General features: G+C 71.2%; 44 protein-coding genes and 2 pseudogenes (1 of these 46 cut by a window edge). 31 read left to right on the top strand and 15 right to left on the bottom strand.

The genetic code is table 11. The features are described from left to right. Positions 1-7 precede the first annotated feature (7 nt). From AB0I18_RS08980 to AB0I18_RS08940, 9 genes and pseudogenes are all read left to right on the top strand, one after another. A pseudogene (locus tag AB0I18_RS08980) lies at positions 8-58 on the top strand (hypothetical protein); the annotation flags it as partial. Positions 59-102: 44 nt separating this feature from the next. Continuing rightward, the gene (locus AB0I18_RS08975; RefSeq protein ID WP_363104712.1) at positions 103-1,284 is read left to right on the top strand and encodes an MFS transporter; all 1,182 of its coding nucleotides are present in this window, start codon (positions 103-105) and stop codon (positions 1,282-1,284) included. 89 nt (positions 1,285-1,373) lie between these two features. Beyond that, on the top strand, positions 1,374-3,140 hold the full coding sequence (locus tag AB0I18_RS08970) for a glycoside hydrolase family 35 protein (RefSeq protein ID WP_363104711.1): 1,767 nt from the start codon (positions 1,374-1,376) through the stop codon (positions 3,138-3,140). A 20-nt stretch (positions 3,141-3,160) separates the two neighbouring features. Next, entirely contained in the window at positions 3,161-5,566 is a 2,406-nt protein-coding gene (locus tag AB0I18_RS08965; RefSeq protein ID WP_363104710.1) for a beta-galactosidase, read from the top strand. 98 nt (positions 5,567-5,664) lie between these two features. After that, the gene (locus AB0I18_RS08960) at positions 5,665-6,729 is read left to right on the top strand and encodes a LacI family DNA-binding transcriptional regulator (RefSeq protein WP_363104709.1); all 1,065 of its coding nucleotides are present in this window, start codon (positions 5,665-5,667) and stop codon (positions 6,727-6,729) included. A 106-nt stretch (positions 6,730-6,835) separates the two neighbouring features. Continuing rightward, on the top strand, positions 6,836-8,065 hold the full coding sequence (locus AB0I18_RS08955) for a sensor histidine kinase (RefSeq protein ID WP_363104708.1): 1,230 nt from the start codon (positions 6,836-6,838) through the stop codon (positions 8,063-8,065). Continuing rightward, positions 8,062-8,730: a response regulator transcription factor gene (locus AB0I18_RS08950; protein WP_363104707.1), complete on the top strand. Its 669-nt coding sequence runs from the start codon at positions 8,062-8,064 to the stop codon at positions 8,728-8,730. Before AB0I18_RS08955 ends, AB0I18_RS08950 begins: the two co-directional genes overlap by 4 nt. A gap of 184 nt (positions 8,731-8,914) precedes the next feature. Continuing rightward, the gene (locus AB0I18_RS08945; protein ID WP_363104706.1) at positions 8,915-9,898 is read left to right on the top strand and encodes an ATP-binding cassette domain-containing protein; all 984 of its coding nucleotides are present in this window, start codon (positions 8,915-8,917) and stop codon (positions 9,896-9,898) included. Then, positions 9,898-10,740: an ABC transporter permease gene (locus AB0I18_RS08940; RefSeq protein WP_363104705.1), complete on the top strand. Its 843-nt coding sequence runs from the start codon at positions 9,898-9,900 to the stop codon at positions 10,738-10,740. Before AB0I18_RS08945 ends, AB0I18_RS08940 begins: the two co-directional genes overlap by 1 nt. A 2-nt stretch (positions 10,741-10,742) precedes the next feature. Here the strand turns inward: AB0I18_RS08940 and AB0I18_RS08935 are convergent, their stop codons facing one another. Further along, positions 10,743-12,002, bottom strand: a complete 1,260-nt coding sequence (locus AB0I18_RS08935; RefSeq protein WP_363104704.1) for an MFS transporter — start codon at positions 12,000-12,002, stop codon at positions 10,743-10,745. A gap of 339 nt (positions 12,003-12,341) precedes the next feature. Between AB0I18_RS08935 and AB0I18_RS08930 the strand changes: the two genes are divergently transcribed. Then, positions 12,342-13,655, top strand: a complete 1,314-nt coding sequence (locus AB0I18_RS08930; protein ID WP_363104703.1) for a phytase — start codon at positions 12,342-12,344, stop codon at positions 13,653-13,655. Positions 13,656-13,773: 118 nt separating this feature from the next. Here the strand turns inward: AB0I18_RS08930 and AB0I18_RS08925 are convergent, their stop codons facing one another. Beyond that, a complete protein-coding gene (locus tag AB0I18_RS08925; RefSeq protein WP_363104702.1) occupies positions 13,774-14,142 on the bottom strand; it encodes a metalloregulator ArsR/SmtB family transcription factor in 369 nt (122 codons plus the stop codon). Positions 14,143-14,294: 152 nt separating this feature from the next. Between AB0I18_RS08925 and AB0I18_RS08920 the strand changes: the two genes are divergently transcribed. After that, on the top strand, positions 14,295-15,692 hold the full coding sequence (locus tag AB0I18_RS08920; RefSeq protein WP_363104701.1) for an NAD(P)-binding domain-containing protein: 1,398 nt from the start codon (positions 14,295-14,297) through the stop codon (positions 15,690-15,692). Between the two features lie 26 nt (positions 15,693-15,718). Beyond that, positions 15,719-16,915 carry an MFS transporter gene (locus tag AB0I18_RS08915; protein WP_363104700.1) on the top strand — a complete coding sequence of 399 codons (1,197 nt, stop codon included), beginning with the start codon at positions 15,719-15,721 and terminating at the stop codon, positions 16,913-16,915. A gap of 63 nt (positions 16,916-16,978) precedes the next feature. Here AB0I18_RS08915 and AB0I18_RS08910 read toward each other — a convergent pair. The 3 genes and pseudogenes from AB0I18_RS08910 to AB0I18_RS08900 all read right to left on the bottom strand — a co-directional run. Then, a pseudogene (locus AB0I18_RS08910) lies at positions 16,979-17,086 on the bottom strand (alpha/beta hydrolase); the annotation flags it as partial. A 32-nt stretch (positions 17,087-17,118) separates the two neighbouring features. Beyond that, positions 17,119-17,646 carry a TerD family protein gene (locus tag AB0I18_RS08905; RefSeq protein WP_363104699.1) on the bottom strand — a complete coding sequence of 176 codons (528 nt, stop codon included), beginning with the start codon at positions 17,644-17,646 and terminating at the stop codon, positions 17,119-17,121. A gap of 121 nt (positions 17,647-17,767) precedes the next feature. After that, positions 17,768-18,421, bottom strand: a complete 654-nt coding sequence (locus AB0I18_RS08900; protein WP_363104698.1) for a GntR family transcriptional regulator — start codon at positions 18,419-18,421, stop codon at positions 17,768-17,770. A 136-nt stretch (positions 18,422-18,557) separates the two neighbouring features. Between AB0I18_RS08900 and AB0I18_RS08895 the strand changes: the two genes are divergently transcribed. From AB0I18_RS08895 to AB0I18_RS08885, 3 genes are all read left to right on the top strand, one after another. Further along, positions 18,558-20,324 carry an L-lactate permease gene (locus AB0I18_RS08895; RefSeq protein WP_363104697.1) on the top strand — a complete coding sequence of 589 codons (1,767 nt, stop codon included), beginning with the start codon at positions 18,558-18,560 and terminating at the stop codon, positions 20,322-20,324. 77 nt (positions 20,325-20,401) lie between these two features. After that, positions 20,402-21,613, top strand: a complete 1,212-nt coding sequence (locus tag AB0I18_RS08890) for a glycerate kinase (RefSeq protein WP_363104696.1) — start codon at positions 20,402-20,404, stop codon at positions 21,611-21,613. Continuing rightward, positions 21,610-22,062, top strand: a complete 453-nt coding sequence (locus tag AB0I18_RS08885) for a hypothetical protein (RefSeq protein ID WP_363104695.1) — start codon at positions 21,610-21,612, stop codon at positions 22,060-22,062. The genes AB0I18_RS08890 and AB0I18_RS08885 overlap by 4 nt, the downstream gene beginning before the upstream one ends. Here the strand turns inward: AB0I18_RS08885 and AB0I18_RS08880 are convergent. Genes AB0I18_RS08880 through AB0I18_RS08865 form a run of 4 tightly spaced genes read right to left on the bottom strand, consistent with a single transcriptional unit; the run spans position 21,997 to position 25,738 of the window. Then, the gene (locus tag AB0I18_RS08880) at positions 21,997-22,527 is read right to left on the bottom strand and encodes an HIT family protein (protein ID WP_363104694.1); all 531 of its coding nucleotides are present in this window, start codon (positions 22,525-22,527) and stop codon (positions 21,997-21,999) included. The genes AB0I18_RS08885 and AB0I18_RS08880 overlap by 66 nt on opposite strands. Continuing rightward, on the bottom strand, positions 22,527-23,513 hold the full coding sequence (locus AB0I18_RS08875) for a toll/interleukin-1 receptor domain-containing protein (RefSeq protein ID WP_363104693.1): 987 nt from the start codon (positions 23,511-23,513) through the stop codon (positions 22,527-22,529). The genes AB0I18_RS08880 and AB0I18_RS08875 overlap by 1 nt, the downstream gene beginning before the upstream one ends. Before the next feature lie 30 nt (positions 23,514-23,543). Beyond that, positions 23,544-24,623 (bottom strand): hypothetical protein, encoded by a 1,080-nt coding sequence (locus tag AB0I18_RS08870; protein ID WP_363104692.1) that lies wholly within the window; start codon positions 24,621-24,623, stop codon positions 23,544-23,546. Next, positions 24,620-25,738 (bottom strand): toll/interleukin-1 receptor domain-containing protein, encoded by a 1,119-nt coding sequence (locus AB0I18_RS08865; protein WP_363104691.1) that lies wholly within the window; start codon positions 25,736-25,738, stop codon positions 24,620-24,622. The genes AB0I18_RS08870 and AB0I18_RS08865 overlap by 4 nt, the downstream gene beginning before the upstream one ends. Positions 25,739-26,259: 521 nt before the next feature. Between AB0I18_RS08865 and AB0I18_RS08860 the strand changes: the two genes are divergently transcribed. The 6 genes from AB0I18_RS08860 to AB0I18_RS08835 all read left to right on the top strand — a co-directional run bounded on the left by AB0I18_RS08860 (position 26,260) and on the right by AB0I18_RS08835 (position 36,033). Further along, entirely contained in the window at positions 26,260-27,507 is a 1,248-nt protein-coding gene (locus AB0I18_RS08860; protein ID WP_363104690.1) for an FxsB family cyclophane-forming radical SAM/SPASM peptide maturase, read from the top strand. A 77-nt stretch (positions 27,508-27,584) separates the two neighbouring features. Continuing rightward, positions 27,585-28,325, top strand: a complete 741-nt coding sequence (locus AB0I18_RS08855; RefSeq protein ID WP_363104689.1) for a hypothetical protein — start codon at positions 27,585-27,587, stop codon at positions 28,323-28,325. 22 nt (positions 28,326-28,347) lie between these two features. Then, entirely contained in the window at positions 28,348-32,340 is a 3,993-nt protein-coding gene (gene fxsT, locus AB0I18_RS08850) for an FxSxx-COOH system tetratricopeptide repeat protein (protein ID WP_363104688.1), read from the top strand. Between the two features lie 54 nt (positions 32,341-32,394). Beyond that, positions 32,395-33,351, top strand: a complete 957-nt coding sequence (locus tag AB0I18_RS08845; RefSeq protein ID WP_363104687.1) for a hypothetical protein — start codon at positions 32,395-32,397, stop codon at positions 33,349-33,351. Between the two features lie 17 nt (positions 33,352-33,368). Further along, the gene (locus AB0I18_RS08840; RefSeq protein WP_363104686.1) at positions 33,369-34,427 is read left to right on the top strand and encodes a hypothetical protein; all 1,059 of its coding nucleotides are present in this window, start codon (positions 33,369-33,371) and stop codon (positions 34,425-34,427) included. Between the two features lie 112 nt (positions 34,428-34,539). Next, positions 34,540-36,033, top strand: a complete 1,494-nt coding sequence (locus tag AB0I18_RS08835) for a hypothetical protein (protein ID WP_363104685.1) — start codon at positions 34,540-34,542, stop codon at positions 36,031-36,033. A gap of 75 nt (positions 36,034-36,108) precedes the next feature. On the opposite strand, the gene AB0I18_RS08830 is transcribed toward AB0I18_RS08835, so the two are convergent. Beyond that, entirely contained in the window at positions 36,109-36,795 is a 687-nt protein-coding gene (locus tag AB0I18_RS08830; protein ID WP_363104684.1) for a TetR/AcrR family transcriptional regulator, read from the bottom strand. Between the two features lie 214 nt (positions 36,796-37,009). Here AB0I18_RS08830 and AB0I18_RS08825 point away from each other — a divergent pair, with 214 nt between their 5' ends. Continuing rightward, complete coding sequence (locus AB0I18_RS08825) at positions 37,010-37,873, top strand: NAD(P)H-binding protein (protein ID WP_363104683.1); 864 nt, start codon at positions 37,010-37,012, stop codon at positions 37,871-37,873. 54 nt (positions 37,874-37,927) lie between these two features. On the opposite strand, the gene AB0I18_RS08820 is transcribed toward AB0I18_RS08825, so the two are convergent. Then, a complete protein-coding gene (locus AB0I18_RS08820; RefSeq protein ID WP_363104682.1) occupies positions 37,928-39,271 on the bottom strand; it encodes a family 43 glycosylhydrolase in 1,344 nt (447 codons plus the stop codon). A gap of 294 nt (positions 39,272-39,565) precedes the next feature. Between AB0I18_RS08820 and AB0I18_RS08815 the strand changes: the two genes are divergently transcribed. From AB0I18_RS08815 to AB0I18_RS08775, 9 genes are all read left to right on the top strand, one after another. Next, on the top strand, positions 39,566-40,810 hold the full coding sequence (locus AB0I18_RS08815; protein ID WP_363104681.1) for an ROK family transcriptional regulator: 1,245 nt from the start codon (positions 39,566-39,568) through the stop codon (positions 40,808-40,810). Positions 40,811-40,829: 19 nt separating this feature from the next. Next, positions 40,830-41,648 (top strand): ABC transporter permease, encoded by an 819-nt coding sequence (locus tag AB0I18_RS08810; RefSeq protein WP_363104680.1) that lies wholly within the window; start codon positions 40,830-40,832, stop codon positions 41,646-41,648. Further along, a complete protein-coding gene (locus AB0I18_RS08805) occupies positions 41,645-42,424 on the top strand; it encodes an ABC transporter ATP-binding protein (RefSeq protein ID WP_363104679.1) in 780 nt (259 codons plus the stop codon). The genes AB0I18_RS08810 and AB0I18_RS08805 overlap by 4 nt, the downstream gene beginning before the upstream one ends. An 82-nt stretch (positions 42,425-42,506) precedes the next feature. Then, positions 42,507-43,487 (top strand): aliphatic sulfonate ABC transporter substrate-binding protein, encoded by a 981-nt coding sequence (locus tag AB0I18_RS08800; protein WP_363104678.1) that lies wholly within the window; start codon positions 42,507-42,509, stop codon positions 43,485-43,487. Between the two features lie 149 nt (positions 43,488-43,636). Beyond that, entirely contained in the window at positions 43,637-45,139 is a 1,503-nt protein-coding gene (locus AB0I18_RS08795) for a sulfatase-like hydrolase/transferase (RefSeq protein ID WP_363104723.1), read from the top strand. After that, a complete protein-coding gene (locus AB0I18_RS08790) occupies positions 45,136-46,113 on the top strand; it encodes a formylglycine-generating enzyme family protein (protein WP_363104677.1) in 978 nt (325 codons plus the stop codon). Before AB0I18_RS08795 ends, AB0I18_RS08790 begins: the two co-directional genes overlap by 4 nt. Positions 46,114-46,247: 134 nt before the next feature. Then, on the top strand, positions 46,248-46,946 hold the full coding sequence (locus tag AB0I18_RS08785) for a hypothetical protein (protein ID WP_363104676.1): 699 nt from the start codon (positions 46,248-46,250) through the stop codon (positions 46,944-46,946). 117 nt (positions 46,947-47,063) lie between these two features. Then, on the top strand, positions 47,064-47,732 hold the full coding sequence (locus AB0I18_RS08780; RefSeq protein WP_363104675.1) for a sigma-70 family RNA polymerase sigma factor: 669 nt from the start codon (positions 47,064-47,066) through the stop codon (positions 47,730-47,732). A 303-nt stretch (positions 47,733-48,035) separates the two neighbouring features. Further along, the gene (locus AB0I18_RS08775) at positions 48,036-48,629 is read left to right on the top strand and encodes a DJ-1/PfpI family protein (protein ID WP_363104674.1); all 594 of its coding nucleotides are present in this window, start codon (positions 48,036-48,038) and stop codon (positions 48,627-48,629) included. Here AB0I18_RS08775 and AB0I18_RS08770 read toward each other — a convergent pair. From AB0I18_RS08770 to AB0I18_RS08755, 4 genes are all read right to left on the bottom strand, one after another. Continuing rightward, the gene (locus AB0I18_RS08770; RefSeq protein ID WP_363104673.1) at positions 48,622-49,425 is read right to left on the bottom strand and encodes an ABC transporter ATP-binding protein; all 804 of its coding nucleotides are present in this window, start codon (positions 49,423-49,425) and stop codon (positions 48,622-48,624) included. The genes AB0I18_RS08775 and AB0I18_RS08770 overlap by 8 nt on opposite strands. After that, positions 49,422-50,387: an iron ABC transporter permease gene (locus tag AB0I18_RS08765; protein ID WP_363104721.1), complete on the bottom strand. Its 966-nt coding sequence runs from the start codon at positions 50,385-50,387 to the stop codon at positions 49,422-49,424. The genes AB0I18_RS08770 and AB0I18_RS08765 overlap by 4 nt, the downstream gene beginning before the upstream one ends. A 65-nt stretch (positions 50,388-50,452) precedes the next feature. Continuing rightward, entirely contained in the window at positions 50,453-51,481 is a 1,029-nt protein-coding gene (locus tag AB0I18_RS08760; RefSeq protein ID WP_363104672.1) for an ABC transporter substrate-binding protein, read from the bottom strand. Between the two features lie 70 nt (positions 51,482-51,551). Further along, positions 51,552-54,035: the 3' portion of an amino acid adenylation domain-containing protein gene (locus AB0I18_RS08755; protein ID WP_363104671.1), read on the bottom strand. Its footprint extends 1,809 nt past the window's final position; 2,484 of the gene's 4,293 nt are visible here — the last part of the coding sequence; the start codon falls outside the window, past its right edge; the stop codon is at positions 51,552-51,554.

The raw sequence follows: 54,035 nt of genomic DNA, 5'->3' as shown, positions 1-54,035 counted from the left end.
CCACTGGGTGCTGGTGACCGTGTTCCACCATGCGGTCTGCGACGGCTGGTCCATGGGCATCATCTGGCACGACCTGCAGGAGCTCTACCGTGCCACGACCCGGTGTTCAGCACGGCCGCCGTCGTCGCGTCCTGCGTCGGCTTCGTTCTCATCGGTGCGCTCCAGGCGCTGTACGGGCCGGCGATCCCCGCGTTCCGGGAGGAGTACGGGCTGTCGCCTTCCGGGGCCGGGCTCGGACTGAGCGCGCACTTCGTCGGCGGGGTCGCGGGGGTGCTGCTCTTCGACCGGCTGTACGGGAGGCTGGGCAACCGGCAGATCCTCGGAGCCTCGTATCTGCTGATGGCCGTCGGCGCGGCGGGCTTCGCGCTGGCGCCGAACTGGCCCGTCGGCCTGGCCGCCGCCCTGTTCGCGGGGCTCGGCTTCGGCGGCATCGACTACGGCCTCAACCAGCTGTTCGCCATCGGCTTCGGCCACCGCTCGACCGCCATGCTCAACATCCTCAACGCGCACTTCGGGGTGGGCGCGATCCTCGGCCCGGCCCTGATCGGCGTGGTCGGCGCCGAGCACTACCCGGCGGTCTTCCTGGGCTTCGCCGTCGCCAACCTGCCGCTGCTGCTGTGCCTGAGGGGCGTGCGCGACCGGGCGCCGCAGCCCGCCGCCGGTGCACCGACGGCCGGTCGCGGTGGGCAGGTTCTCGGGCGCAGTCTGGGGTCCGTGCTCGCCGTCTTCGTCGCGCTGTACGTCCTGCACGTGGGCATCGAGGCGGGTGTCGGCGGCTGGGAGCCCACGCATCTGGAGACGGTCGGGTACGGGGCCGGGGTCGCCGCCACCGCCACCTCCGTCTACTGGCTGATGATGACCGTCGGCCGCTTCCTCGTGGCACCGATCGCGCTGCGCTACTCGGCCCAGGCCATCATCACGGTCTCCTGCGCGGGCATGACGGTCTGCCTGCTGCTGGCCACGGTTCCCGGGCTCGCTCCGTACGCGTACGCCGGTGTCGGCCTGTTCATCGCGCCGATCTTCCCCACCGGGCTGCCGTGGCTCCACAAGGCCGCCCCGAGCGCCCGCCGGGCGGGAGCGGTGGTCATCGCCGCGTCCATGGTCGGCGGCGTCGTCGCGGGACCCGCGCTCGGCAAGGCCATCGAGTGGTCCGGGATCCGCGCGGTGCCGCTGCTGCTGTGTGGCGTCTCGGCGCTGTGCCTGGCGGCCACCCTCTGGCTGATCCGCGCCACGCGAGCCGCCGACTCCCACCTGAAGCCCCTGATGACCGACGACGCCCGCTGAAGACCGATGAAGCCCCCTGAGTTCCGCTGACGAACGCCCCCCCATGTCCGACACCGGCTGAACCCGACCGAACCGAAGGGAACTTCCCCATGCCCGCTCTGACCACGTCGTCCGACGGATTCCTGCTGAACGGTGAGCCGTTCCGGATCATCTCCGGTGCGATGCACTACTTCCGGATCCACCCCGACCAGTGGGCCGACCGGCTGCACAAGGCCCGGCTGATGGGCCTCAACACCGTTGAGACGTACGTCCCGTGGAACCTGCACCAGCCCGAGCCCGGCACGCTCGACCTCAACGGCCTGCTCGACCTGCCGCGCTACCTGCGGCTCGCCCAGGCGGAGGGCCTGCACGTCCTGCTGCGCCCGGGCCCGTACATCTGCGCCGAGTGGGACGGCGGCGGTCTGCCCAACTGGCTCACCACCGACCCGGACATCCGGCTGCGCAGCAGCGACCCCCGCTTCACGGACGCCCTCGACCGCTACCTCGACCTGCTGCTGCCTCCGCTGCTGCCGCACATGGCCGCGTCGGGCGGCCCGGTGATCGCCGTACAGGTGGAGAACGAGTACGGGGCGTACGGCACCGACACCGCGTACCTGGAGCACCTGCGGCAGTCCCTGCGCTCGCGCGGCATCGAAGAACTGCTCTTCACCTGCGACCAGGCCAACCCCGAACACCTCGCGGCGGGCGGGCTGCCCGGCACGCTCGCCACCGCGACCTTCGGCAGCAAGGTCGCCCAGTCGCTGGAGCAGCTGCGGGCCCATCAGCCCGAAGGGCCCCTGATGTGCGCGGAGTTCTGGATCGGCTGGTTCGACCACTGGGGCGAGGAGCACCACGTGCGCGACGCTGCCGACGCCGCCGCCGATCTGGACCGGCTGCTGTCGGCGGGCGCCTCCGTCAACATCTACATGTTCCACGGCGGTACTAATTTCGCCTTCACCAACGGTGCCAACCACGACCACGCCTACGACCCGATCGTGACGTCGTACGACTATGACGCCCCGCTCACGGAGAGCGGTGACCCCGGTCCCAAGTACCACGCCTTCCGCGAGGTGATCGCCCGCCACGCGCCGGTTCCCGAGCTGCCGGTCCCGGCGCCGGGCGCCAAACTCCCGCCCGCCACCGTCGAGTTGGACCGCCGGGCCGCGCTGCTCCCGAACGTGAGCGCGCTGGCCAAGCCCGTGCGCACCGAGGGCGACCCGATGACGATGGAGGAACTCGGTCTGCGGGCCGGCTACGTCCTGTACCGCACCACCGTCCCGGTCGGCGGCGACGGCCTGCTGCACTTCGCGGGCGGTGTCGGCGACCGCGCCCAGGTCTTCGTGGACGGCGCCCCCGTCGGCGTACTCGAACGCGAACGCCACGACGAGACCCTGCCCGTCCGCGTCCCGCAGCCCGGCGCCACGCTGGAAGTACTCGTGGAGAACATGGGCGGCGTCAACTACGGCCCGCGCATCGGCGCCCCCAAGGGACTGCTCGGCCCGGTCACCTTCAACGGCACGGCCCTGCGGAACTGGGACTGCCACCCGCTGTCCCTGGACAGCCTGAACTCGGTGCCCTTCGCACCCGCGACCGACGTGCTCACCGATGTCGGGCCCGCCTTCCACCGCGGCACGTTCGAGGTCCGCGGCCCCGCCGACACCTTCCTCTCGCTGCCCGGCTGGACCAAGGGGCAGGCCTGGGTCAACGGCTTCCACCTCGGCCGCTACTGGAACCGCGGCCCGCAGCGCACCCTGTACATCCCGGCACCCGTCCTGCGCCCCGGCGCCAACGACCTCGTCCTGCTGGAGCTGAACGCCACCACCAGCACGAGCGCGCTGCTCACCGACACCCCCGACCTGGGACCCGTGAAGCCCTGATGGCCCATGGAGAACCTCTGATGCCGCAGGAAAAGGCGCACCGCCTGCGCTTCTCCGCACCCGCCGCACCTTCGCTGACCGGCCACCTTCCCTTCGCCGACGCTCCGGGGGTCCCCGACCCGATCGAGGTGACCAGTCGCTACCTCACCCGCGGCGGCCGTCCTTGGTTCCCGGTCTCCGGGGAGTTCCACTACACGCGTTATCCGGCCCGGGACTGGTCGGAGGAGCTGCTGAAGATGAAGGCGGGCGGGGTGACCGCCGTGGCCAGTTACGTCATCTGGATCCACCACGAGGAGGCCGAGGGCCGCATCCGCTTCGACGGCGACCGCGACCTGCGCCGCTTCGCCGAACTGTGCGCCCGGCACGGCCTGGACTTCATCCCCCGCATCGGTCCGTGGAGCCACGCGGAGGTGCGCAACGGGGGCCTGCCCGACTGGCTGTTGGCGGGTGCCGGCACACCCCGTACCGACGATCCCGCGTACCTGGCCCCCGTACGCACCTGGTTCGCGGCGATCGCCGGGCAGTTGCGCGGTCTGGACCGGGCGAGCGGCGGGCCGATCGTCGCGGTCCAGATCGAGAACGAGCTCTACGATCAGCCTGGCCACCTGCTGACGCTGAAGCGGATGGCGCAGGAGGCCGGCCTGAGCGCGCCGCTGTGGACGTCGACCGCCTGGGGCGGGGTCCAACTCCCGCCCGACGAACTGCTTCCGCTGTACGGCGGCTATCCGGAGACCTTCTGGACGGAGGCGGACGGCGGCTGGCCCGACACCTGCCGCAAGCACTTCTTCTTCACCCACCAGCGCGACGACGAGGGCATCGGTGCCGATCTGCGCCCGACGACCGTAGGCGGCGGCGACCCTGATGCGTATGCGGACCGATTCCCTTGGGCCACCTGCGAGTTGGGCGGCGGCATGGCCGTCGCCTACCACCGCAGACCGCGCGTCGATGCGCCTGACGTCGGAGCCCTCGGCCTCACCAAGATCGGCTGCGGCTCGGTGTGGCAGGGCTACTACATGGTCCACGGCGGTACGAACCCGGCGGGGGAGCTGACGCCCCTTCAGGAGTCACACGCCACCGACTATCCCAACGACCTGCCCGTCCTCACCTACGATTTCCAGGCCCCGCTCGGTGAGTACGGCCAGTACCGGCCCTCGTACCACGAACTCCGCCTCCAGCACCTGCTGTTGGCCGACTTCGGTCACCTGATCGCACCCATGGAGTCCGTCCTGCCCGAGCGGCAGCCGGCCGGGCAGGGCGACCGGGAGACCCTGCGCTGGGCGGTCCGCGGTGACGCCGTCTCGGGCTCCGGCTTCCTCTTCGTCAACAACCATCAACCGCATGAGCCGCTGCCGGCCCACCCGGACACGACGTTCACGGTCGAGTTCCCCGAGGTGTCCGCGCTCACGTTCCCCAGTACGCCGGTCACCGTCCCGCCGGGCGCCTACTTCTGCTGGCCGCTCCGGCTCGACGTGGGCGGACTGCGCCTCGACTGGGCCACGGCCCAGCCGGTCTGCACGGTCGAGGACCACGGACGTGCGGTCCTGGTCCTCGCCGCGACGGACGGCATCCCGGTCGAACTGGCTCTGGACGCGGGCACGTTGACGTCCTTGAGCACTCCTTCCGGGGAGTTCGCCCGGGTCGGCGACCGCATCCTGATCACCGGGCTGCGTCCCGGCACCGACGCCCTGGTCGAGGTGGACACGGCGGACGGCGGCCGGGTCGGTCTGCTGGTCCTGGACGCGGCGACCGCGCGTACCGCCTACCGGGGTGTCGCGTGGGGAGCCGAGCGGCTGGTGCTCTGCGCGGACGGGGTCGTCTTCGACGAGAGCGCGGGCGGGGGAGTGGGCGAGGTACGGGTGCACAGCCCGGCCGGGGAACCGTCGTTCGCCGTGCTGCCCGCGCCGGAGCGGGCTCCGGTGGTGGCCGGGGCGACCGTGCGGGAGTCGGCGGACGGGGTGCTGACGCGCTACACGGTGTCGGCCGCGAGCCGCCGGGACCCGGGCCCGCCGGTCCAGGTCACCCTGGACCGGCCAGCGGGCCCGGCGCCCGAGACCGTGACCGGCGTGCTGGGCCGGGCGAGCGCGCCCGCGGACAAGTACTACGACACCGCTGCCGCCGAGTACCACGTGGACGTACCGGACGACCTTCCGCGCACGGGAACGCTCCTGCGCGTCCACTGGACCGGCGACGCGGCGCGCGCGTACGTGGGCGGCACCCTCGTCGCCGACCAGTTCTACTCGGGGCGCGTTTGGGACATCGGGCTCGACCGGCTCCCCGTCGAGGCCCTGCGCACCGAGGGGCTGCGGCTGAGGCTGTTGTCGCTGCCGGCCGGCGCTCCGGTGTATCTGCCGGTGGCGGCGGGCGCGGCCGAGGTCGCGCGCGCCGAGTGGGTCGTCGCCCGTACCTGGGTGGCCGGAGCGGGCTGAGGCCCGGCCGCCGAGGTGGCCGTCTCCCGTCCGGCCTATCCTGTGGGCCAGCCGGGCGGGACAGGACCGCCGGGACGACGCCGGAGGAAGCACTCGCCATGACCCGAAGTACCGGTGGCGGCGCCGTTCCCAAGGGCCGCAGCCGACGCAACTTCGCGGGAGCGCGCCCGGTCATGGACGACGTGGCGCGGCTGGCCGGTGTCTCCAAGCAGACGGTGTCCCGCGTACTGAACGACAACCCGGCCGTCCGCCCCGAGACCCGTGAGACGGTCCTGACCGCCATGCGCACGCTCGGCTACCGCCCGAGCCGCAGCGCGCGCTCCCTGGCCAGCGGCCGCACCCGGATGCTCGGCGTGATCTCCTTCGACGCGGCCCGCTTCGGCCCCGCGTCCATCCTGACCGCGATCAACAGGGCGGGCCAGGACGCCGGTTACCTGGTGAGCTCCATCGCGCTCGACACGGCCGACCGGGACACCCTGGTCCGTGCCGTGGACACGCTGTCGGCCGAGGGCGCCGACGGGGTGATCGCCATCGCGCCGCAGCGCTGGGTGGGCAGGGCGCTGGCGGAGGTGCGGCTCGACGTTCCCCTGATGGTGCTGGAGAACGACCTCGGCACCGACGCCGCCTACGTCACCGCGGACAACCAGGCCGGGGCGCGCATGGCCATCGAGCACCTGCTGGAGCTCGGCCACGCCACCGTCTGGCACATCGCGGGCCCGATCGGCTGGCTGTCCGCCGACCGCCGGGTGGAGGCCTGGCGGGCCACGCTTGAGGCGGCCGGCGCCGAGGTCCCCGAGCCCCTCTTCGGCGACTGGAGCGCCGACTCCGGCTACGAACTGGGCCGCCGGCTGGCCCGGCTCCCGGACGTCACCGCGGTCTTCGCCTCCAACGACCAGATGGCCCTCGGCGTGCTGCGCGCCCTCTACGAGGCCGGCCGCCGCGTGCCGGACGACGTCAGTGTGGTCGGCTACGACGACATCCCCGAGGCCACCCATCTCCTCCCGCCGCTCACCACGGTCCGCACCGACTTCTCCGAGATCGGCGTCCGCGCCCTGCGCCTGCTGCTGTCCCAGCTGGACGGCCCGTCCGACCCGCCCGTCGACCGCGTCGTGCCGGTCGAGTTGATCGTGCGGCGCAGTACGGGGCCTGCACCGCGCCGCTGAGAGGGCCTTGTCGATCACCCCGGTATCCCGGCTGCCGCGGATGCGGTACGCGGACGTACCACCGTCGGTGGACGCCCGGTCGGACGGCTGCGCGTACGGTTGCCGCATGACCGGTCCTGCCGACTGGCGCCAGACCGCGCGGGCGCATCCGCTGGTCGTGGACGGGATGCTCGCCGCGGCGTTCTTCGTGATCAGCCTGCTGGCGCCGTTCACCCCCGGCGACCCGCCGCAGCGGGTCCCGCTCACCGCCGCCGTCGGGGTGCTGGCGGCACCCACCTGCGCCGCGCTCGTCCTGCGGCGGCGGTGGCCGCTCGCGGTGCTGGCGGTCACCACCGGGCTGGCCTGTACGGCGATGGTCGTCACGGATGTGCAGGGCGTGTTCGTCGTTGCCCCGGTGGTCGCCGCGTACACCGTCGCCGTCCGCTCCGGCCGCCGGACCGCCTGGACGGCCGGGATCGCCGCCGCGGTCACCTACGGCGCCGCCGCCCTGGCCGCCGCCGGCGGGAACTGGTCCGACCCCGGGAACTCGAACGTGGTGGTGTGGATCGTCGCGGCGACGGCCGCCGGAGACGCGGTCCGCAGCCGACGGGCGTACGTCGCCCTGCTGGAGGAGCGGGCCCGGCGCGCCGAGCAGAGCCGCGAGGAGGAGGCGGCCCGCCGGGTCGTCGAGGAACGGCTGCGCATCGCCCGCGAACTGCACGACGTGGCCGCCCACCACATCGCCGTGATCAGCGTCCAGGCCGGAGTGGCCGGGCACACGCTGCGTACCGACCCGGACGTGGCGGAGGAGTCGCTCGCGCTGGTGCGCCAGGCCGGCCGGAGCGTGCTGGAGGAACTCGGCGCGCTGCTCAGCGTGTTGCGCCGGGACGACGACCCGCAGGCCCCCGTCGAGCCCACCCGGGGCCTCGACGGTCTCGACGACCTCGTCGGCTCGTTCGCCGCGGCGGGCCTTGAGGTGGCCTGGACCCTCTCCGGACGCCCGCGCCCGCTGCCCTCGGCGGTCGATCTGGCGGCCTACCGGATCGTGCAGGAGTCACTCACCAACGTGCACAAGCACAGCGGGACCGCCGCCGCGCGGGTCGGCATCGAGTACACGCCCGACCGGCTGGTCGTCCGGATTCGCGACGAAGGACACGGCGGCCCGGCGGCCCGCACGGATGCGGCGCACGGCGGACACGGCTTGGGCGGACACGGCATGGTGGGCATGCGCGAACGCGCGAGCGCCGTCGGCGGCCGGTTCGAGGCGGGCCCCGGGCCCGACGGCGGTTTCACCGTACGGGCCGAACTGCCCCTGCCCCCGGCCTCCCGAGAAGGCCGAGAAGGAGACGACGGATGACCATCCGGATCCTGCTGGCCGACGACCAGAAGCTGATTCGCGCCGGCTTCCGGGTGCTCGTCGACGCGGCGCCCGACCTGCGGGTGGTCGGGGAGGCCTCGACCGGCCGGGAGGCCGTCGACCTCGCCCGCAGCACCCGCGCGGACGTGGTGCTGATGGACATCCGGATGCCCGAGCTCGACGGCCTCGCCGCCACCCGGGAGATCATCGCCGACGAGGACCTGGCCGGGGTGCGGGTGCTGATCCTGACCACCTTCGAGATCGACGAGTACGTCTTCCAGGCCCTGCGCGCCGGAGCCAGCGGCTTCCTGGGCAAGGGCGTCGAACCGGTGGAACTGCTGGCCGCGATCAGGACCGTGGCGGGCGGTGACGCACTGCTGTCCCCGAAGGCCACCCAGGGCCTGATCGCCCGCTTCCTGGCCGCACCCGAGGACCGGCCGGGACCGACCGCGACGATGCTCGACGCGCTGACCGTACGGGAGCGCGAGGTGCTGGGCCTGGTCGCCCTGGGCCTGTCCAACGACGAGATCGCCGAGCGACTGTACGTCTCCACGTCCACCGCCAAGACCCATGTGAACCGCGCGATGACGAAGCTCGGCGCCCGGGACCGGGCCCAACTCGTCGTCATCGCCTACCAGACCGGCCTGGTCCGCTCCCCGAAGTGAGAGCCTGTTTCTGACCGGACCGGCCCCCGCCGCGCACGCTCGACCGGGCCGAGGTCATCCTGCGGTCTGGTCCGCGGACCCGTTCGTACCGCGCCCGCGGTAGCCGCGTACCACGGGCATGGAAGCGCCAAGTGTCCGTGCTGGGCTGACGACCTGGAGCTCCGCGGTCGGCAGTCTTGACCACATGATTGAAGTGACCAACCTGACCAAGCGCTACGGCGACAAGACCGCCGTCGACTCGCTCACCTTCTCGGTCCGGCCGGGCATCGTCACCGGCTTCCTCGGACCCAACGGAGCCGGCAAGTCGACCACCATGCGCATGATCCTCGGCCTCGACCGGCCGACCGCCGGGACCGCGACCGTGAACGGCCGCCCGTACGCCGACCACGCGGCGCCCCTGCACGAGATCGGCGCGCTCCTTGAGGCCAAGGCCATCCACCAGGGCCGGTCCGCGTTCAGCCACCTCCTGGCGATGGCCGCCACCACCGGCGTCCCGCGCCGGCGGGTCGACGAGGTGATCGACCTCGTCGGCCTGACCGAGGTCGCCCGCAAGCGGGCCGGCGGTTTCTCCCTCGGCATGGGCCAGCGCCTCGGTATCGCCTCGGCGCTGCTCGCCGACCCCAAGGTCGTCATGCTGGACGAGCCGGTCAACGGCCTCGACCCGGAGGGCATCCTCTGGATCCGCAACCTGCTGAAGGGGCTGGCGGAGGAGGGCCGGACCGTCTTCGTCTCCTCGCACCTGATGAGCGAGATGGCCCTCACCGCCGAACACCTCATCGTGGTCGGCCGCGGCCGGCTGATCGCCGACGTGTCGGTGGCCGAGTTCACCGCGCAGGCGGCCGGCAACACCGTCCGGCTGCGCTCGCCGCAGGCCGCGCAGATCCGCGACCGGCTGGCCGGACCCGATGTCACCATCACCAGCCTCGAACGCGGGGTCCTGGAGATCACCGGACTGACGACCGACCAGATCGGCGACCACGCCGCCGAGTCCGGCTTCACCCTGCACGAGCTGTACGCGCAACAGGCCTCGCTGGAGGAGGCGTTCATGGAGATGACCCGGGACGCCGTCGAGTACCACGCCATGACCACGACCGGGACCGCGAAGAGGGCCGGCGGCACGCCGGGCACCCGCGGTGACGAGCTCGCCGAGGCCGGGAGGGCCGCCTGATGACCACCGCCATGACACCGGACCTGGCAGCGCGGCCCGAGCGCTCCGAGCGGCCCGGGCGTTCCGACCTGCGCGTCACCACGGCACGCGTGGTCAAATCCGAGTGGATCAAGTTCTGGTCGCTGCGGTCCACGGCCTTCACCCTGCTCGGGGCCGTCGTGGCGCTGGTCGCCTTCGGGCTGATCTCCGCCTCGGTCACCTCGGGCGGCGGCACCCTGGAGGGCCCCGCCGAGGGCGTCACCGACCCGACCGGCATCAGCCTGGCCGGTACCCAACTGGCCCAGCTCGTCATCGGCACCCTCGGCGTCCTGCTCACCGCCGGCGAGTACAGCACGGGCCTGATCCGCTCCACCCTCGCCGCGGTACCCCGTCGGCTGCCGGTGCTCTGGGCCAAGTCGGCGGTGTTCACCGGGGTCCTCCTCGCGGTCGGCACGGTCGCCGTCTTCGGCACCTTCCTCGCGGGGCAGGCCATCCTCGGCTCCGACGGCGTCTCCCTCACCGACCCCGGTGTCCTGCGCGCGGTCCTCGGCACCGTCGTCTACCTGACCGGCATCGGCCTGCTCGGCCTGGCCCTCGGCGCCCTGCTGCGCAACACCGCGGGCGCGGTGACCACCCTGTTCGCCTCGATCTGGCTGGTGCCCGGCCTGATGGGCGCCGTCCTCCCGGACAGCTGGAACGACGCGATCGGCCCGTACTTCCCCTCCAACGCGGGCTCTGCCTTCATGACCGTGTCCCCCGACTCGGACCTGCTCTCCGCGGCCGCGGGCCTGGCGGTGTTCGCCGGCTTCCTGGCCGTGATGCTGGGCCTGGCCGCGCTGCGGCTGAAGCGACGGGACGCCTGACGTCACGTACGGCTCCGGGCCGCCGCGTCCCGCTCGGGCCGGGGCGTGCGGTCGTGCCGGGGGAGCAGCAGCGGGGTCGCCAGGAGGAGGAGACCGGCGACCGCGATCGCGGTGCGGGGGCCGGTGAGGCCGGCCAGCAGGCCCCACAGGGCGGTCAGGGCCGCGATGGTGGCGCTGCTGGTCACCGACCACGCGGTCAGGGTGCGGGCGATCCGGTCCGGCGGGCTCTGTTCGAGCCGGTAGGTGGCGTACACCGGGTTGAACACGCCGATGCAGGTGATCAGCCCGAACTCGACGGCGATGACGAGCGCGAGACCGGCGGCCCCGGGGCGGACGAAGGCCAGCCCGAGCGGCCAGCAGGCGCGCAGTGCCCCGGCGGTGAGCATGACCTGGTGCCGTCCGAACCGCGCGACGAGTCGCGGGGACAGCCGTGAGCCGATGAGGCCGCCGAGGCAGGGCACGCCGAACGCGAGGCCGTACTGCCAGGGCGCGAACCCGAGGTCGCCGAGCATCAGGACGGCCATGAGCGGCGAGGCCGCCATGATCAGACCGTTGACCAGGACCGTGTTGAAGAACAGCGGGCGCAGCGCCGGGTGGTTCAGGATGTGGCGCCACCCTTCGAGCAGGTCGCCGGCCCGGAGCCGGGGTGCGCCGTCGGTGCGTACGGGGTGCGGCTCCCGCCCGCCGATCGCGCGGATGCCCACGGCCGACAGCAGGTAGCTGACAGCGTTGACCACCACGGTCGTCACCGGTCCGAACAGCCCGATCGCGGCCGTGCCGAGCGGCGGTCCGAGCGCGGTGGCGGTCCAGGTCGTGGACTCGAACCGCCCGTTGGCGACGAGCAGGTCCCCGGGCCGTACGAGCGCTTTCAGACAGGCCCCGCTTGCCGCCCTGAAGGTGATGTCGGCCGCGGCGACGACGACCGACACGACCAGCAGCTGGGCGAAGCCGAGCCGGCCGAGCGCGTACGCGGCCGGGACGCTCATCAGGGCTGCGAACCGGACCAGGTCCATCGCCACCATCACCGGCCGCTTGCGGCGGAACTCCACCCACGGGCCGAGCGGCACCGCGACCGCCGCCCCCACCGCGAGACCCGCGGCCGCCAGCACGGACACCTGGGCCGGCCCGGCGTGCAGGACGAGGATCGCGGTCAGGGCGAACGCGTCGAACGCGAGGTAGGTGCCGAACGTGCTGACCGCGTACGCCGCCCAGAGCCACCCGAACTCCCGCCCCAGATCCCGCCCCTGCGCTCTCCTGCCCACCCGGACCACCCTGTTCCCCCCGTCCGCCTCGCCCGACGCAACCGACGAAGAGACCGACGGTGACCAGCGAGATCAACGAGATCAAAGCGAGTGGCCCACCGGCCGGTCAAACAACCTCCAGGCCGGTGAGCCACAACCACAGGGTGTCCGATCAGGTGGGCCGACCAGCGACCGGCCGACCCCGCGCGCACCGCATGGCAAACGTCAGCTGACGCGCTGCCGTACCTCCGGTGACGGGATGGACAGATCACGGCCCTCTGGGCGCAAGCTTTCCCCCGCACTATCGGCATGTCCTCGACAGCTTCGACTTCGACAGCCTTCAACAGTAAGGAAGCGCCTGTGAGAGTGCACCGCACCCCGCGAAGAGCCGCCGTCCTCGCCTCGGGCACCGTGCTGATCAGCCTCCTCGCGGTGTCCCCGGTGGGGGCGAGCGCGTCCGGTCTGCCGGTGGTGACCGCCACCGGTGAGACCGCCGCTCTCTACGACGACGAGGCGGGCGGCAACTCCGACGCGGACGACCCGGCGATCTGGCGGAACGCCGCCGACCCCGCCCGCAGCCTCGTCCTCGCCACCGCCAAGGAGGGCGGACTGCGGGTCTACGACCTGGACGCCCGCCCGGTGCAGTCGCTGCCCGCCCCGAAGCCGCCGGCGCAGGACGACGCGCCGGGCCGCTTCAACAACGTCGACCTCGTCTCCGGCCTGGCCACCCCGTCCGGCCGCGCCGACGTGGCGGTGGTGAGCGACCGGGGCAACGACCGGCTGCGGATCTACCGCATCGACCCGTCCCGGCCGGGCGGCCCGCTGACCGACATCACCGACCCGGCGGCCGCCCCGGTGTTCTCCGCCGACCAGGCCGAGATCAACGACCAGCGCACCGCGTACGGCCTGGCCACCTGGCGGGACAAGGCCAGCGGGCGGACGTACGCCCTGGTCAGCCAACGCGAGCGGACCCGCCTGGCCCTGCTCGAACTGACTCCGGCCGCGGGCGGCAGGATCGGCTACCGGAACGTACGCACCCTCGACCTCCCGTCGTCCTTCCGCCTGCCCGACGGCACGTCGTGGAGCCCCTGCGCCGAGCCCGGTGAACTCCCGCAGGTCGAGGGCATGGTCGTCGACCCGGCCACCGGCACGCTCTACGCGGGCCAGGAGGACATCGGCATCTGGCGGCTGCGCGCCGACCTCACCGGTAAGCCGGTCCTGGTCGACAAGGTCAAGGAGTACGGCGTTCCCGGTGTCTACGACGAGGCCACCGAGGAGTGCACGCCCGGCGCCGACCCCGGCTACGGCGGGCAGCGGCTGACGGCAGACGTCGAGGGGCTGACCCTGTTCCAGGAGCGGGACGGTGACGGCTATCTGCTCGCCTCCAGCCAGGGCGACAACACCTTCGCGCTGTACGACCGCGAGGTGAGCGAGGCCAACGAGTACGAGGGCGGCTTCCGGATCGGCGCCGCGTCGGCGCTCGACAGCGTGGAGGAGTGCGACGGCGCCGCCGTGCTCAACGCGCCGCTGGGCGCCCGCTATCCGCGCGGCCTGCTCGTCGTCCAGGACGGCGAGGAGACCCCGGCGGTGCCGGACGGCGAGGGCGGCACGCGTACGGCGACGGGCTTCAAGTTCGTCGACCTCGGCACTGTGGTGGACGCCGCCGACATGTGACAGCCCGCCCCGGCTGGGGCATGGCCTGCGGCCGTCGGGTGACTGACACCCGGCGGCCGCACGCGTGTGTGTGCCTGCCCGGATGTCGGGCCCGCCCGCGTCCGGTGGTTCCGGTGGTTCAGCCGCCGGCGCGGAGAATCCCGCTGAGCGCGGCCACCACCGACGGCTCCACGCGGTAGTACACCCAGGTCCCGCGCCGCTCGGAGGTGAGCAGGCCGGCCTCCCTGAGCTTCTTCAGGTGGTGGGAGACGGTCGGCTGGGAGACCCCGACGTCGGAGATGTCGCAGACGCACGCCTCGCCGCCCTCGTGCGAGGCGACCAGCGAGAACAGCCGCAGCCGCACCGGATCACCGAGCGCCTTGAACATCCGTGCCGTCCGCTCGGCCTCCTCGGCGGTGAAGGGCCGCTCGGTCAGCGGCGGGCAGCAGGGCGCCACGGACCCGGGGACCTCGGGCTCCAGCAGCGGCAGCGTCGTCACATTCGACATGCGTCTATGTTGACACATGTCGAAGTACGGCGACGAGCGGCTCCCGGCTCCGGGCTTATTGATTCGATGAATGTCTATGTTGACGCTCGTCGAATCAGGTGCCATGCTGGCCGAGCAAGAGATCGACGGATGTCGAAACAAAGGGGAATCCCGTGTCTGTGCCAACTGACGGCGTGCCCACCACCGACCAGCTGCCCGTGGTGGTCGTCGGAGCCGGACCGATCGGTCTGGCCGCCGCCGCCCATCTCGTCGAGCGCGGCATCGAACCGCTCGTCCTGGAGGCCGGGGCCGGCGCGGGCGCGGCGGTACGGGACTGGGCGCACGTGCGGCTGTTCTCGCCCTGGGCCGAGGTGGTCGACCCGGCGGCCGAGAAGCTCCTCGCCCCGACCGGCTGGGTGCGGCCCGAAGGCGGGACCTACCCGTCGGGCGGCGACTGGGCCGCACGCTATCTCCAGCCGCTGGCGGAGACGCTGGGTGACGACCGGGTCCGCTTCGGCGCCCGGGTCACGGGTGTCGCGCGCCTCGGCCGGGACCGGGTGGTCGACTCAGGCCGCGCGGAGCGGCCGTTCACGGTCTACGTGCGGCACGCCGACGGCACGGAGGAGCGGATCACCGCCCGCGCGGTGATCGACGCCTCCGGCACCTGGTCCACCCCGAGCCCGCTCGGCGCCGACGGCCTGCCCGCCCTCGGCGAGAAGGCCGCCGCCGACCACATCTCGTACCGCGTACCCGACCTCAAGGACCCCGCCGTCCGCGCCCGTTACGCGGGCAGGCGCACCGCCGTGGTCGGCTCCGGTGCCTCCGCGTTCACCGCCCTCGCGTACCTCGCCGACCTGGCCAAGGAGGAGGACGGCACACACGCGGTGTGGATCCTGCGCCGCGGGCTCGGCGCGGACACGTACGGCGGCGGCGAGGCCGACCAGCTGCCCGCGCGAGGCGCCCTGGGCCTGCGCGCCAAGGCGGCCGTGGAGGACGGATACGCGTCCGCCGCCACCGGCTTCCGCACCACGGCGGTCGAACGGACCGATGACGGCCGACTGGTGCTGGTGGCCGACGACGGCCGCCGCCTCGACCCGGTCGACGAGGTCGTCGTACTCACCGGCCTCCGCCCCGACCTGTCCTTCCTCTCCGAGGTCCGCCTCGGCCTGGACGAACGCCTTGAGGCACCGACCGCGCTGGCCCCGCTGATCGACCCCAACGCGCACTCCTGCGGCACGGTCTACCCGCACGGTGTGAAGGAGCTCTCCCACCCGGACCAGGGCGTGTACCTGGTCGGCATGAAGTCGTACGGCCGCGCGCCGACGTTCCTCGCGATGACCGGCTACGAGCAGGTCCGCTCCATCGCGGCCGCGATCGCCGGGGACCAGGAGGCCGCCGAGCGCGTCGAGTTGACCCTGCCGGAGACCGGCGTGTGCGGCGGCGCGGGCCTGTTCGACGAGCCGGGGACACCGGAGAGCACCGCGAACGCCGAGCAGTCCGGCGGCGGTTGCTGCGCCGCCCCCGCCACCCTTCAGATCGGCGGCCCCGTCACCGCCTCCGGGGGCTGCTGACCACCGTGGCCCGGAGCCCGTCACGCGTGGCCTCGACCGGAACGGGGGACCGGTCGCGGCCACGCGCCGTACTGCCCGCCCTCTGCCTGACGCAGATCACCAGTTGGGGAATCGTCTACTACGCCTTCCCCGTCCTCAACGCCCGCATCACCGCCGACACCGGCTGGTCCACCACCGCCACGACCGGCGCGTTCTCCGCCGCACTGGCCGTCTCCGCACTCGTGGGGGTGCCCGTCGGCCGCATCCTCGACCGCCGCGGCCCGCGCGCCGTCATGACCATCGGCTCACTGCTCGGTGTCATCGCCGTACTGGCCATCGCGTACGCGCCCAACTTCGCCGCGTTCACGGCCGCTTGGCTGCTGGCGGGGGTGGCGATGGCCGCCACCTTCTACCACCCCGCGTTCGCCGCGGTCACCCGCTGGTGGGGAGAGGACCGGGTCCGGGCGCTCACCGTCGTCACGCTCGCCGGCGGTCTGGCCTCCACGGCCTTCGCGCCCCTGACGGCAGCCCTCGCCGAACACTTCAGCTGGCGCACCACGTACGCGATCCTGGCCGCGGTCCTCGCGGCCGTCACCGTCCCGGCCCACTTCCTGGCGCTGCGCGCCCCCTGGCCGCCGGCGCCGCCGCACACCTCGCGCCGGCCCGCCGCCAGCAGGTCGGCCATCATCACCAGCCGTCCCTTCCTCGCCCTCGCCGGGGCCCTCACCCTCAACGGCTTCGCGATGTACGCCGTCGTCATCGCCCTCGTACCGCTGCTGACCGAACGCGGCGCGAGCCCCACCGCGGCGGCCTGGGCCCTCGGCCTCGGCGGCGCGGGCCAGACCCTGGGCCGGGTCTTCTACACCTTCCTGGCCCGCCGCACCGGTGTCACGACCCGTACGGTCGCCCTGATCGGCGCGAGCGGTGCGACCACCGCGGCCCTCGCCGCCACCCCCGGCCCCTACGTCGTCCTGCTCCTCCTGGCCGTCGCCGCCGGCATGGTCCGCGGCAACCTCACCCTCCTCCAGGCCACCGCCGTCACCGACCGCTGGGGCACCGCGGACTACGGACACCTCTCCGGCATCCTGGCCGCACCCGTGACCATCGCCGGCGCCCTCGCCCCCTTCGCCGGAGCGGCCCTCGCGACCCGACTCGGCGGCTACGCACCGCTGTTCGCGCTGCTGGCCTCGGCGTCGTTCGCCGCCTGCGTGCTGGCCGTGGCGTCGCGGAAGCCCGTCAGGTGATGTGCCGCAGAAGTGCGGCGACCGATAGGGGGGCTCGTCCGCACGGCTGTCCATGACCCCCGGTCAGCTCGTCGCGCGTACCGCGTCACGGATCAGGTCGGCGACCTCCTCGGACCGGGACACCGCGACCGCGTGCGAGGCGCCCTCGAACTCGACGATCGTCGCCCCGGCCATCACATAGCTGGAGTCAGTGAGCGACCGAACTATCGAGCGTTGCCCATCTCCGCGGTGAAGACCTCCGGGTCGCTGTCGAAGCCCCGGATCATCTCGTGGAACCGCCACGCCCCGGAGGCGTCCCTGGTGAACTCCGCGACCGATGCGGCGGTGGATCCTGCGACCTGCGAGAAGTCGTCCACCAGCAGTTCCCTGTGGCCCTCGACGACCGCCACTCCCGTGTTCGTGATCTCGCCGAAGGTCTGCGGGCCCGTGCGCTGATGGATCGCCACACCGACGGCCACCCGCGTGATGGAGGACGTCAGACGATCGAGCTCCAGGACCATCACCTCGACGAACCCGAAGCCCTGACCGGTCTGGCTGTGCCGAGTCATGTTGATCGTGCCGTCCGGCGCGCGGCTGTCGAAGTGGACGACGTACACCGGCTGCCCGTGCGGGGCATCCGCCGAGTAGGTGGCGGCGATGATGTCGAGGTGGTGAGGCGGCTCGTCCCAGTGGCTGGGATCCCACCGGAGCCGCACCTCGACTTTGCCCAGTCCAATGCCGACGCCGCTCACCTGTTGCCGCCCTCCCGAGTCGGGTCACCGCGGGAGGTACCCCGCATGGTCAAGTATGGCTCTCGGCCATGCGGTTGACGCCACCTGCGGCAGGGAGCCCGGCGCCGTCCGTACGTCGGCGTCAGGGCGTGTGGCTGCGGAGTTGCTCGCTCGCACGGGTCAGATGGGCGGCGAGCGCCCGGTCGGCGCGCTCGCCGTCACCATCGGCGATGGCGGTCAGGATGGCCTGGTGCTCGTCGGCGATCTCGGCGATGCGGAGCAGTTTGTACGTCTGGACCTGGGCCATGCACAGACGCATCTCACCCATGAGCGAGGCGTGCGCCCGGGTCAGGCGCGGGCTGCCGAGGGCGTCGACGAGTGAGCGGTGGAAGCGGACGTCGGGTTCCACCGCGTCGACCGTGGAGTCCTCCACCTCGGCCAGCTTGCGGATGTCCCCCTGCGCGCTGTGGGCGGCGGCCGGAATCAGCCGGCGCTGCGCCAGTTCACGCATGACCTGACGTTCCACACAGGTGCGGGCGAAGTAGAGATCGGCGATGTCGTCGCCGTCGAAGACGGGAACGCGGGCGCTCTTGTGGGCACCGCCGCGCCGCAGCAGACCCTCGCCCGTCAACCGCTCGATCGCCGCCTTGGCGGTGGGGCGCGCCACCTCGTACTGGCCGGCCACCTCCGTCTCGGTGAGCGCCGTCCCGCCGCCGAGCCGTCCGTCAAGGATCTGTTCGCGAAGTTCGACGACAAGTGCGTCGATCAGCGATGTCGCCTGCAGGCGACCCACCATCACGCCTCCCCATGGGTGATGAGCCAACCTCACCAAGTTACCATACAGGAACCCTTGACTGTCACGAATACTTGTCTTACAAGTTAACAAGTCCGCTGCTCCACGCGGCAACGCAGCCGCTCCAGGAGGTCCCCCCATGTACACCCAGGTCCCCGACCCGCTCGCCGGTTCGTTGTACTGGTCCGCGTTCTGCGCGGCCCTCCCTCTGCTCACCCTGTTCGTGCTGCTCGGCGTCTTCCGGGTACGAGCCCAGATCGCGGCGGTCGCCTCCCTGGTGCTGGCCCTCGCGCTGGCCGTGGTTGTGTGGGACATGCCCGCCTCGCAGGCCCTGTCCGGTGCGGCCGAAGGCGGCTTCTACGGGCTGTTCCCGGTCCTGTGGATCCTGGTGAACGCGCTGTGGATCTACCGGATGACCGAGATAACGGGCTGGTTCGCGGTCCTGCGGCGGTCGTTCCGTACGGTCTCCACCGACCAGCGGGTCCAGGGCATCCTGATCGCGTTCTGCTTCGGCGCGCTGATCGAGGCGCTGGCGGGCTTCGGCGCCCCTGTGGCCATCACGGCGGTCATGCTGGTCGCGGTCGGCATCGCCCCGCTCAAGGCGGCGACCGTGGCACTGGTCGCCAACACCGCGCCGGTCGCGTTCGGCAGCATGGCCGTGCCGCTGACCACACTGGCCGGGGTCACCGGTCTGCCCCTGGACGACCTCGGTGCGATGGCCGGCCGGCAGACCCCGCTGATCGCCGCGCTCATCCCGCTCGTCCTGGTGTTCCTCCTCGACGGGCGCCGCGGTGTCCGTGAGACCTGGCCGGTCGCGGTGGTCGCGGGACTGACCTTCGGACTCGCCCAGTTCGTCTCGGCGAACTACATCAGCGTCGAGGTCACCGACATCATCGCGGGCGTCGTCGCGCTGGTGGCGGTCCTCGGCTTCCTGCGCGTATGGCAGCCCAGTGCGGTTCGGTCCGACCAGGACGAGCTGGACCAGGATCAGCTCGACCGGGACAAGGAGGACGCGGCGGCCGTCACGCAGCCCGCCGCCGTAGCCGTCAGCGCCGGGAGCGGTACCGGTACCGGTGATTCGGGGGACTCTGGGACCTCGGAAGGTGCCAAGGCCGCCGGGCGCGGCAGGCCCGAAGGCGGTCAGGCGGAACGGTCGGAGACCGGCGAGGGCAGCGCCCTCATGGCGTTCGCCCCGTACCTCATCATCGTCGCCCTCTTCGCGCTCACCCAGATCGGCCCGGTCAAGGACTGGCTGGCCAGCCATGGCGCCACCCAGTTCGACTGGCCCGGCCTGGACGTCGAGACCGCGGCCGGCGAGCCCGCCGGTGCCGTGACCTTCAAACTGGAGCACCTCAAGGCGGCCGGTACGGTCCTGCTGCTCGCCGGCCTGCTCACGATGGCCCTGTACCGGGTGGGACCGGGCCGGGCAGTGAAGGCGTACGGCGCGACGCTGCACCAACTGCGCTGGACCTTCGTCACCGTGACGTCGGTGCTCGCCCTGGCCTGGGTCATGAACCTCTCCGGCCAGACCGTCACCCTGGGTACCGCGCTGGCCCAGACGGGCGCGGCGTTCGCCTTCTTCTCCCCGATCGTGGGATGGCTGGGCGTGGCGGTGACCGGCTCCGACACCTCGGCCAACTCGCTCTTCGGCGTCCTCCAGGTGACCGCGGCGCAGCAGACCGGCCTTGACCCGGTCCTCCTCGCCTCCGCCAACTCCACCGGCGGTGTCCTCGGCAAGATGCTCTCGCCGCAGAACCTGGCCGTCGCGGCGGCGGCGATCGGCATGTCCGGCAGCGAAAGCGTCATCTTCCGCAAGGTGCTCGGCTGGAGCCTCGGCCTCCTGGTCGGGTTCGCCCTGATCATCTATCTGCAGTCGACCCCGGTCCTGGGCTGGATGACGGTCTGAACCCGCTCACAGCCGCCGACAACCGGATGCTGCCAGTCATGCCAGCCATGCCAGCCATGCCAACGAAGGGAACGACCATGCGAGTTGTCTGCGCCCCGGACAAACTGCGCGGCTCGCTGGACGCCGCGGAGGCCGCCGCCGCTCTCGCCGCAGGGGTTCGCGCGGCTGGTGGCACCCCCGTCGAGCACCCGCTCGCCGACGGCGGGGAAGGCTCACGCCATACGGTGCAGGCGGCGCGTGGCGGCAGGGTCGTGAGCGTGGACACCGTCGACGCGCTCGGCCGCCCGGCGAAGGCGTCCTTCGGCTGCCTCGACGACGGGACCGCCCTCGTCGAGGCAGCCGAGTCGATCGGGTGGGCCGGGCCGGCGGCCGGACCGTCGGCCGACGAGCACGACGTGCTGCGGGCCTCCAGCGCCGGCCTGGCGGCACCGCTCCTCGAAGCGGTACGGCAGGGAGCCCGGCGGATCATCGTCTTCCTCGGCGGTACCGCCACCATGGACGGCGGAACGGGACTGCTGGCATCCCTGGGTGCCGAGGTACTGGACGCCGACGGAAACCCGCTGGCCGGCAGCGGAGCGGACCTGGCCCGCATCGCGTCGGTCGATCTCGCTCCGGCACGCCGACGCCTGGCCGGTGTCGATCTGGTGGTCGCGGCCGACGTCATGAGCCCGCTGTACGGACCGGACGGCGCCGCCCATGTCTTCGGCCCTCAGAAGGGCGCCTCCCCGGACCACATCGAACTCCTCGACGACGGCCTGCGCCGCCTCGCCCCGCTGCTCGGGGTCGGTTCGGCGGACGGCGGTGGCGCGGCCGGCGGCCTGGGCGCCGCCCTGCTCGCGCTGGGCGCCGAGCTGGTGCCCGGGGCCCACCTGATCCGACAACTCACCCACTTCGACAGCCACTTGGCCACGGCGGACCTCTGCCTCACAGCCGAGGGCAAGGTGGACGCCGGCACCGACGCGGGCAAGACGGTCCGCGCGGTCGTCGACGCCTGTGCGGCGAACAGCGTTCCCTGCGTTGTCCTGGGCGGGACGCTCACCCCCGACGCCGACCGCCTCTACGCACACGGCGCCGCCGCCGTCCTGCCCATCGGCACCGGCCCCCGCGACCTCGACACCGCACTGCGCCACACCGCCGCCGACCTCACCAGGACGGCCTACGCGGTCTGCCGTCTCGCCATGACGATGACCAAGACCAAGACCAAGACCAAGACCAAGACCAAGACCAAGACCAAGACCAAGACCAAGACCGCGAGAGAGCCACAGAACAGCGGTAATCTCCTACGATGAACAGCAGGGATGAGGTGGGTCCAGCCGGTACACGCCGTCAGGTTCTCGACTCGGACCAGGTCAAGCACCTTGAGTTTCTCCAGGCGGTGGTGTCGAGGCTCGGTAACAACTCCTTCCTGGTGAAGGGCTGGGCGCTGACCCTGACCGGCGGCCTCCTCGCCTTCGCGGCGGGCAGTGCCAGCTGGTCCATCGTTCTGACGGGATTGATCGTGCTGGTGGCCTTCTGGTTCCTGGACGGCTACTTCCTGCACCAGGAACGACTGTTCCGCATGCTCTACGACGACGTCAGGCGGCCGGGGAGCACCGTGGACCCCTTCTCCATGGACCCGCGACCCTATGCGGATCGGGTGGGGTGGCGGCGGTCCGCCTTCTCCCAGACGCTCTCACTGTTCTACGGCGGTCTCTGCGTCGCCCATGTCGCCTTCCTCGTAGGCGTGTTGCTCGGCTGACGGCCGCCACCCGCTGCCGGCTCTCACGACCGTCCGTAGCCGCTCGGCCGCCGCGTCCAGCCGGGCGGGATCCAGCGGCGCAGGCGGTGGCCAGAAGTTTCCCATCGGGTCGCCCTCGTAACGGGGCACGACGTGTACGTGGATGTGCATGACGCTCTGCGTCGCGGCAGCCCCCGCCGAGTTCACGACGTTCAGCCCCGCGGGCCGGAACGCGGTCCGTACCGCGTGTGCGACCCGGAGCACCGTCCGCGTCAGCGCCATGGCCGTCGGGTCGTCGAGGTGCCACAGGTTCGGGATGTGCCGGCGGGGAACGACGAGCACGTGCCCGTCGGTGACGGGCCGCAGCGGCAGAAAGGCCAGCGTGTCATGGTCCTCGCGGACCACGCGCGCGAACGCGGCGCCCTTGGCGATGGCGCAGAAGGCGCAGTCGACGCAGTCGGGATTTCCTGACGTCTGATGCTCCATCAGGCCGCGGGCCACTCGGCCGCGGCGCTCCGTACCCGGTGCAGCACCGGTTCCGCCTCGGCCTCGCCCACCTGCTCCGCCAGGGCATCGCCCAGGGCCAACAGAATGCCGGGGGTCGGTCGCTTCAAGGCGGCGGTGACCAGGGCGACCACCCGTGTCCTGTGCTGGCCTCCGTCGCTCAGCACGTTTACCGGTTCGGGGTGGGCCAGGGCGCGGACGGAGTCCATGTACACGTCCCACGCCTCGCGGCTGCGGCAGACCACGGATTCCAGAATCAGCTCGATGAGTTCACGCCTCTCGCCGGGGCTCATCGGCGCACGACTCCCACCACGACCACCACGCGGCGCCACCACGTCGGGTGCGGGCGCCCGGAACGTACGTGGCTCGGCGGCGGTGGGGGTGGCGGTAGGAGCGGCGGACAACCCGAAGGCGGGAGGGAACCGTTCGGCGGTCTCGTCGTCCATCTCCGGCAGGGCCGTGGTGGCCGACTGCACCATGTAGTCGGTCAGTTCGATGACGAACTTCTCGTACGCCTGCGGGTCGCCGCGCATGACATCGGCCAGGCAGCTGTCCGAGTAGGCGGCTCCGAGCCGTGGCATGCGGTACTGCACCGCGGCGACCTCGGCGGGCAGTTCCCGGGCGACCGGTACCCAGAACAGCGGCAGTACGGCGACCGGTTCCGCCGCACCGGTGCGGCGCACCCGCTCCGTCATGGCCGCCCACTCGCGTCCGCACCACTCCCGGTCGAAGTAGTCGTCGGACAGCAGTGCGATCAGGAACCGGGTGCTCCCCAGAGCCCGGGCGAGCGTGCGCCGCCACCCGACACCGAGTTCCAGGTTTCCCACGTCGAGGAACCCCTCATGGGTCGCCGACAGCCCGCGTTTCATCTCCACTTCCGTCTGGAGCCGCGCGTGGAACCGGGCGACGAGCGGGCTGTCCGCCCGTCGTACCGCGTAGCTGGTGAAGAAGAACGGCGGTGGTGTCATGGGCCCTCCCGGCGGCCGCCCTGCGGGTGCCTATCGTCGCCGATCGCCGTTCCAGGCGTCCACGGCCTTGTCGACCAGGCGCCGTACGTCGAGGATCGCCGGTTCGTCGCCGTGCTCCTCCAAGGCGTCCGCGAGGGCGGACAGTACGGCCGAAGTCGGCTGGGACAGCGCGAAGTTGACGACGGAGATGATCCGGATCTTGAGCGAACCGCCATCGCTCGCCGGCATCAGGGGCAGGGGTTTGATCGTCAGACGGGCGGACTCCAGCCAGACCTCGTACGTTTCCCGGGAGCCGTTCACAGGAGAGTTGAGCAGTGCCTGGATGAGGGTCCGCTTGTCCGTCTGGGTGAGCGGTGTCCCGGGTGAGTCCTCGTCACGGGCGTGCGGCAGCACCATCATGCCTCCGGGCGGTGTGTCCGGGTCCGTCGCGGATATCGGTACCAGGTCCCTGAGACAGCTCTCGTAGTCGGTCCTGAGCACCCGGTCGGCGACCTCCAGCGCCAGCCTGGGATGCCCGTTGATGAGGGTCGCCAGGTACTCCGCCTGCTCGGGGGCGAGTTTCTCGTCCGCCTGGTCCAGGAGCAGTGCCTCGGCCTGCCCCGGACTGAGACCACCGAGTTCCAGCCGGTTCTCCCCCCAAGCCCTGCCCCTGGAGCGGGAGATGACGAGCCGATGGCCCGTCCCGGGGACGAAGTGGTCGTACATCTGGTCGGGGTTCGGCACGTTGTCGTAGACGAAGAGCCAGTGCTTGTCGGGCCTGCGTTCGGGGGACGAGCCGAAGGTCTGGACGCAGTGCTTGCGCAACTCCCGGGACTGGTCGTCGATCAGTCCGCACAGCCGGTCGCTGTCGGTCTCGCCGCGGCAGAAGAACCACCACGCCACGTCGTAACGGCGGGTGTAGCGCAGGCAGTAGGCGATGGCCATCTGGGTCTTGCCGAAACCTCCCACCGGGGCGTCCGCGTCGTGCAAAAGCACGGTGCGGTGTTGTGTGAAGAGCTTGAACAACGCGGCGATCTGCTCGTCGCGGCCCTGGAACGGACGGCCCTGCTCGGGAATGTTCGATATGGGGGGCGGCGCGGTGGCCGAAGAACGTGGGGGGCGGGACGTCACCGGGCGTCCCCCTCGCGCTGACCCGGCACGGGCGGCCCCGGTTCGCGTACCAGCTCGCGCAGGCGCTGTGCCTCGCGCTCGTCCGAGCCGTTGAGCAGGGTGACCGGTACGCCACTGCGCACCAGCAGTGGACGGGACCCCTGGTCGATCTGGACGGGCAGCAGCCAGTCCTTCCCCGGACCGATGAACACGGTTTCCCAGTCGAGGAGTTTGGTCGCGCCTGCCGTGAAGTAGCTGCGGGAGAAGACGACGACGACCCGGTCGGCCCCGCGCCTCGCCCGTTGCACGGTCTGCGCCAGCGACTCGCCCTCGGTCTCCCAGCGCACCTGTCGGACCTCGCAGTGACCGCCCTGCTCCAGGACCTCCTCCATCCAGTCGGCCCAGGGCTGGTCCGCCCCCACGTAGCTGATGGAGACGGCCACCGCAGGGGGGGCGGGATACAGCGTCCGGCCGGTGGTGTGCCGGCCGGCCGGGCCCGGGCCCGCGGCGACCTGCCTGCGTGCGGGGGTGGCCTGGCGTGCGTGCGACTTGTACCCGAATGCGGGCTGTGTGTCGCGGAGTTCGGTGCTCTCGATGACGGTGAGGCCGCGGCGCCGCGCCTCCGCGATCCGTTTGGCCAGCCGCCCTATCAAGGAGAAGTACGCCTCGTTCGCCTCCGGGCTGTCCGACCGCATCAGCCCGGACAGACTGTCGTACCGGCGGCTTCCGTATCCGTCGTCCCACTCCGCCCCGAAGGGCCACTGCGGGTCGGGCGTGGTCGCGGGCCGCAGCTGTCGGGGAACGGGCTCCCAGACGATCGGGACAAGGCACTCGGAGACGTCCTCGCTGGTGAGCGCGGCGTGCCGGCGCATCCGGCGCTGGAAGACCGCCCACTCGAGACCGCAGTCCCGGTCGGCGAAGTACTCCGGCGACCAGAGCGCGATCATCACCCCTACCTGGGCGACGCTGCTTTCGAGCACCGGCCCCGAGCCCGTCTGGGGCCCGAGGACACCGCTCACCCACAGGCCTTCCTGGGCTCTGAGCCGGTACTCGAGGTCGGCGTGGAAGCGGCTGATGGACGGCCAGCCGTCGCTACGGGTGCAGCTGGTGTAGAAGTAGTTGACGGATCGATCCACGCGCCCCTCGCAGACTGCCGCCGGTAGTCCGGCAGGGCGAAACTCTCACCGGCTCGGACATGGGCTTCGCGACGTCGTAGCTCCAGTCGGTCCGGTGGACCCCCGTTTTACTGAGGATAGGCTTCCTTGACCGTGCTGGGTACAGTGAAGAGGGCCTGACGGGCGCACTCGTCAGGCGTACGGGCACACGTCAGGCGTACGGAGAGTATTCGCCGACGGCTCACGAGTCCCGGACTTTAGCAGGGTCTGTGGACCCGTCCGAGCGCTTCGTGGGCGGGGGCCGCGGGGGAATGGGGGCCTGAGCGCCATGAAAAGCGAGAACGGGAGTCGTACCTCCTCGAAACCGGGTGGATTAGCCGAGTTACGGGTTCTGGCGGGCCTCGTGTCCGTCGAGCGGCTGGAGCGGCTGCCGCGTTCCGCGGTGGTCGAGGCCCTGCTGAGGCAGCGGGCAGGCGGGCGCGGCACATCGCGGCAGGCGGCGGGGGAGACACCCGGGGGGACTGTCGCTCCGAGGTGGCACAGTGCGGTCTGAGCCGGCATCAGATGTGCCGCGTGCCTCCGCCGCGTTCTCCCAGTTCGTCATCAAGCTCCACAGCAGGTGCAACTTCGCCTGCCCCGACTGCTATATGTACGTGCTGCGCGACGGCGGCCGGTCGGCCCAGCCCCGGGTGATGCCGCCCGGGGTCATGGACCGGACGGCGTGGCGGATCGCGGAGCACGTGGGGCGCCACCGGCCTCCCGAGGCGCGGGTGATGCTGCACGGCGGTGAACCGCTGCTCGCCGGACCGCGCCGGATCGGCCGTTTCGCCGAAGCGCTGCACGCCGCGTGGCGCGGTCTGGACACGCCGCTCGATCTGATCGTCCAGACCAACGGCGCACTCCTGGACCGGCGTTTCCTGGACCTGTTCGCACGGTGGGGCATCCGCGTCGGCGTCAGTCTGGACGGTACCCGGGAGGCCCACGACCGCAGACGCCGGCACCATTCGGGCCGGGGCACCCATGCGGAGGTCGTACGGGCCCTGGAGTTGCTGCGCGGTTCCGACTACCGGTCGCTGTACGGCGGTCTGCTGTGCGTGGTGGACCTCGCCGACGATCCGGTGGACACCTACGAGGCCCTGCTGGTGCACGAACCTCCCGCGCTGGACCTGCTGATGCCGCTGGGCACCTGGCAGTTCCCGCCACCCGGTCTGCCCGCGGAGCCGGAGGTGCCGTACGCGCGCTGGTTCGCCGCCGCGTTCGACCGCTGGTACGACGCTCCGGTGCGGGAGGTCCCAGTACGGCTCTTCGACTCGCTGGTCGATCTGCAGCTGGGCGGGTCGGGCACCAGCGAGGTGTGGGGTGCGCTCGGTTCCGACGTGGTGGTGGTGCAACCGGACGGGAGCATCGAGCAGAACGACATCCTCAAGACCGTGCACGAGGGCGCCACGCACACCGGCTACCACATCGACGCGCACGGGTTCGACGAGGCGAGCACCCATCCCGGCTTCGCCGCGGAGCGGGCAGGAGCCGCGGGGCTGTGCGCGCAGTGCCGGGACTGCGCCGTCGTGGACGTCTGTGGCGGAGGACTGCGCGTGCACCGGTACCGGCCGGAGAACGGCTTCGACAATCCGTCGTGCTACTGCGCGGATCTACGTGCACTGATCGAGCACGTGCGCGACCGTGTCACCGGCAGTCTTGTCGCTCTTGCGAAGGACTGTCACAAGGCGGTTACAGGCGGTGCGATTGTCCCTATCATGGGGATCCCCGCCGATGTAGAACCGTTGCACTGATCAGAGGAATGAGCCTGGGACTCAGGGGCGGGAACGGGGGGCGAGGCATGGTCCCGTACTTCTTCATCAGTCATGCTGTGAGTGGTACTGGCAGAGCGGACGTCGAGCACTTCCGCGCCGATTTACAGGCCGAGATCCGCGACAGACTGGGGCGCGACCGCCGATTCGACGGAGCACTCGCCGACCACCGGGGACTCGACGTCAGAGGCGGACCACCACCCGACACGCCGGCCATGAACTGCCGTGCTCTCGTGGTCCTCTACTCGCAGGAGTACTTCCGCTCCCCGCCCTGCACCTACGACCTGGCCGTGTTCGACGAGCGGATGAGATGGCGACTGCACCGCACGGGCGACGCCTCGGTGACCCCGGTGGAGGTCGTGTGGAACACGGTCGGCCTGCCGGCGCGACTGGCGGAGGAGACGGCCCGGCAGTCCGGAGCGACGGGCAGTGACTACCCGCGGCGCAGCGTCAGCCAGTTGCTCCGCGATCCCGCGGCCCGGGGCGGGTACATCAAGGTGCTGCGCGGTGTCGCAGACCGGGTGCTGGCCGCCGCAGATCGCTCACCTCCCACTATGACCACACGAGATATCGGTTACCTCACACCATTCGTTGCTATGTCGTGTACGTCGCTCGTCTCCTGGGATATGCACCTTGCTCCGGTGCCGGTACCGTGGCACAGCAGGCGCACCGGTTCGCCACAGGACCCGGCTCCGATCGGAGCCGCCCCTGATCGGCCGGACTCGCCTCCCCGCACCAGATCGTGGTTCTCATCCTCGGGGGAAGGCGAACGCCCGATCCTCCGCGGCCCGCATGGCTGAGTGAACACGTGGAGCAGCATCAATGAGCAGCGTGGAGCCGGAACCCTCCGGCGCCGAGGCCGCCCATGAACCGGCGACCATCGTCACCTTCTACTCGTACAAGGGCGGAGTGGGCCGCACGATGGCCCTCGCCAACGTCGCCTGGGTCCTGGCCGGCGAGGGCTGCCGCGTGCTCGTCGTGGACTGGGACCTGGAGTCCCCGGGACTGCACCGTTTCCTTCGCCCGTTCCTCAACGACCCCGAACTGGCCGACTCCACCGGTGTGGTCGACATGGTGCGGGGTTACGGACGGGACGTCGAGGCTCTGGACGGGCAGGAGCTGGCGGCACCCGAGTACGAGCGGCAGCTGACGGAGCTGCTCGAACACCACACCGATGTCCGGATGCACCGGGACACCCTGCGCTGGGACCACTTCAAGACCCCCGGGTCCGTGGAATTCCTCGGCCCGGGCCTCCAGAACGATGAGTACAGCAGCAATGTGGCCCTGTTCAACTGGGCCGAGTTCTACGAGCAGTACCAGGGCAAGCGGTACGTCCAGGCACTGCGCGAGCGGCTGCGGCAGGGGCCGTACGACTATGTCCTCATCGACAGCCGGACCGGTCACTCCGACAACGCGAGCGTCTGCACGCTCTGGCTGCCCGATGTCGTCGTCGCGAGCTTCAACCTCAGCAACCAGTCGGTGGAGGGCACCGCGGGCGTCGCGCGCCAGGTGTACAAGCAGGCCCGGGAAACCCGGCGGGACATGCGCATCCTCCCCGTGCCCATGCGGGTCGAGGCCGTCGACCGGGAGAAGGCGAGTCTGCGGCGGTCCTACATGGAGCGGCGCTTCGCCGGGCTGGTCGGCCCGCTGGCCACCGGGTCCCTGGAGGAGTACTGGGGCCAGGTCGAAGTGCGGCACGACGCCTCCTTCTCGTACGAGGAAGTACTCGTCCCCTTCACCCTGTTGCCCGGTACGCACTCGTCCCAGCTCGCCGCCTACGTGCGGATCGCCCAGGAGATCAGCCGCGGAAAGGTCTTCCAGTCCCGGCCGGTGAAGGAGCCGCTCCGGCTGCAGTACGAGGCCCGCTTCGCGGAGGTCAGGCCGTCGGGCCAGCGCACGGCGCGGATCGTCCACGCGGCGCGGGACCGCCAGTGGGCCGACTGGATCCGCACGGTCCTCGCGAGCATCGGCATCAGTTGCGAGACCTTGGGCGAGTGGCAGGCGGAGCCCGGCAACGCGGTGGCGAAACCGACGTACACGATCCTCGTGGTCTCGCCCGCGCTGCAGTCCGACCCCGGCCTCGACGACGTCATCCAGGACCATCTGAAGGTCGTCGGCCGGCTCCGCTCGGGCGACCGCAACGCGTCCATCGTCCCGGTGCGGGTCGAGGAGGCACGTGTCCCGGTGCCCATCGCGGACCTGCGCGGACCGCATCTCCAGGGCCTGGACGAGACGGACGCCAGGGAACTGCTCCTCGACCACTTCACCCAGAACGGGCACCGGGCCGAGCAGCGGGACCAGCACGGTGACCACTCGTCCGGCGGGGCACGTTTCCCGGGCCGGATCCCCCGGATGTGGAAGTGCCCGCTGCGCAACGTGACCTTCCTGGGCCGGGAGACGTACATCGGTCAGCTGCGCGACGGATTTCCCCCGGGCCGGTCGGCGACGCCGGTGATCCTCACCGGTCTGCTCGGTGTCGGAAAGACCCAGATCGCCCTGGAGTTCGCGTACCGCTTCGCGGCGGACTACGACGCGATCTGGTGGATCACCGCCGACAGCGCCGAGAGCATCCGCGAGCAGCTGGCCGAGTTCGGCGACCGGCTGAAGGTCACGAAGAGCACCGCACCGGGCGCCGTGAGTGAGACGCTCGGCGCGCTGGCCGGCGGCCACGGCAAGTACCGCAGGTTCCTGCTCGTCTACGACAACGTGCGCCGCTCCTCGGACCTGGTGGGCCTGCTGCCCAGCGGCGGCAGCACCCACGTGCTGATCACGTCGGAGACCGGCGACTGGAGTGCCACGGGGCGGCCGCAGGACATCGCCATGCCGACCGAGGACGAGGCCCGCGACCAGCTGCGCCGGCATTTCCCGGGACTCCCGGCCGAGCAGGCCGCCGAGATCCTCGCCATGTCCGGCTGCCTTCCGCAGGCCGTCGCCCAGGCGGCGGCGTACCTCACGACCACCGGGCTGCCCCTGCAGGAGGCGGTCGTCCGCTACCGCGAGATGGTGAGCGACCGCTCCGCCGGGCACGACGCGACCGCGCGCGCGGAAGCGGTCCGCGCCGGCGGGTATCCCACGAAGGCGCACGACACCTGGTCGGTGTCGATGGACTCGCTGCGGGCGACCTACCCGGTCGCGGAGAACTTCCTGCGGCTGCTGGTCCACATGTCGCCGAACGGCGTCTCGATCGAGGCGTCGACCGACGTACTGCGCTGCCCGGCCGCACTGGCCTGGCTGAGCCCGCCGGACGGGACCCCGCTCACCGCGGCAACGGCGGGGCACGCCTTCCACGCTCTCTCGGAGCGCGTGCTGGCCCGCCACGACAACGGCATCGAGCGCGTGGTCGGCGACCCGATGGGGCTGGCCTTCCTGCGGGCCGAGCTGACGGACGAGGAGTACGCCGAGTCCCGCGCGGCGGCCCAGCGGATCCTGGCCTCCCTGTCACCGCGCGACACGGAGGTCGACGATCCGCGGCACGCCCGCGTCTTCGAGGAACTCGACCATCACGTCGACCCGTCAGGGGCCGTCTTCAGCGACCAGGACGACGTACGGCGCTGGTTGGTCAACCAGGTGCGCTACCGGCGCCTCGCCCGGCGCCTCGAACGGGCCCACTGCCTCGCCGAGCAGCTGCTGGAGAAGTGGTGCGAGCGGTACGGCCCCGTGGAGAGCACCGACGACGTGCTGCTGCTGCGGCTGACCGTCGAACTCGGCAACATCCACCGTGACGCGGGCCGGTTCGGCGAGTCCGAGGAGATCAATCGCAAGGCGCTGGGGCGACTGCGCGCCACGCTGGGGTTCGACCACCCGTACACCCTGCGCAGCGCGACCGGCCGCGGTGCCGAACTGCGCGCGCTCGGCCATGTCCAGGAGGCCTTCGCCGAGGACCAGTCGACCGCGGAGATCCTCACCGAGGTGTTCGGTCCGGACAATCGGAACACCCTGATGGCGACGGGGAACCTCGCGCTGTCGCTGGCCATGGTCGGCATGACGGCGGAGGCCCTGGATCTGCACCGGGAGACGTACGAGCGCTGCAGCTGCGTCCTCGGTGTGGAGCACGAGATGACGTGGAGCGCGGCATCCCAACTCGGCAACCGCTACCGGGAGTCCGGGGACTACGCGACCTCGCTGCTGCTGCTGCGCCAGGCGTTCAACGAGTCGGAGGAGCGTTTCGGTCAGGCCGATCCGGCGACGCTGGTCGCGGCCCGTGGCCTCGCGGCGACCCTGCGGCGGATGGGGAGCGGGGACTCGGACGACCGGATCAGGGCGGCCCGCAAGTACGACTCGGACGCGGTGGAGGGCTGGCTGGCCTACGCGGGTCCCGCGCACCACGAGCAGCTGGCGGCGCAGCTGGCCCTCGCCGCTGATCTGCGGCTGCTGGGGGAGCACCGGGAGGCCTGCCGGCTCGCGGAGGATGCCCTGGCGCGGTACGGGAGTTGGGGGGAGTCCCACCCCTTCCGGCGGATCAGCCAGGTGAACCTGGCCCTGTGCCGACGCTCCGCGGGTCTCGTCGACGGCATGGCGGAACTCAGCGAGGAGGGCTGGCAAGGGTTGTGCGACACGCTCGGCTCGAACCATCCGCTGACCCTCATCGCGGCCCTCGACCACGCCAGCGCCCTGGTGTTCGTCGGCGAGTCGGCGGCCGCCCTGGAGCTGGACCGCCGTACGTACGAACTGCTGCGCGTCCGCTGCGGGGCCGAGCACCCGCTGACGGGCTTCGCGGCGACGAACCTCCAGAACAGCGAGGCCCGGGTGCGGGACACCGGGACGGTGCCGGGAGCCGAGCGGATCGAGATCGACATCGACATGCCGTACATCTGACCGGTGCCGCAGGAGCGGCGGACGGGCGCGGTGGTCGTGGCAAGGAGGTCGGCGGTGGTCGTGGGAAGAACGACGGCGGCACTCGGAGTCCGGGAGGGGGATCAGGGCAGCCATGGGGAGCGGGAACTCGGCAGGCCCTGGTCGGCGGCGGTCGTCTCGGCAGGTCCGGGAGAGGGCGCGACCCTGGTCACCGCCGCTGCCGGAGCGCTGATCGACGCGGTGACCGGGCCCCGGGGGCAGAACGTGATCCTGATGGACGCGGATCTGCGGACCGCCGGGCTCACCGCGCTGCTCGGCGCGTGGCACGCCGTGGGGACCGGGGACGAGTACGGATCCGGGACGGGCGCCGATGACGGCGGAGGGCTGGCCGGCTTCGCCCTGGAGCGGCGTATCGCGCTGGGCGACCGCTCGGTGGAGTCACGGCTCCAGGAACTCCGCTCTCCCGACGGGCGCAGCGGTGACATGTCGCTGCTGGCGGTACGCGGACCGGGCAGCGCGGCTCTGGCGGAGCTGTCCGATCTGCCGGGGATCCTCGGCAGGGCGGTGGAGTTGCTCGCCGAACTCGCCGGATGTCTGCTGGTGGACTGCGGACCGGGCTGGAATCCGCGGACCAGGCGGATCTGCGAGACCGTCGAGTACGTCTTCATGGTGGGCCGGACGGATGCCCGTGCCCGCCCGGACACCCTTCGGCTGGCAGCGCAACTGGAAGAATCGGGACTGCTGCCCAAGACCATCGGATATGTCGCGAACACGCCCGAGCAGAAGCCCGAACGCACTCGACGCGGTCTGCAACTCGCCGGGCAGAGTCCGGAATCCGCTGTTGGAGGAAGCCATTCCAAGGGCACACTCCCTATAAGGACCATCATCGATCTGCCGTACGACCCGCGGGCCGCACAGACACTCGGACACGGGAAGCTGTCCGGCCCGCAGAGCCCCTTCGAGAATGCCCTCTGCACCGGCATGGAGGCGCTTGAACCAGATCTGTTCCGCACGGGTTTCGACATCGGCTGAGGGGCGTGGTGGAAACCGTGGATCGCAACCGCTTGGACCCTCCGGCCCAGGACACCTCCGTCATGGCCGCGGCACGCCATCACGCCGCCCATGTCACCTCCGACAGCCAGGAGTTCATCGACCTGTGCGCCGAGACACTGGCCCGGGACGGACTTCACCATGTGGCGGCGTACCACCGGGGGGTCTACAACTACTCGGTGGACATCCTGGACGAGCTCGGCAGGGACGGCTCGCTGCCCGACGGCTCGGACACCGGATCCAGCCGTGAGCTCTACACCCGCGTGGGCCGTCAGCTGAACTTCCTGCTGGGGCGCATGGACCGGGCGCTGCGCCCGCTGGAGAGCGGACGGCTGATTCGTACCGTACTGCGCCTGGGCGAAGCGTCCGTCTTCCACTACTACCTCCGGCCGGGCGAGTACCTGACCGGCGTCTCACTGGGTCGGGACAACGACGAATCGGGCGACCGGGCCATGGCCGGCCTCGCGACCAGATTCGGACTGGCACTGCGTCAACGGGGCCTGAACTACGGCGGCTTCGAGGAGGGCGATCCGAAGGATCCCCTTCGGTGGCGCGACCTCGAAGTGCGGTCGGGGCCGGTCACGGAAGAGGAGGCGCTCCACACCGACCGGTTCGGGATCCTCGGGTCGGGCCAGGGAGAAATCCGCGCACTGTGCGTCTCGGCCCTGTCCGCCGAGGACCTCCAGTACGCGGCGTACTTCGACCCCGCCGCCGGATTCCTCTCCGCGGACGTGCTCGAACTGGCCTCACTGGCCCCCTACTTCCGCAACATCAGCCGGCAGGAGCGCCGAGACCGCTACCAGGACATCGCGCGACGGCTGCCCTTCGTCGTGGCCCGGCTGAATCACTCGCTGAAGGCGGTTCTGCCGGGGCGGCTGACGCGGACGGTGTTCGACGTGGACGAAGGGGCTCTCTATTACTTCGCCGTGGGGGACGGCCCGTTCCTGCTCGGCGCCACCCTGCACCAGGATCGGGTATTCCACGCGGACCGTCGCATGAATGTGCTCAACCATTGCGTCGAACGGGTCATCAAGGAAGGCAAGTCGGGCGAGAACTGAGGGGTTTCGCCTGCCGAACGGCACAATTACCGGTTCTCGGGTCCTGGCGGAAACGAGAACTCTAAAGTCATCGGCACCCCGGTGATAAGAGTGTCGGAAGGGGGTGATTCCCATGGCCTCGGGCACGGCCCGGCAGGGCTTTCTCGGTGCCACGAAACACCTCTGGATCCTGTGCGGGATCATCGGCATCGGCTGGGCGACAGGGGCCGGCGCCGGCGCCGGCGGACTCAGCGGTTCCTCGCTCTACCTCTTCTTCACCACCCTGCTGCTGGCCGTCGGACTGTACGGCAGCACCTCCGGGATCTCGCTCCGCGAGGCGCGCGAGGACCTGGGGCTCCTGCTGCTCGCCGTCACCGTGGGAGTCGTCGCCAAGGCCGCGCTGATCGCCCTGGTGCTCTGGTTCGTGCTGGACGAACCGGCCTACCTCATCCTCGCGGTCGCGGTCGCGCAGATCGACCCCCTGTCCGTCGCCGCGCTGCGGGACTCCTCCCTGATGTCCCCCCGCGGCAAGGCGGTCCTGTCCGTCTGGGCCTCCTTCGACGATCCCGTCACGGTGCTGCTCACCGCCTACACCGCGCCCATCGCCCTGAGCGCCCTGCGCGACACACCGGCCACGGGCGGCACGGCGGCCGCCTTCGGCGGCGATCTGCTGGGCTACGCCGCGCAGTTGGGCTGGAACGCCGCGATAGTGGCCGCGGCCGCGGCGGTCTGGCTGCTGCTGCGTCGTGCGTGGGGCAAGGACCCGTCACTGTGGTCTCGCACGGCGCAGATCGTCGCCGTACTCCTGCTGCTCGTCCTCGTCGTGGCGGCCGCCGGATTCACCCTGATGCTCGGTATCGCCGTCGTCGGGCTGTTCTTCCGTCCCGCGGCGCTCCAGCGCCACCTCGGCACCATCACACGAGGCGCCTACGCGGCGGCGGCCTTCACGCTGGGGCTGCTCCTGGTCGGGGGCATCGACCTGGTACACGGTCTGGTGCTGGGCGCGGCAGCCTACGGTGCCCAGATCGTCGTCGGTTCATTGCTGGCCCGGAATCTTGACCGGGTGGACAGGGTCTCGTTGGCCCTCGGACAGCAGAACGGCGTGACCGCCGTCATCCTGGCCCTGTCGCTCCAGCCCATGTTTCCCAAGGCTGTTGCGATCATCGCGCCCGCCGTTGTGACCGTCAACTGCCTGCACTTCGTCGCGAACTCCCTGTGGAACCGGTCCAATCGGTCCCGGGCCGACATCCCGGACCCGCACCCCGCCCCCTTGAACGGGCGCACCGAGCCACTTCCGCCGGCACTGCCCGTCCTCGCGTCAGTCGTGCCCTGGAAACGTCAGGAAGTCGTCGGCGACCCGCGCTGGAAGGAGTGCGTGGCCGTCACCGCCACCTTCAACTTCGGGGGACTCGCCGCCACGCGTGAGCCCGCGACCGCGCACCCGCATCACGAGCGGTTCCCGACCGCACCCCTCGGCCACGTTCAGCGCGGTGTCATCGTGCAGTCGCATTGGTGGCGATGGGGTGTCGGCGACCTTGACCGACGCCCGGGCGGCATGACCGGTTCCATCAGAAACGTCTCAGTCGTGGATGTGACCACGCACGAGGTCGTACAAGAGCGGGATTAGGTCCGTTTACGAGAGCTTCACGGACAGGTCTGCCGCGACACCCCGCTGTGGCCAGGGCCGTGGCGCGGTGCCGGATCAGCGTCGCAGCCACTCGTCGAGAAGCGCGGCCTCGGCTCTGCTGAGAGTGGGCAGTTCGGGCATGAGGGTGCGGAAGGCCGCGACGACGGCCGCCGGGTCCTGGGTGGGGACGGCGGGCTCACTGTTGAGGATGACGCGGGCGACCGCGTCGAAGGCGGCGTCGGCCAGGTGCGGGTCGCTCTGCTCCGGTGGCAGGGTCAGCAGGGTGTGGACGGTTCCGGTGCCCGCCGAGCGGATGAGGTTGACGGCGCGTTCCTCGCTCACCCGAAGTCGCCCGGCGGCGGCGATTCTGTGCACACGCTCGGAGAGGATCAACACGCCCTTGACCTGTGCCGGGGTGGCGCGTGCGCGGGCCGGGTCGAGCAACAGGCCGTAGACGTACGGGTTGGCCAGGCCGAAGCTGATCTGCGTGTTCCATCCGGCGCGGAGATCTTCTACCGGGTCGTCCGAGGGTGCGGTGGTCTGCTTGCTCGCCACGTGTTCGGCGAAGACACGCTCCGCGGCGGCGTCCAGCAGCTCGTCCTTGTCCTGGAAGAAGCGGTAGAGGGCGGGAGGCTGCAGGCCGGCCTCCTGGGCCACGCGGCGCGTGGTCACCGCGGCCGGCCCCTGGTCACCCAGCAGGTCGGCCGCGGCCTTCACGATGCGGTCCCGGGTGATGTCTCGCCGCTGCGTGGTCGGTGCCATGGAGGCGATGGTATCGCCCGTGTGTGACAGGTGATGCTATCGCTGATATCGCCAATCATCCGCTGTCGATCTGCGCCGAAGGTGCTGGCATCGTCGGCCAGTCTCCAGCACTGACTCGTACGGTTGCATGCAGTGGAAGCATCGATACTTCCGTTGGAAATATCGATGGTAATGTCATTTCTGTTCCGTTGGAAACGACATCCTGGAGCCACCGATGCTGATCGTCACAGGAGCCACCGGCCACCTCGGGTCGCTGATCGTCAACCATCTGCTGGAGCGGGTACCGGCCGACAGGATCGGCGTCAGTGTGCGGGACGTCAGCAAGGCCGCCGGCCTCACCGAGCGCGGCGTCCGAGTCCGAGCGGGAGACTTCACCGAGCCCGGCAGTCTGAAGCACGCCTTCGAAGGCGCCGAGCGAGTCCTGGTCGTCTCCGCGGCGATTCGAGGCGGCGGCGCGTTGACCGCCAACAGGGCCGCCATCGACGCGGCACGGGAAGCGGGCGCCCGGCGCATCCTGTACACCAGCCACCAGGCTGCCTCTCCCGTGTCGCTCTTTCCGCCGCAGAAGGTCCATGCGGCCACCGAGGAGCACCTCGAGCGGCAAGGAGTTCCCTGCACCGCTCTTCGCAACGGGTTCTACGCCTCCACCCTGGGCTACTACATCGGTGCGGCGCTGGAGACCGGCACGCTCGCCGTGCCGCAGGACGGCCCGGTGTCCTGGACGGCCCACGAGGACCTGGCGGAAGCCGCGGCCCTCGCTCTGGCCGAAGACGGTGCACTCGACGGCATCACCCCGCCGCTGACAGGCCGTCACGCGCTCGACTTCGCCGACGTCGCCGACATCCTCGGCCGCGTCACCGGCCGGACCGTCACCCGAGTCGTCATGGAGGGCGACGAGTGGATATCCGCAGCAGTCGCCGGCGGGATGCCGCGCCCGGCCGCGGAGTTCTCCTTGACGATGTTCGCGGCATCGCGCAACGGCGAGTTCAACGCCATCGACCCGACACTCGAAACCGTCATAGGCCACCCCGCGAAGACCGTCCACGAGGTCTTGGAGGCCGTCCTGCGCTCCCGGTGAACCGACCGGCCTCGGTCCTGGCGGATGGAAGCTCCGCGTCGGCCCGCCGCGCGGTCAGCTGTCGGCCGGCTGGTTCTGCCTGCGCCGGACGTAGAGGCGGTTGCCCTCGGGGCCCGTCCACTCCAGGCGGACGACACCGGGGACGGCGGCGTCCGCGATGCGGGACGGGTGGGACCAGTATCCGGCGTTCGGATTGCGGAAGAACGTGGCCCACAGGCCCCCCGCGTGGTCTGCGAAGAAGTTGTTGTGGCCCGCGCCCACGCCCGCGGTCCACCGCCGGGAGTACGGGCCCTCGAAGCGGTCGGCGACGGCGACGACCGCGTCGTACTGGTACTGCGTGCGGCCGGTGCCCGGCGGGTCGTAGGCGTGGCGCGTGCTGCCGTCCGGGGCGGCGGACGAGCGGTTCCAGGCGGCGTGGAGCAGGTAGTACCTGCCGCCGTGCCTGAAGACGTACGCGCCTTCGAGGTACGGCTCCGGAGAGTAGGGCGACTGCCGGAACTCCGGGAGGTCCGTGGTGGGGACGATGTCCTCCATGTCGTCCCGGAACCTGGCGAACAGGTTGTTGTGCAGCACGAGCCAGGCGTCCTGGCCCTCGGCGTAGATGCTGCCGTCGATGTGGTGGTACGCGCCGGGCGCGACGAACGACGGCCCGCCGGTGAACGGTTCGCCGAACGGCTTGGCGAGGTTGCCCTTCGCGAGCCGGTACGGGCCCGCGACCCCGCCCTCGCTCACCAGCAGGAACGAGCCGACCTTGCGGGAGTGGTCGCCCATGCACGCGACGATGTACCAGCGGCCGCGGACGTGGTGCACCTCCGGCGCCCACACCTGGCCGCGTCTGCCGAACTCGTCGTCGTGCCAGTACTGCTGCCAGGGGGCGACGACCGTGCGCCCGGGCCGGTTCTCACCCGCGAACTCGGGCGACCACACCTTGCCCCTGGCGGCGCCCGGGCGGATTCCGGTCGTGTCTGCCAGCCGCCACGGTCCGCGCAGCGACCGGGACACCCACACGAAGATGCCGTCGTTCCACGGGGCGGCCACGTCGAGGCCGGGCGCCCGGGTGGTGCCCGTGGCGACGTAGAGCGGACTGCCCCCGACGGTGAAGCAGTTGACGTAGGTGTCCCGCATCCAGACCGTGCCGCGTTCCTCGTCCCGGGGGCGCGGTTCGAGCGGGAGGACGAAGGAGTTGTCGTCGCGCGGCCAGAGGTCGGGGCGGGTGTCGGCGAGGCCGTACGGTTCGGGGTCGGGCCAGTTCGCCGGGTGTGCCGCAGCTTGTGCACGTCGCGTCGCCGGGTCCGCCCGTACGGAGGTCGCGGGCAGCGCCGCCGCCGCTCCCAGGGCGCCGGTACCTGCCAGCAGGGCTCTCCGGCCGATGGGCGGCCGGTTCGTGTCGTCGGGCATCAGCCATGTCCTCCCTCGTCGGGCCGCCCGGGGGACGGCATGACGCACAGGATGCGAACGGCCGCGGGATTTCGTCAACAGCCCGGAAAATTAATCCGGATCGGGTGTGCCGGAGGTGTGGTTTCGGTCGGGACGGCCCCAACTGCCGTGCGTTATCGAAGCGTTACGAGCCGGGTAGCGGCGTAGGTCTTCCAGGTAACCCCAGTTCGGGAGCGCCGAGACCGGCTGCCCCTGGAGGGTGGGCGGGGCGAAGTGATTTCGTCCGACTCATTGACGAAAATAGTCGGCGCTCACATGCTGTCCGGCATGCACCCACACGACGGTCCGCTGACACGGCTCCGGCGCGGCCATGAGCAATCCGTTCTCGAGTTGCTCCGCAAGTACGGTCCGCTGAGCCGCGCCGAGTTGGGCACCCGCAGCGGGCTCTCCCGCACCACGCTCTACGACATCGTCGCCGGCCTCGTGACCAGCGGCGCGGTGGTCGCCGGCACGCCGTACGTCGAGGCGCGCAAGCGGGGGCGCCCGGTGGAGAAGCTCAGCCTCAACCCGGCCGCCGGGGAAGCGGTGGGCATCGACTTCGCGCGCCGCGCCGTGCACGTCGCCGCGGTCAACCTCGCCCACGAAGTGGTCGGTTCGGCCGGCGAGGGGCATGCCGGGGACCTGTCCTGGCCCGAGCGGGTGGACATCGCCGTACGGCTGCTCGACTCGCTGACCACCCGTGCGCCGGGCACGGAGTCGGGGGCCGGCGGCTCAGGGCCGGCACAGGCCGTCCAGCTCGGCGCGCTCCGTGCGATCGGCGTCGGCGTGGTCGGTCCGACCACCGACCCCGGCAGCGAGAGTGCCCACGCGCAGGGCATCGACGGGCTGCCTGACCTGCTGCGCAAGCGGTTCGGGGTGCCGGTGCTGCTCGACAACAACACCCGCCTCGCCGCGCTCGCCGAAGCGGTGTGGGGCGCGGCGGCGGACAGCGGCGACGTTCTCTACCTGCGGCTGTCGCACGGTGTGGGCGGCGGCCTGGTCGTGGGCGGCGCGCTGCACCGGGGCAGACACGGGCTGTCCGGCGAGTTCGGGCACATCACCGTGGACCCGGCCGGCGAGCGGTGCGAGTGCGGCAAGACCGGCTGCCTGGAGACCCTCGCCTCACTCGACGCGGTACTGCGCCGCTACCGGGCGGCGGGCGGCAGCGCGGACAGCCCCGCGCGGTTCCTGGACGCCGCAACGGCGGCCGACCCGCCCGCCCTTGAGGTCCTCGCCCGCGTCGGCGGCGAGGTCGGCGGCGTACTGGCCGCGATCTGTCACGCCGTCGGCCCGGACGTCATCGTCGTCGGCGGCGAGTTGGCGCAGGCCGGCGACGCCCTGCTCGAACCGGTCGAACAGGCCCTGCGGCAGCACCTGATGCCGCTTGCCCGCCACCACGTGGACGTACGGCGCGCCACGCTCGGCGAGGCCGGCAGCGCGCTGGGCGGCATCGCCCTCGTACTCCATGAAAGCCCCCTGCTCACCCATTACCCGCAGCCCGTCTCCGAGGAGGACGCATGAGGCCACCAGTGAGGAACCCATGGCCGTGATCACCCCTCTCGACAAGGCCGCCGCCCCCGCGCAGCGGCAGCAGCAGCAACAACCGCGTCGTACCGTCCGGCCACTGGTCCTGGGCGGCCTGGCGCTCGCGGCGGGTGTCGCCGCCTGGGCCGTCGTGGCCGCCCTCGGACTGGTCGAGAACCTGCCCACGCCGGCGGCGGTGGCGAGCAGGGCGGGCACCATGATCGCCGACGGCACGCTGGCCTCCGACACGTACGCCAGCCTGCGCCGGGTCTTCATCGGCTACGCCCTCGGTGTGGTCGCGGCGGTCCCGGTCGGCTTCCTCATGGGCTGGTACCCGGTGGTGCGCGCCGTGGTCGAGCCGTACATCCAGTTCTTCCGCACCATCCCGCCGCTCGCACTGATCCCGCTGGCCGTGGTGCTGCTCGGTATCGGCGAGGTGCCGAAGATCGCCGTGATCTGTCTGGCCTCGTTCATGGCCTGCGTCGTGGCCTCCTTCCAGGGAGTCGTCGACGTGGACAGGACGCTGATCAACGCCGCCCGGGTGCTGGGCGCTTCGGACCGCGTCATCTTCGCCAAGGTGGTCGTGCCGGCGTCCACGCCGTTCATCCTCGTCGGCATGCGGATCGGCCTCGGCGCGTCCTGGGCCACCGTGGTAGCCGCCGAACTCATCGGTGCGCAGGAGGGGTTGGGCTACCGGATGCAGAAGGCGGCGACCTGGTTCGACATGGACGCGATCTTCGTATCACTGATCACCATCGGAGTGCTCGGGCTCGTCATGGACCGGCTGCTGCTGCTGGCCGAGCGACGCCTCACCGGCTGGCAGGAGCGACGATGAACAGCAGGATCAGTTTCCGTGGCGTGGTGAAGACCTTCCCGCTGAAGGGGGCCACCTTCACGGCACTCGGCGGAGTGGACCTGGACATCGCGGACCAGGAGTTCGTCACCGTCGTGGGCCCGTCCGGCTGCGGCAAGTCCACGCTGCTGAGCATGGCCGCGGGACTTCAGGAGCCCGACTCGGGCAGCGTCCTGGTCGACGGGAAGCCGGTGTCGGGTCCCGGCCCCGACCGGGGGGTGATCTTCCAGCAGTACGCACTGTTCCCCTGGCTGACCGTGCGGCAGAACGTGGAGTTCGGGCTCAGACTCGCCTCCGTACCCGCCGACGAGCGCAGGCGGCGCGCGAACGAGGCCATCGGCCTCGTCGGACTCGGCAAGTTCGCCGACGCCCTGCCCAAGACGCTGTCCGGCGGCATGAAGCAGCGCTGCGCCATCGCCCGCGCGTATGCGGTGGACCCTCAAGTGCTGTTGATGGACGAGCCGTTCGGTGCTCTCGACGCGCTGACCCGGGTGCAGTTGCAGGACCAGCTCCTTGCGACCTGGAGCCAGGAGAAGCGGACCGTGCTGTTCATCACCCATGACGTGGACGAGGCCGTCTACCTGGCCAACCGTGTCGTCGTCATGGCGGCCGGCCCCGGGCGCATCCACCGCGTCATCGATGTGGACCTGCCCTATCCGCGTACGGAGGAGATCCGGCTGTCCCCGGAGTTCCGCCACATCCGCAACGAAGTCTGGACGTCCGTCTACCACCAGGACGAAGCCGCCTCGGCCGCGTAACCGCCCGACGGCTTTCCGCCACCCACCCTCGTACAGCCTCGTACTGCACCGCACCGCACCGCACCGAGAGGATCCATCCACCATGTCCCGAAGCACGGTCAGGCACGCCCTCACGGCACTACCCGCCGCATTCGTACTGTCGCTGTCGGTGAGTGCCTGCGGGAGCGGCTCCGGCGACGACTCCACGGTCAGGTTCGGCTACATCGGTGACTACAACGGGGCCAGTCTGCTGGCGGTCGCCGAGGAGCAAGGGCTGTGGAAGAAGGCCGGGCTGACCGTGGAGGCGAAGGCGTTCAACAACGGCCCGGTGCAGATCCAGGCGCTCGGTGCCGGTGACCTCGACTACGGCTACATCGGTCCGGGGGCGATGTGGCTGCCCGCGTCCGGCCAGTCCAAGATCATCGCCATCAACACGCTCACGTACGCGGACCGGGTCATAGGCCAGCCGGGGATGGAGTCGATGAAGGACCTCAAGGGCAAGAAGATCGGCGTACCCGAGGGCACTTCCGGCGACATGATCCTCAACATGGCGCTGGAGGAGGCCGGGATGACCGACAAGGACATCGCCAAGGTCAACATGGATCCGTCCACGATCGTCTCCGCCTTCTCCTCCGGGCAGATCGACGGCGCCGGTTTCTTCTATCCGGCCATCGACACCATCAAGAAGAAGGTGCCGGACCTGGTGGAGGTCGCCGGCACCGAGGACACCGGGGATTCCTTCCCCACCGCGTTCGTCGCAGGCAACAAGGTGCCGGAAGAGAAGAACAGCAAGGTGGTCGAGGTGCTGCGCCAGGCCAACGACTGGCGCCGGGCACACCCCGAGGAGACCATCGCGCTCACCGCGAAGCTGCTGGAGGTCTCCGAGGCCCAGACGAAGGCCGACGCCTCCCACGTCCGCACCCTCTCCACCGCGGACCTGGTCGCCAAGTCGAAGAGCGGTGAAGTGGACAAGTGGCTCAGGTCACTTGGCGACTTCTTCGTACGCAACAAGCAGCTGGACGAGAACCCCGATCCGGGCGAGTACTACGCGGGCGACCTCTACGAGAAGGCGCAGGGCGAGTAGGAGAGGGCGGAAGCATCCTCCGGGGCCGCGGCCCTGCCGCTCGCCGGGCGATGCGACACGTCCGAACGACACGTCCGAACGACACGTCCGAACGACACGTCCGTTCGACACGTCCGTACGACTCGAAAGGCACCGCCGTGCGCCACAACATGCTCTTCCTCATGACCGACCAGCACCGCGTCGACACCCTCGGCGCCTACGGCAACCCGCACGTGCGCACCCCCAACCTGGACCGCCTCGCGGCGCAGGGCACCCGCTTCGACAGCTGCTACACGCCGACCGCCATCTGCACTCCGGCCCGGGCCAGCCTGCTGACCGGCGCGGCACCCTTCCGGCACAAGCTGCTCGCCAACTACGAGCGCAACGTGGGGTACTTGGAGGACCTGGCCGACGGCCAGTTCACGTTCGCCGAGCAACTGCGCGGCGAGGGGTACAACCTGGGCCTCCTCGGCAAGTGGCACGGCGGTGTCCGGCGCACCGCCGCCGACTACGGCTTCCAGGGCCCGGACCTGGCCGGCTGGCACAACCCCGTCGATCACCCCGACTACCTGGCCCACCTCAAGGAGAACGGCCTTCCCGAGTACGCCATCAGCGACCGGATGCGCGGCACGACCCCCAACGGCAGCCCCGGCAACCTCCTGGCGGCCCGCCTGCACCAGCCCGTCGAGGCCACCTTCGAGTACTACCTGGCCACCCGCACCATCGAGATGCTGCACCGCTTCGCCGGAAGCGAGCGGGCGGGGGAGGGCGCCCCGTTCTTCCTGGCCACCCACTTCTTCGGCCCGCACCTGCCGTACATCCTCCCCGACGAGTACTTCGACCTGTACGACCCGGACCTGGTGGAGCTGCCCGCCTCCGTCGGCGAGACCTTCGCGGGCAAGCCACCGGTGCAGCGCAACTACAGCAAGCTGTGGGCGTTCGACACCATGCCGATCGAGGACAGCCGCAAACTCATCGCCGTCTACTGGGGATACGTCACGCTCATCGACGAGCAGATCGGCCGCATCCTCGACGCGGTACGGGAGTTGGGCCTGGACGAGCGAACCGCGGTGTGCTTCACCGCCGACCACGGCGAGTTCACCGGCGCCCACCGGCTGCACGACAAGGGCCCAGCCATGTACGAGGACATCTACCGCATCCCCGGGCTGCTGCGGGTGCCGGGCGCCGTACCCGGCCAGGTGCGCGAGGAGTTCGTCTCCCTCACCGACTACACGGCGACCATCCTGGAACTCGCCGGCAGCGACCCCGCCCCGGCCGTCGACAGCCGCAGCCTGCTGCCCCTCGCCCGCGGCGAACGGCCCGCCTGGGACGAGCACCACCTGGCCGAGTACCACGGCCACCACTTCCCGTACCCGCAGCGCATGCTGCGCACCCGGCGCCACAAGCTGGTCGTCAACCCTGAGTCGCACAACGAGCTGTACGACCTGCGGACCGACCCGCACGAGCTCCTCAACCGCTACGAGCACCCCGAACTCCGGTCCGTACGCACACAGTTGACGCACCGCCTGTACCGCCTGCTACGGGACCGCGGCGACAACTTCTTCCACTGGATGACACCCATGTACGACGTGCCGACCGACCACGACACCACCCTGTCGTCGTTCGAGAGGGACGAGAGGGACGAGAGGGAGAAGGCCGGCGGTACGCGATGAGCGGCCCACCGGGCGCAGGCCGGGCCCGGCCCTCCTGCTGCGCCCCCTCCCGCGCCGGCGCCGATGCCGCCGGTGCGGGGCCGGACGACCTCGCGCTCATGCCGCCGCCCGCCGCCCGCACCCGGCCGCCCGGCCACGACACCCGCGTCGCCCTGCCCGGCGGAACCTTCCGTATGGGCACCGAGGACGCGGACGCGAACCCCGGCGATCGGGAGGGCCCCGTCCGCGAGGTGGCCGTGGACGCGTTCGCCATCGAGGCCCACGCCGTCACCACCGCCCGCTTCGCGGCCTTCGTCGCGGACACCGGGCACCGCACCGAGGCCGAGCGCCATGGCTGGAGCTTCGTCTTCGCCCGGTTCCTGCCGGGCGAGTTGAGACGCGTCTCCCCGCGCCCCGACGCCACCCCGTGGTGGTGCGGAGTCCGGGGAGCCACCTGGCGGACCCCGGAGGGACCCGGCAGCGGCCTCGAAGGCCGCTGGGACCATCCCGTCACCCACGTCGGCTGGTCCGACGCCAAGGCGTTCGCCGAGTGGGCCGGCGGCCGGCTGCCCACCGAGACCGAATGGGAGTACGCCGCCCGTGGCGGCCTCGACCAGGCCCGCTACCCGTGGGGCGACGAACTCACCCCCGACGGCGAGCACCGCTGCAACATCTGGCAGGGCACCTTCCCCACCAGGAACACCGCAGAGGACGGCTACTCCGGCACCGCGCCCGTCCACGCCTTCCCGCCGAACGGCTACGGCCTCCACAACGTCGCCGGAAACGTGTGGGAGTGGTGCGCCGACCCGTGGGACCCCAAGTCCCCGGAGCTGCGCGTCATGCGAGGCGGCTCGTACCTGTGCCACGACTCGTACTGCAACCGCTACCGCGTCGCCGCCCGCACGGCCAACACCGCCGACAGCACGACGGGCAACCTCGGCTTCCGGGTCGCCTACTCCACCTCCACTCACTTCGCCCCGACACACCACTATTAGTCGGCCCGAATACGCGTCGAGTTCCGGCTCATTGCTGTGTTCTGGATTACGCGTCCCGAATTGAGCCCGCGGCCGGGTCGATTTCCGTACCCCACCATGACGAGCGAATCTCGAATGCAAGGATGAGGCCCGTCATGACTGCTGGGTGGTGTTCTCGCACGCTTCGGGCCGCGGTGTTCGCGGCCGTCTGTGTGCTGCTCGCCGCCCTGGGGCACGTGATGATGTCCGGCAGCGGGGTGCCCTGGTGGTCCTTGGCCGCCGGAGCGGCGGCGACCGGTGCCGTGGGCTGGTGCCTCGCCGGCCGGGAGCGCGGACTCACGCTGATCGTGTCCGTCGTGGTCGCCGTACAGACGGCCCTGCATTCGGGGTTCGCCCTGGCGCAGTCCCACGCGTACCCGGCGGCTTCGACGGCTTCGACGGCTTCGGCGCCCGGGGGCATGGCCTCGACGGACACGGGTTCCGTGGGCCACGACATGGGCTCCATGCCGATGAACGCCGCGCACACGGACTCCATGCACATGGACTCCGTACACATGGATCACCTCGGTCACGCCATGGGCGGTACGTCGTCGTTCGGCATGCTCTGCGCCCACCTGCTGGCCGCGTTGTTGTGCGGCCTGTGGCTCGCGCAGGGGGAGCGGGCCGCCTTCCGCATCCTGCGGGCCGTGGCCGGCCGGCTGGCCGCACCGCTGCGGCTGCTGCTCGCCCTGCCCACGCCACCGCACCGTCCGCGCGTCCGGGTACGCCGCCGCTCGGAACGGGCGCCGCGGCGACTCCTGCTCGTCCACGCGATCACTTCTCGGGGGCCACCGGTGGGGACCGCTGTCGCCTGACGACAGCCGGTGATCCCGAGGCCGCCCATGTGCGCCTCGGGCCTCGGCCGTACGCGCTCGTACGGCCGGTAGCCCACTCGCCGGACCGCCCCGCCCACGCGCGGGCCCGGATCCCGGATGACCCGAGAAGGACACCAGGTGACCATTCCTGTCCTGCCCACCTCGCCCGAGAATACGACGTCGACCGACGACTCGATAACGGCCTGGGCACTCGCCGCCCGTGGTGGCGACCCGGACGCCGTCGAGCGTTTCGTACGGGCCCTGCACCGCGACGTCGTACGCTACGTCGCCCATCTCGCCGCCGACCCCCAGGCGGCCGACGACCTGGCCCAGGACACGTTCCTGCGAGCCCTCGGCAGCCTGCACCGATTCGAGGGGCGCTGTTCCGCCCGTACCTGGCTGCTGTCCATCGCGCGCCGCGCGGTGATCGACAGCTTCCGGCACGCGGCCGCCCGCCCGCGGCTGTCCGACGAACAGGACTGGCAGCTGGCGGTCGAGCACGCCCAGCCGCACGACCTGCCCGGCTTCGACGACGGCATCGCCCTCCTCGACCTGCTGGCCGCGCTGCCCGACGAACGCCGTGAGGCATTCACCCTCACCCAACTCCTGGGCCTGCCGTACACGGAGGCGGCCGCGGTGAGCGACTGCCCGGTGGGGACGGTCCGTTCCCGCGTGGCCCGCGCCCGCGTGACCCTCATGGGCATGCTGGCCGAGGCCGAGGAGCACTGCCCGGAGCCGGCCGGCCGGGAGCACTCGGCCGCGACCCCGGCCGCCGTGGCCGCGTGACACGAGGGGCCGGCGCCCGCCGGACACGCGAGCACCGGCCTCCCTCGATGTGAGCAGTCCGGGCGGGCAGGCGCACTTCGCCGAACTGCGGGTTCGCGATGCCCAGAGCCCCGCGTTGCGCGACGTGCAGCACCTGATCCGCTCCCGTCCAGCCTGCGTGTTCTGCGGGTCTCGCCCCTTGAGTACCGGAACCGGTTTTCCTGGCATCGGACCGGTATTCCCGACACCGAACCGGGCGACGGCCATCCGCCCGCCCGTGAACCGATCCCCCCGCGGACAGAGAGAGTTGGTGAGCCCGGCAGCATGGATTCTTCGCTGACCATCGGCGTCTACGTATTCGAGGATGCCGAAGAGCTTGACGTCGTCGGCCCGTGGGAGGTCCTCGGGTTCTGGGCCGCGCACGTGGCGGAGTTCCCCGTCCGGCTGCTGGCGGTCGGCCGGGAGGAAGGGGTGGTGCGCTGTTCCAAGGGGCTCGGTCTCGTTGTCGACCGGAGTCTCGCCACGGCTCCCGCGCTCGATCTGCTGGTGCATCCGGGCGGTGACGGGACGCGTCCCCTGGCGAAGGACGGTGCGCACCTGGACCGGCTGCGGGAACTGCACCGTCAGGGGACCGTGTTGGCGAGCGTGTGCACCGGCTCTCTGGTACTGGCGGCGGCGGGCCTGCTGAAGGGGCGGCCGGCCACCACGCACTGGAACTACGCCGAGCGGCTCGCGAAGATCGACGGCACGGTCGACGTGCGCGCGGACGAGCGGTACGTCGACGACGGGGACATCGTCACCAGCGCGGGCGTGTCCGCCGGTATCGACATGGCTCTCCACCTGGTGGCCCGTCTCGACAGCCCGGAGGCGGCGGCCGAGGTCCGTAGGTCCATCCAGTACGACCGGCCCGTCAGCTGACGGCTTCCTCCGGCAGCAGGTCCAGGGCAAGGGGCTTGGCCCCGTAGGTGACACGTACGACACCGTCGGGATGGCGGTCGGCCGTGGCGGTCACGCCGAAGACATCGCGCAGCAGGCCGGGGGTCAGGACGTCCAGGACGGGGCCCGCCGCGACCACTTCGCCGTGCTGGAGCGCGACGAGGTGGTCGCACAGGCGGGCCGCCAGGTCGAGGTCGTGGAGGACCGCGAGGGTGGTGATGCCGGTGGAGCGGATCAGGTCGAGCAGTTCGAAGCGGGCGCGGATGTCGAGGTGGTTGGTCAGCTCGTCGAGGACGAGGAGCCTGGGCCGCTGGGCGAGGGCGCGGGCGAGCAGCACGCGCTGACGCTCGCCGCCGGACAGCGAGGTGAAGTCGCGGTCGGCCAGCGGGCGGGCGCCGCACTGGTCGAGGGCCTCCTCGACGGCTTCGTGGTCGTCGGCGCCGTCGCGGCCGAGGAGGCCGTGGTGCGGGGTGCGGCCGAGAGCGACGATCTCGGTGACGCACAGTCCGGTCGGACCGCCGCCCGACTCCTGGAGCACGGCGGCGGTGCGACGGGCGGCACTGCGGGGGGACAGGGCCCATACGTCGTCGCCGTCGACGCGCACCACACCGCGTTGCGGGCGCAGGGAGCGGTAGATGGTCCGCAGCAGTGTGGACTTGCCGCTGCCGTTGGGGCCGACGAGGCCGACGATGTCGCCCGGCTGCGCCTCCAGGGCGACGTCGTGCAGGATCGGGTGGCGGTCGAGGGTGATGTGGAGCTGTTCCACGGTGAGTTTCATGCGGTGTCCAGGCTCTTGTTGCGGCGGAGCAGCCAGAGGAAGAAGGGCGCGCCGAACAGGGCGGTGAGGATGCCGAGGGGCAGTTCGTTGGGGCGGTTGACGGTGCGCGAGAGCAGGTCGACGACGACCAGGTAGATGGCGCCGACCAGGGCGGACTGGGGGAGCAGCCGGCGGTGGTCGGCGCCGGTGGCGAGGCGCACCAGGTGGGGGATCATCAGGCCGACGAAGCCGATCCCGCCGGCGACGGCGATGACCGTGCCGGTGAGCAGCGAGGCCAGTACCAGCAGCAGGGCTCGCAGCCGGTGCACATCGACGCCGAGAGCGGTGGCGGACTCGTCGCCGGCGAGCAGCGCGTTCAGCTGCCGTCCGAAGAGCGACAGGACCACGGTGGTGGTGAGGACGACGATGCTGACGATGGTCAGCTGGCCCCATTTCGCTCCGGCGACGCTGCCCAGCATCCAGAACATCACGGTGCGCAGTTCGGTGGGCGTGGCCTGCAGTTGGAGGTAGCTGGTGGCCGCCAGGAAGAGGTAGCCCACGGCGACCCCGGAAAGGACCAGCCGGGTGGGGGCGAGCCGTCCTCCGCGCTGTCCGAGGAGGAAGACCAGGACCACCGCGCCGCCGGCGCCGAGGAACGCCGCCGAGGACACTCCGAGCCCGCCGAGGGCGCCGCTGGTGAGGGTGATGACGAGGACGGCGCCGAGGGAGGCGCCGGAGGAGACGCCCAGTACGTACGGGTCGGCGAGCGGGTTGGCCACGACGGCCTGCAGGACCACTCCGGAGACTGCCAGGCCCGCGCCGACCAGTGCGGCCAGGACGACGCGCGGAGTGCGGAAGTTCCAGACGATCTGGTCCAGGGCCGGGTCGGCGGTCGCGCCGCCGCCCCCCAGGTGGCGGAGAACGATCTGCCATACGTCGCGCAGCGGCACGTTGACGGAGCCGATGCTGATCGCCACCATCATGACGACGGCGAGCACGACCAGCAGGGCCACCAGCACCAGCGTGGGGTTCAGCCGTTTCGGGCGCTTCAGAACGCGTCGGGGTGCAGCATCCTGGCGATCTTGTCCACGGCCAGGTCGTTGCTGGGGCCGAGGTAGATCGAGTCGGACAGAACGGTGTAACGCTTGTTCTTCGCGGCCGGCCACTGGGGGAACTCCTTGAGCAGTTCGCGGGCGTACGCCGCGGGGTTGGGGTCGTTGTAGCTGATGACCACGAGGGCGTCGACGGGCTCGGCGGCGACCTTCTCCTTGCTGAGGTCGGCGAAGGAGGTCTTGGAGGCGGCGGAGAAGGCGTTGCTGCCGCCGGCCCTGGTGAGGATGTCGTTCCAGATTCCGTTGGCCGCGATGGAGCTGAAGTCGTTGCCGCCCATCGACATGTTGGAGAACACCACCATGACGTTGGGCGCCTTCTCGCCCTTGACCTTGGCCGATACGTCGCTGATCTTCTTCTGGGAGGCCGCGATGAGCTTCTCGGCACGGTCGCTGACGTGGAAGATCTTTCCCAGGTCGCGCAGCAGTTGGTAGCTGTCGGCGACGGTCATCCGGGAGGTGTCCTGGTCGCAGCCCTGGGGGGAGATGTAGCTGTTGGCGCCGACGGCCTTGAGGTCGTCGCGGGTCGCGAAGCCGTTCTTCGAGTCGAAGCCGTAGGACGTGGTGGACAGGACGAGGTCGGGGCTCAGGCCCAGCATCGCCTCGCGGGGGATGTCGTAGGCGTCGTTGAGTTCGATGTCCCCGGTGGGCAGCGCCTTGATGGCCTTGGCGCGGCCGGTGACCTCGGACATTCCGTACGACTGCCCGTTGGCGACGATGCGGTCGCCGAGACCGAGTGCCAGCAGCGCGGAGACCTCGGCGACGGAGGCACCGTTCATGACGACCACCCGGCTCGGCGCTTTGGTGTACGTGGTGGTCTGCCCGCAGTTCTTGATGCTCACGGGGTAGCCGGGGGCGTTCGCCTCCGCGGCGGTCTCGGCCGTCGGGGAGGACGAGGCTCCGCAGGCCGCGGTGGCCAGACAGAGCGCTCCGGCCAGGACCACGGCAACGGGCCGTTTCGTCAGCATGCGGGCTCCTTGAGGGTAGGGCGGACTCCGCTCAGGTAGTCGGCGCGAAGTCCGCCCGGGTTCCCAGAAGTCAGACCTCTCTCGCGGCCGGAGCCGGGAGTATTCCGGTCTTGACGCAGTGGTCGAGGTAGCGGAACACCAGTGCGCGGTCGGCCTGTGGGCAGGAGATGCCGGTGCCTTCGAGTCCGCGCAGGACGTTGTCGGCCCGGACGTGGCCCAGTCCGAGGTCGGGTTCGGCGTCGCTGTTTTCGGCGGCACCGTTGTCGGACCAGGAGTCGAAGAACGCGCCGGTCGTCGCGGCCACGTCGGCGGCACGGGGCAGTCGCGTACGCCACTGCGCCAAGGGGAGCCGCTCTGCCGCGTATCCGTACTCCCGCACCCAGTCGTAGAGGTCGGCCAGCCGGATCTGCGGTACGGGGGCGTGGTTGAAGACCGTGCCGGACGGCGGAGTCGTCAGGGACAGCCGTACGACGGCTCGGGCGACGTAGTCCACCGGAGTCCAGACCTCCGCGTCGAACAGGTCGGGCACGATGCCGGCGGGGATGCCCGACCGGAGCACGCTCCACAGGAAGTCCCGCTCGTTCACATAGCCGGTGTCCGGCGCTCCGACGACCCGGCCGAGACGGTGCAGCGTGACCGGCAGCCCGCGCTCGGCGGCCTGTTCCAGCAGCCGCTCGGAGGCCCACTTGGACTGCTGGTAGCCGTAGACGAGCCCGGGGTGCGGCGGCAGGAACGCCTCGGGCACTTCGGGGGCGGCGCCGCGGGGCGGGGCGACGGACAGGGTCGAGACGAGGTGCAGCGGGACCGAACGTACCGATGCCATGCGCAGCAGCAGGCGGGTGGACTCGGTGTTGGCGGCGCGCAGGCTGGTGTAGTCGCGCATGATGCTGACCGTCGCGGCGTTGTGGAAGATCGCGTCGCAGGTCTCGGCCAGTTCCGCGAACCGGGCGGCACCGAGCCCGAGATGGGGCCGGGCGAGGTCGGCGGGCAGGGCGGTGACGCGCCGCGGGTCGGCGGGGAGCGGAAGCTGCTGGTCGGTCAGGGCCCGGCGGACGCGGTCGGCGGCTTCGGCCGGACTCGTCGCGCGGACCGGGCAGACGATCTCGGCATCGGTCGCGCTCAGGAGTTCGGCCAGCAGGTGTGAGCCGACGAATCCGGTGGCGCCGGTGAGCAGGATCCTGCGCGGCGCGCCCCGGGTACCGACGAGGGCGGCGGGCGTTATGTCCTCGTCGAGCACGGCGTCGGTGAGGACGGCGTCGGCGAGGACGGTCTCCGGAAGGCCGGAGGCCGGCGTCGGCGCGTCCCTCTGCTCCAGGTGGCGGGCGAGTTCGGCGGCCGTCGGGTGCTGGAAGAGCCAGGCGACGCGCACTTCCCGTGCCAGCTCAACGCCGAGCCGGTTGGCGACCTGGATGGCCTGGAGCGACTGGGCTCCGAGGTCGAAGACGTCGTCGTGGGGCGAGATGTGCCCGGCGCCCAGAATCTGCTCCCAGATGCCCGTGATGGCCTGTTCCAGGGAATTGCTGGTGGCCGCGGCGGTGGTGGTCACGCTCTCCACGACGGTGCTGAGCGCGTTCCTGTCGATCTTTCCCGAGCCGGTGCGGGGCAGCCGGTCGGTGAACTCCACGGCGGACGGGACCATCGCCGCCGGCAGCGTCGCCCGCAGATGTTCCCGGACCTGGGCCGCCGTCGGTGCGGGGTCTTCGGTGACGACGTGTGCGGCGAGCCGCCGTGTTCCGTCCGGCAGCACCTGGCCGACCACGGCGGCTTCACGGATCCGCGGGTGCGCGAGGAGGACGGTCTCGACCTCGGCCGGCTGCACGCGGTGGCCACTGATCTTGAACTCGTCGTCGGCCCGCCCGACGAACCGCAGTTGTCCGTCGTCGCCGAGCCGCACCAGATCACCGGTGCGGTAGCCGCGGGGGCTGCCGGGCAGTTGGGGCAGCGGCGCGAACCGGGTGTCGTCCAGCATCCGGTCGCCCCGGTAGCCGAGGGCCAGCGCGTCGCCGACGAGGTACAGCTCACCGCCGACGACGGCGGCCCGCATGCCGGGCAGCGGGACCCCGATCGGCACGTCGCCGGGGGCCAGGGCGGGGTCGTGGAGTGCGGCGACGGTGGCGACCACGGTCGCCTCGGTCGGGCCGTAGGTGTTGAACAGCCGCACCGACGGGCCGACCGACTCCCGCCAGCGGCCGACGCGTTCGGGCAGCGCGGCCTCGCCTCCGATGATGACGGTCCGCACCTCGGCGGGCAGGGCCGCGGCGCCGGTCGAGACGGCGTAGGCCAGTTCGTGCCAGTAGGCGGTGGGGAGGTCGAGCACGCTGATCCGCAGCCGGTCGCAGGCGTCCATGAGTTGGCCCACCGACTCGGTCATCTCGTCGGTGCGGACGACGAGCGTCGCGCCGGTGCACAGGGTGAGGAAGATCTCCTCGACGCTGGCGTCGAAGTGCAGGGGCGCGAACTGCAGGACACGGTCGTCCTGGCGCAGCCCGTAGCGGTGGGCCGCACCGGCGACGAAGGTGGCCAGCGCGCCGTGGCTGATCTCCACGCCCTTGGG

This window comes from Streptomyces sp. NPDC050704, assembly GCF_040654355.1.
Taxonomy (GTDB): Bacteria; Actinomycetota; Actinomycetes; order Streptomycetales; family Streptomycetaceae; genus Streptomyces.
Note: the sequence above shows the minus strand (reverse complement) of the source record. Positions and strands in the feature narration are given on the sequence as shown.

Bases quoted from the DNA above. Each gene is read 5' to 3' on its own strand.
- AB0I18_RS08970 (WP_363104711.1), top strand. From the start codon at position 1,374: ATGCCCGCTCTGACCACGTCGTCCGACGGATTCCTGCTGAACGGTGAG.
- AB0I18_RS08965 (WP_363104710.1), top strand. From the start codon at position 3,161: ATGCCGCAGGAAAAGGCGCACCGCCTGCGCTTCTCCGCACCCGCCGCA.
- AB0I18_RS08960 (WP_363104709.1), top strand. From the start codon at position 5,665: ATGACCCGAAGTACCGGTGGCGGCGCCGTTCCCAAGGGCCGCAGCCGA.
- AB0I18_RS08955 (WP_363104708.1), top strand. From the start codon at position 6,836: ATGACCGGTCCTGCCGACTGGCGCCAGACCGCGCGGGCGCATCCGCTG.
- AB0I18_RS08950 (WP_363104707.1), top strand. From the start codon at position 8,062: ATGACCATCCGGATCCTGCTGGCCGACGACCAGAAGCTGATTCGCGCC.
- AB0I18_RS08945 (WP_363104706.1), top strand. From the start codon at position 8,915: ATGATTGAAGTGACCAACCTGACCAAGCGCTACGGCGACAAGACCGCC.
- AB0I18_RS08940 (WP_363104705.1), top strand. From the start codon at position 9,898: ATGACCACCGCCATGACACCGGACCTGGCAGCGCGGCCCGAGCGCTCC.
- AB0I18_RS08925 (WP_363104702.1), bottom strand. From the start codon at position 14,142: ATGTCGAATGTGACGACGCTGCCGCTGCTGGAGCCCGAGGTCCCCGGG.
- AB0I18_RS08900 (WP_363104698.1), bottom strand. From the start codon at position 18,421: ATGGTGGGTCGCCTGCAGGCGACATCGCTGATCGACGCACTTGTCGTC.
- AB0I18_RS08895 (WP_363104697.1), top strand. From the start codon at position 18,558: ATGTACACCCAGGTCCCCGACCCGCTCGCCGGTTCGTTGTACTGGTCC.
- AB0I18_RS08890 (WP_363104696.1), top strand. From the start codon at position 20,402: ATGCGAGTTGTCTGCGCCCCGGACAAACTGCGCGGCTCGCTGGACGCC.
- AB0I18_RS08885 (WP_363104695.1), top strand. From the start codon at position 21,610: ATGAACAGCAGGGATGAGGTGGGTCCAGCCGGTACACGCCGTCAGGTT.
- AB0I18_RS08880 (WP_363104694.1), bottom strand. From the start codon at position 22,527: ATGGAGCATCAGACGTCAGGAAATCCCGACTGCGTCGACTGCGCCTTC.
- AB0I18_RS08875 (WP_363104693.1), bottom strand. From the start codon at position 23,513: ATGACACCACCGCCGTTCTTCTTCACCAGCTACGCGGTACGACGGGCG.
- fxsT (WP_363104688.1), top strand. From the start codon at position 28,348: ATGAGCAGCGTGGAGCCGGAACCCTCCGGCGCCGAGGCCGCCCATGAA.
- AB0I18_RS08835 (WP_363104685.1), top strand. From the start codon at position 34,540: ATGGCCTCGGGCACGGCCCGGCAGGGCTTTCTCGGTGCCACGAAACAC.
- AB0I18_RS08830 (WP_363104684.1), bottom strand. From the start codon at position 36,795: ATGGCACCGACCACGCAGCGGCGAGACATCACCCGGGACCGCATCGTG.
- AB0I18_RS08825 (WP_363104683.1), top strand. From the start codon at position 37,010: ATGCTGATCGTCACAGGAGCCACCGGCCACCTCGGGTCGCTGATCGTC.
- AB0I18_RS08820 (WP_363104682.1), bottom strand. From the start codon at position 39,271: ATGCCCGACGACACGAACCGGCCGCCCATCGGCCGGAGAGCCCTGCTG.
- AB0I18_RS08815 (WP_363104681.1), top strand. From the start codon at position 39,566: ATGCTGTCCGGCATGCACCCACACGACGGTCCGCTGACACGGCTCCGG.
- AB0I18_RS08810 (WP_363104680.1), top strand. From the start codon at position 40,830: ATGGCCGTGATCACCCCTCTCGACAAGGCCGCCGCCCCCGCGCAGCGG.
- AB0I18_RS08805 (WP_363104679.1), top strand. From the start codon at position 41,645: ATGAACAGCAGGATCAGTTTCCGTGGCGTGGTGAAGACCTTCCCGCTG.
- AB0I18_RS08800 (WP_363104678.1), top strand. From the start codon at position 42,507: ATGTCCCGAAGCACGGTCAGGCACGCCCTCACGGCACTACCCGCCGCA.
- AB0I18_RS08795 (WP_363104723.1), top strand. From the start codon at position 43,637: ATGCTCTTCCTCATGACCGACCAGCACCGCGTCGACACCCTCGGCGCC.
- AB0I18_RS08790 (WP_363104677.1), top strand. From the start codon at position 45,136: ATGAGCGGCCCACCGGGCGCAGGCCGGGCCCGGCCCTCCTGCTGCGCC.
- AB0I18_RS08785 (WP_363104676.1), top strand. From the start codon at position 46,248: ATGACTGCTGGGTGGTGTTCTCGCACGCTTCGGGCCGCGGTGTTCGCG.
- AB0I18_RS08780 (WP_363104675.1), top strand. From the start codon at position 47,064: ATGACCCGAGAAGGACACCAGGTGACCATTCCTGTCCTGCCCACCTCG.
- AB0I18_RS08775 (WP_363104674.1), top strand. From the start codon at position 48,036: ATGGATTCTTCGCTGACCATCGGCGTCTACGTATTCGAGGATGCCGAA.
- AB0I18_RS08770 (WP_363104673.1), bottom strand. From the start codon at position 49,425: ATGAAACTCACCGTGGAACAGCTCCACATCACCCTCGACCGCCACCCG.
- AB0I18_RS08765 (WP_363104721.1), bottom strand. From the start codon at position 50,387: ATGATGGTGGCGATCAGCATCGGCTCCGTCAACGTGCCGCTGCGCGAC.
- AB0I18_RS08760 (WP_363104672.1), bottom strand. From the start codon at position 51,481: ATGCTGACGAAACGGCCCGTTGCCGTGGTCCTGGCCGGAGCGCTCTGT.